55 protein-coding genes, 2 tRNA genes and 2 rRNA genes (1 of these 59 cut by a window edge) are annotated in these 47,406 nt (G+C 33.9%); 5 read left to right on the top strand and 54 right to left on the bottom strand.

Annotated elements, in window-relative coordinates; genetic code table 11:
- The 5 genes from ACIQ16_RS03575 to ACIQ16_RS03555 all read right to left on the bottom strand — a co-directional run.
- Positions 1–2,021 (bottom strand): 23S ribosomal RNA (locus ACIQ16_RS03575); the annotation flags it as partial.
- Positions 2,022–2,189: 168 nt separating this feature from the next.
- Positions 2,190–2,263 (bottom strand) — tRNA-Ala (locus ACIQ16_RS03570).
- Between the two features lie 141 nt (positions 2,264–2,404).
- Positions 2,405–2,478: transfer RNA gene (locus ACIQ16_RS03565), tRNA-Ile, on the bottom strand.
- A gap of 97 nt (positions 2,479–2,575) precedes the next feature.
- Positions 2,576–4,091, bottom strand: a 16S ribosomal RNA gene (locus ACIQ16_RS03560).
- A gap of 647 nt (positions 4,092–4,738) precedes the next feature.
- On the bottom strand, positions 4,739–5,971 hold the full coding sequence (locus tag ACIQ16_RS03555) for an ABC transporter permease (protein ID WP_396148704.1): 1,233 nt from the start codon (positions 5,969–5,971) through the stop codon (positions 4,739–4,741).
- A gap of 11 nt (positions 5,972–5,982) precedes the next feature.
- Between ACIQ16_RS03555 and ACIQ16_RS03550 the strand changes: the two genes are divergently transcribed.
- Entirely contained in the window at positions 5,983–7,212 is a 1,230-nt protein-coding gene (locus ACIQ16_RS03550) for an exo-beta-N-acetylmuramidase NamZ domain-containing protein (RefSeq protein WP_396148702.1), read from the top strand.
- A 54-nt stretch (positions 7,213–7,266) separates the two neighbouring features.
- Here the strand turns inward: ACIQ16_RS03550 and ACIQ16_RS03545 are convergent, their stop codons facing one another.
- Positions 7,267–7,761, bottom strand: coding sequence for a YkgJ family cysteine cluster protein (locus ACIQ16_RS03545; protein ID WP_396148700.1), 495 nt, complete (start codon positions 7,759–7,761; stop codon positions 7,267–7,269).
- A gap of 84 nt (positions 7,762–7,845) precedes the next feature.
- Between ACIQ16_RS03545 and ACIQ16_RS03540 the strand changes: the two genes are divergently transcribed.
- The gene (locus ACIQ16_RS03540) at positions 7,846–8,553 is read left to right on the top strand and encodes a class I SAM-dependent methyltransferase (RefSeq protein ID WP_396148698.1); all 708 of its coding nucleotides are present in this window, start codon (positions 7,846–7,848) and stop codon (positions 8,551–8,553) included.
- Between the two features lie 172 nt (positions 8,554–8,725).
- Here the strand turns inward: ACIQ16_RS03540 and ACIQ16_RS03535 are convergent, their stop codons facing one another.
- The 46 genes from ACIQ16_RS03535 to rpsL form a co-directional block, all read right to left on the bottom strand.
- On the bottom strand, positions 8,726–9,358 hold the full coding sequence (locus ACIQ16_RS03535; protein ID WP_396148696.1) for a 7-carboxy-7-deazaguanine synthase QueE: 633 nt from the start codon (positions 9,356–9,358) through the stop codon (positions 8,726–8,728).
- 137 nt (positions 9,359–9,495) lie between these two features.
- On the bottom strand, positions 9,496–11,187 hold the full coding sequence (locus tag ACIQ16_RS03530; RefSeq protein WP_396148694.1) for a hypothetical protein: 1,692 nt from the start codon (positions 11,185–11,187) through the stop codon (positions 9,496–9,498).
- 10 nt (positions 11,188–11,197) lie between these two features.
- Positions 11,198–12,106 (bottom strand): PstS family phosphate ABC transporter substrate-binding protein, encoded by a 909-nt coding sequence (locus tag ACIQ16_RS03525; protein WP_396148692.1) that lies wholly within the window; start codon positions 12,104–12,106, stop codon positions 11,198–11,200.
- A gap of 218 nt (positions 12,107–12,324) precedes the next feature.
- Positions 12,325–13,143 (bottom strand): energy transducer TonB, encoded by an 819-nt coding sequence (locus ACIQ16_RS03520; protein WP_396148690.1) that lies wholly within the window; start codon positions 13,141–13,143, stop codon positions 12,325–12,327.
- 21 nt (positions 13,144–13,164) lie between these two features.
- Positions 13,165–13,734 carry a biopolymer transporter ExbD gene (locus tag ACIQ16_RS03515; protein ID WP_353077960.1) on the bottom strand — a complete coding sequence of 190 codons (570 nt, stop codon included), beginning with the start codon at positions 13,732–13,734 and terminating at the stop codon, positions 13,165–13,167.
- A gap of 18 nt (positions 13,735–13,752) precedes the next feature.
- Entirely contained in the window at positions 13,753–14,394 is a 642-nt protein-coding gene (locus ACIQ16_RS03510) for an ExbD/TolR family protein (RefSeq protein WP_396148688.1), read from the bottom strand.
- Positions 14,395–14,431: 37 nt separating this feature from the next.
- Complete coding sequence (locus ACIQ16_RS03505) at positions 14,432–15,256, bottom strand: MotA/TolQ/ExbB proton channel family protein (RefSeq protein WP_353077964.1); 825 nt, start codon at positions 15,254–15,256, stop codon at positions 14,432–14,434.
- A gap of 349 nt (positions 15,257–15,605) precedes the next feature.
- Positions 15,606–16,955, bottom strand: coding sequence for an FAD-dependent oxidoreductase (locus tag ACIQ16_RS03500; protein ID WP_396148686.1), 1,350 nt, complete (start codon positions 16,953–16,955; stop codon positions 15,606–15,608).
- A gap of 51 nt (positions 16,956–17,006) precedes the next feature.
- Complete coding sequence (locus ACIQ16_RS03495; protein WP_396148684.1) at positions 17,007–18,086, bottom strand: agmatinase family protein; 1,080 nt, start codon at positions 18,084–18,086, stop codon at positions 17,007–17,009.
- 10 nt (positions 18,087–18,096) lie between these two features.
- Positions 18,097–19,374: a kynureninase gene (gene kynU, locus ACIQ16_RS03490; RefSeq protein WP_396148682.1), complete on the bottom strand. Its 1,278-nt coding sequence runs from the start codon at positions 19,372–19,374 to the stop codon at positions 18,097–18,099.
- A gap of 122 nt (positions 19,375–19,496) precedes the next feature.
- A complete protein-coding gene (gene queA, locus ACIQ16_RS03485) occupies positions 19,497–20,546 on the bottom strand; it encodes a tRNA preQ1(34) S-adenosylmethionine ribosyltransferase-isomerase QueA (RefSeq protein ID WP_353077972.1) in 1,050 nt (349 codons plus the stop codon).
- 256 nt (positions 20,547–20,802) lie between these two features.
- Entirely contained in the window at positions 20,803–22,089 is a 1,287-nt protein-coding gene (locus ACIQ16_RS03480; RefSeq protein WP_396148680.1) for a citrate synthase, read from the bottom strand.
- Positions 22,090–22,386: 297 nt separating this feature from the next.
- Positions 22,387–23,679 carry a phosphopyruvate hydratase gene (eno, locus tag ACIQ16_RS03475; RefSeq protein ID WP_396148678.1) on the bottom strand — a complete coding sequence of 431 codons (1,293 nt, stop codon included), beginning with the start codon at positions 23,677–23,679 and terminating at the stop codon, positions 22,387–22,389.
- Positions 23,680–23,779: 100 nt separating this feature from the next.
- Positions 23,780–24,889, bottom strand: a complete 1,110-nt coding sequence (gene carA, locus ACIQ16_RS03470) for a glutamine-hydrolyzing carbamoyl-phosphate synthase small subunit (protein ID WP_396148676.1) — start codon at positions 24,887–24,889, stop codon at positions 23,780–23,782.
- Positions 24,890–25,040: 151 nt separating this feature from the next.
- Positions 25,041–25,538 carry a 50S ribosomal protein L17 gene (gene rplQ / locus ACIQ16_RS03465; protein WP_396148674.1) on the bottom strand — a complete coding sequence of 166 codons (498 nt, stop codon included), beginning with the start codon at positions 25,536–25,538 and terminating at the stop codon, positions 25,041–25,043.
- A gap of 61 nt (positions 25,539–25,599) precedes the next feature.
- Positions 25,600–26,592, bottom strand: a complete 993-nt coding sequence (locus ACIQ16_RS03460; RefSeq protein WP_291241516.1) for a DNA-directed RNA polymerase subunit alpha — start codon at positions 26,590–26,592, stop codon at positions 25,600–25,602.
- A 21-nt stretch (positions 26,593–26,613) separates the two neighbouring features.
- Positions 26,614–27,219 carry a 30S ribosomal protein S4 gene (gene rpsD, locus ACIQ16_RS03455; protein WP_396148672.1) on the bottom strand — a complete coding sequence of 202 codons (606 nt, stop codon included), beginning with the start codon at positions 27,217–27,219 and terminating at the stop codon, positions 26,614–26,616.
- Positions 27,220–27,306: 87 nt separating this feature from the next.
- Positions 27,307–27,690 carry a 30S ribosomal protein S11 gene (gene rpsK, locus ACIQ16_RS03450; protein WP_091314282.1) on the bottom strand — a complete coding sequence of 128 codons (384 nt, stop codon included), beginning with the start codon at positions 27,688–27,690 and terminating at the stop codon, positions 27,307–27,309.
- An 8-nt stretch (positions 27,691–27,698) separates the two neighbouring features.
- Positions 27,699–28,073 (bottom strand): 30S ribosomal protein S13, encoded by a 375-nt coding sequence (gene rpsM / locus ACIQ16_RS03445; RefSeq protein WP_291241481.1) that lies wholly within the window; start codon positions 28,071–28,073, stop codon positions 27,699–27,701.
- A 2-nt stretch (positions 28,074–28,075) separates the two neighbouring features.
- Entirely contained in the window at positions 28,076–28,192 is a 117-nt protein-coding gene (gene ykgO, locus ACIQ16_RS03440; protein ID WP_002987490.1) for a type B 50S ribosomal protein L36, read from the bottom strand.
- A gap of 71 nt (positions 28,193–28,263) precedes the next feature.
- Positions 28,264–28,479, bottom strand: a complete 216-nt coding sequence (infA, locus tag ACIQ16_RS03435; RefSeq protein ID WP_091314296.1) for a translation initiation factor IF-1 — start codon at positions 28,477–28,479, stop codon at positions 28,264–28,266.
- Between the two features lie 6 nt (positions 28,480–28,485).
- A complete protein-coding gene (gene secY / locus ACIQ16_RS03430; protein ID WP_396148670.1) occupies positions 28,486–29,823 on the bottom strand; it encodes a preprotein translocase subunit SecY in 1,338 nt (445 codons plus the stop codon).
- A gap of 11 nt (positions 29,824–29,834) precedes the next feature.
- On the bottom strand, positions 29,835–30,287 hold the full coding sequence (gene rplO / locus ACIQ16_RS03425) for a 50S ribosomal protein L15 (protein WP_291241483.1): 453 nt from the start codon (positions 30,285–30,287) through the stop codon (positions 29,835–29,837).
- An 11-nt stretch (positions 30,288–30,298) separates the two neighbouring features.
- Positions 30,299–30,478, bottom strand: coding sequence for a 50S ribosomal protein L30 (gene rpmD, locus ACIQ16_RS03420; RefSeq protein ID WP_353146821.1), 180 nt, complete (start codon positions 30,476–30,478; stop codon positions 30,299–30,301).
- 11 nt (positions 30,479–30,489) lie between these two features.
- Positions 30,490–31,014: a 30S ribosomal protein S5 gene (gene rpsE / locus ACIQ16_RS03415; RefSeq protein WP_091314308.1), complete on the bottom strand. Its 525-nt coding sequence runs from the start codon at positions 31,012–31,014 to the stop codon at positions 30,490–30,492.
- 3 nt (positions 31,015–31,017) lie between these two features.
- Positions 31,018–31,368, bottom strand: coding sequence for a 50S ribosomal protein L18 (gene rplR / locus ACIQ16_RS03410; protein WP_291241484.1), 351 nt, complete (start codon positions 31,366–31,368; stop codon positions 31,018–31,020).
- An 11-nt stretch (positions 31,369–31,379) separates the two neighbouring features.
- The gene (gene rplF / locus ACIQ16_RS03405) at positions 31,380–31,922 is read right to left on the bottom strand and encodes a 50S ribosomal protein L6 (protein WP_396148667.1); all 543 of its coding nucleotides are present in this window, start codon (positions 31,920–31,922) and stop codon (positions 31,380–31,382) included.
- An 18-nt stretch (positions 31,923–31,940) separates the two neighbouring features.
- Positions 31,941–32,339, bottom strand: coding sequence for a 30S ribosomal protein S8 (gene rpsH / locus ACIQ16_RS03400; protein ID WP_166125942.1), 399 nt, complete (start codon positions 32,337–32,339; stop codon positions 31,941–31,943).
- Positions 32,340–32,443: 104 nt separating this feature from the next.
- Positions 32,444–32,713: a 30S ribosomal protein S14 gene (gene rpsN, locus ACIQ16_RS03395; protein ID WP_091314321.1), complete on the bottom strand. Its 270-nt coding sequence runs from the start codon at positions 32,711–32,713 to the stop codon at positions 32,444–32,446.
- A gap of 3 nt (positions 32,714–32,716) precedes the next feature.
- Positions 32,717–33,268 carry a 50S ribosomal protein L5 gene (gene rplE, locus ACIQ16_RS03390; protein ID WP_291241487.1) on the bottom strand — a complete coding sequence of 184 codons (552 nt, stop codon included), beginning with the start codon at positions 33,266–33,268 and terminating at the stop codon, positions 32,717–32,719.
- A 2-nt stretch (positions 33,269–33,270) separates the two neighbouring features.
- Complete coding sequence (gene rplX / locus ACIQ16_RS03385; protein WP_091314328.1) at positions 33,271–33,585, bottom strand: 50S ribosomal protein L24; 315 nt, start codon at positions 33,583–33,585, stop codon at positions 33,271–33,273.
- 11 nt (positions 33,586–33,596) lie between these two features.
- Positions 33,597–33,965 carry a 50S ribosomal protein L14 gene (gene rplN / locus ACIQ16_RS03380; protein WP_091314332.1) on the bottom strand — a complete coding sequence of 123 codons (369 nt, stop codon included), beginning with the start codon at positions 33,963–33,965 and terminating at the stop codon, positions 33,597–33,599.
- A gap of 2 nt (positions 33,966–33,967) precedes the next feature.
- Positions 33,968–34,225: a 30S ribosomal protein S17 gene (gene rpsQ / locus ACIQ16_RS03375; RefSeq protein WP_291241488.1), complete on the bottom strand. Its 258-nt coding sequence runs from the start codon at positions 34,223–34,225 to the stop codon at positions 33,968–33,970.
- A gap of 17 nt (positions 34,226–34,242) precedes the next feature.
- A complete protein-coding gene (gene rpmC / locus ACIQ16_RS03370; RefSeq protein ID WP_291241489.1) occupies positions 34,243–34,434 on the bottom strand; it encodes a 50S ribosomal protein L29 in 192 nt (63 codons plus the stop codon).
- A gap of 12 nt (positions 34,435–34,446) precedes the next feature.
- Positions 34,447–34,866 (bottom strand): 50S ribosomal protein L16, encoded by a 420-nt coding sequence (gene rplP, locus ACIQ16_RS03365; protein WP_291241490.1) that lies wholly within the window; start codon positions 34,864–34,866, stop codon positions 34,447–34,449.
- Positions 34,867–34,886: 20 nt separating this feature from the next.
- Positions 34,887–35,627, bottom strand: coding sequence for a 30S ribosomal protein S3 (rpsC, locus tag ACIQ16_RS03360; RefSeq protein ID WP_166077005.1), 741 nt, complete (start codon positions 35,625–35,627; stop codon positions 34,887–34,889).
- Between the two features lie 8 nt (positions 35,628–35,635).
- Positions 35,636–36,046 carry a 50S ribosomal protein L22 gene (rplV, locus tag ACIQ16_RS03355; protein WP_091314353.1) on the bottom strand — a complete coding sequence of 137 codons (411 nt, stop codon included), beginning with the start codon at positions 36,044–36,046 and terminating at the stop codon, positions 35,636–35,638.
- 6 nt (positions 36,047–36,052) lie between these two features.
- Positions 36,053–36,331, bottom strand: a complete 279-nt coding sequence (gene rpsS, locus ACIQ16_RS03350; protein WP_091314356.1) for a 30S ribosomal protein S19 — start codon at positions 36,329–36,331, stop codon at positions 36,053–36,055.
- 6 nt (positions 36,332–36,337) lie between these two features.
- Positions 36,338–37,162: a 50S ribosomal protein L2 gene (rplB, locus tag ACIQ16_RS03345; RefSeq protein ID WP_396148662.1), complete on the bottom strand. Its 825-nt coding sequence runs from the start codon at positions 37,160–37,162 to the stop codon at positions 36,338–36,340.
- Positions 37,163–37,171: 9 nt separating this feature from the next.
- Complete coding sequence (gene rplW, locus ACIQ16_RS03340; protein WP_353146852.1) at positions 37,172–37,462, bottom strand: 50S ribosomal protein L23; 291 nt, start codon at positions 37,460–37,462, stop codon at positions 37,172–37,174.
- A gap of 8 nt (positions 37,463–37,470) precedes the next feature.
- Positions 37,471–38,100, bottom strand: coding sequence for a 50S ribosomal protein L4 (rplD, locus tag ACIQ16_RS03335; protein WP_396148660.1), 630 nt, complete (start codon positions 38,098–38,100; stop codon positions 37,471–37,473).
- A complete protein-coding gene (gene rplC, locus ACIQ16_RS03330) occupies positions 38,100–38,717 on the bottom strand; it encodes a 50S ribosomal protein L3 (protein ID WP_396148658.1) in 618 nt (205 codons plus the stop codon). The genes rplD and rplC overlap by 1 nt, the downstream gene beginning before the upstream one ends.
- A 204-nt stretch (positions 38,718–38,921) precedes the next feature.
- The gene (gene rpsJ / locus ACIQ16_RS03325; RefSeq protein ID WP_091314374.1) at positions 38,922–39,227 is read right to left on the bottom strand and encodes a 30S ribosomal protein S10; all 306 of its coding nucleotides are present in this window, start codon (positions 39,225–39,227) and stop codon (positions 38,922–38,924) included.
- An 11-nt stretch (positions 39,228–39,238) separates the two neighbouring features.
- Entirely contained in the window at positions 39,239–41,395 is a 2,157-nt protein-coding gene (gene fusA, locus ACIQ16_RS03320; protein WP_396148656.1) for an elongation factor G, read from the bottom strand.
- Between the two features lie 11 nt (positions 41,396–41,406).
- Positions 41,407–41,883, bottom strand: coding sequence for a 30S ribosomal protein S7 (rpsG, locus tag ACIQ16_RS03315; protein ID WP_353170357.1), 477 nt, complete (start codon positions 41,881–41,883; stop codon positions 41,407–41,409).
- Positions 41,884–41,909: 26 nt separating this feature from the next.
- A complete protein-coding gene (rpsL, locus tag ACIQ16_RS03310) occupies positions 41,910–42,296 on the bottom strand; it encodes a 30S ribosomal protein S12 (protein ID WP_091314384.1) in 387 nt (128 codons plus the stop codon).
- Positions 42,297–42,529: 233 nt separating this feature from the next.
- Here rpsL and ACIQ16_RS03305 point away from each other — a divergent pair, with 233 nt between their 5' ends.
- Together ACIQ16_RS03305 and rlmB are read left to right on the top strand one after the other, a co-directional pair.
- Positions 42,530–44,185 (top strand): hypothetical protein, encoded by a 1,656-nt coding sequence (locus ACIQ16_RS03305; protein ID WP_396148654.1) that lies wholly within the window; start codon positions 42,530–42,532, stop codon positions 44,183–44,185.
- Between the two features lie 35 nt (positions 44,186–44,220).
- Positions 44,221–44,958: a 23S rRNA (guanosine(2251)-2'-O)-methyltransferase RlmB gene (gene rlmB, locus ACIQ16_RS03300; protein WP_396148652.1), complete on the top strand. Its 738-nt coding sequence runs from the start codon at positions 44,221–44,223 to the stop codon at positions 44,956–44,958.
- A 12-nt stretch (positions 44,959–44,970) separates the two neighbouring features.
- Here rlmB and ACIQ16_RS03295 read toward each other — a convergent pair whose 3' ends face one another.
- The gene (locus ACIQ16_RS03295) at positions 44,971–45,747 is read right to left on the bottom strand and encodes a rhomboid family intramembrane serine protease (RefSeq protein ID WP_396148650.1); all 777 of its coding nucleotides are present in this window, start codon (positions 45,745–45,747) and stop codon (positions 44,971–44,973) included.
- A 110-nt stretch (positions 45,748–45,857) separates the two neighbouring features.
- Between ACIQ16_RS03295 and ACIQ16_RS03290 the strand changes: the two genes are divergently transcribed.
- Positions 45,858–47,147, top strand: a complete 1,290-nt coding sequence (locus tag ACIQ16_RS03290) for a replication-associated recombination protein A (protein WP_396148648.1) — start codon at positions 45,858–45,860, stop codon at positions 47,145–47,147.
- Positions 47,148–47,194: 47 nt separating this feature from the next.
- Here the strand turns inward: ACIQ16_RS03290 and ACIQ16_RS03285 are convergent, their stop codons facing one another.
- Positions 47,195–47,406, bottom strand: partial view of a hypothetical protein gene (locus tag ACIQ16_RS03285; RefSeq protein WP_396148646.1) — the 3' end only. 463 nt of this gene lie beyond the right edge of the window; only the last 212 of its 675 coding nucleotides appear in the window; the start codon falls outside the window, past its right edge — the gene reads right to left on this strand; it ends in the stop codon at positions 47,195–47,197.

The raw sequence follows: 47,406 nt of genomic DNA, 5'->3' as shown, positions 1-47,406 counted from the left end.
TCACCGAGCTCATGGCTGAGACAGTGTCCAGATCGTTACACCATTCGTGCAGGTCGGAACTTACCCGACAAGGAATTTCGCTACCTTAGGACCGTTATAGTTACGGCCGCCGTTTACTGGGGCTTCATTTCAATGCTTCTGCTTGCGCATAACATCTCCACTTAACCTTCCAGCACCGGGCAGGTGTCAGGCCCTATACTTCATCTTACGATTTTGCAGAGCCCTGTGTTTTTGATAAACAGTCGCCTGGACCTCTTCACTGCGGCCCCGATTACTCGGGGCGACCCTTCTCCCGAAGTTACGGGTCTATTTTGCCTAATTCCTTAGCCATGAATCTCTCGAGCACCTTAGGATTCTCTCCTCAACTACCTGTGTCGGTTTACGGTACTGGTACGTATAATCTAAGTTTAGAAGTTTTTCTTGGAAGCCCTTAGGCGCACTATCCCATTGTCCGAAGACTCCGAGTACTATCGTATTTCCCCAAGACTCGCGCATTTGACTACGAGTCCTATAGGTAGGTACTTCAACGAACTATTCCGTCAGTTCGCGGCGCTTTCATCACTCCGTCACTCCATCACAATTATAAGTAGTACGGGAATATTAACCCGTTAGCCATCGACTGTCCCTTTCGGGTTCGCCTTAGGACCAGACTAACCCGCAGCTGATTAGCATAGCTGCGGAAACCTTAGTTTTTCGGTGTGCGGGTTTCTCGCCCGCATTATCGTTACTTATGCCTACATTTTCTTTTCTAAACAGTCCAGCATGACTCACATCACACCTTCGACCCAGTTTAGAATGCTCCCCTACCACGTACGCAAGGCGTACATCCATAGCTTCGGTAATACACTTATGCCCGATTATTATCCATGCTCGTCCGCTCGACTAGTGAGCTGTTACGCACTCTTTAAATGAATGGCTGCTTCCAAGCCAACATCCTAGCTGTCTGGGCAGACAAACCGCGTTATTTCAACTTAGCGTATATTTGGGGACCTTAGCTGATGGTCTGGGTTCTTTCCCTCTCGGACTTGGACCTTAGCACCCAAGCCCTCACTGCTGGTAAACATTATATAGCATTCGGAGTTTGTCAGGAATTGGTAGGCGATGAAGCCCCCGCATCCAATCAGTAGCTCTACCTCTATATAACTATAACCCAGCGCTGCACCTAAATGCATTTCGGGGAGTACGAGCTATTTCCGAGTTTGATTGGCCTTTCACCCCTACCCACAAGTCATCCGAAGACTTTTCAACGTCAACCGGTTCGGACCTCCACTGTGTGTTACCACAGCTTCATCCTGCCCATGGGTAGATCACACGGTTTCGCGTCTACCATTACTGACTAAAGCGCCCTATTCAGACTCGCTTTCGCTACGGATCCGTGACTTAATCACTTATCCTCGCCAGCAACGGTAACTCGTAGGCTCATTATGCAAAAGGCACGCCGTCACACCACTTGGATGCTCCGACCGCTTGTAGGCGTATGGTTTCAGGATCTATTTCACTCCGTTATTCACGGTTCTTTTCACCTTTCCCTCACGGTACTGGTTCACTATCGGTCTCTCAGGAGTATTTAGCCTTAGCGGATGGTCCCGCCAGATTCACACAGGGTTTCACGTGCCCCGCGCTACTCAGGATACCACTATCAATATCTTCTCTTACTTATACGGGACTATCACCCTCTTTGGTTAACCTTTCCAGGTTATTCTAATTCAATCCGCATCAAATCTCGTGGTCCTACAACCCCAAAATTGCCGTAACAACTTTGGTTTGGGCTAATCCGCGTTCGCTCGCCACTACTTACGGAATCACTTTTGTTTTCTTCTCCTCCGCCTACTTAGATGTTTCAGTTCAGCGGGTTCACTCTCCTATCGGAGTACTATGTCTTCAACATAGTGGGTTGCCCCATTCGGATATCTACGGATCAATTCGTGTGTGCCGATCCCCGTAGCTTTTCGCAGCTTATCACGTCCTTCATCGCCTCTGAGAGCCAAGGCATCCCCCATACGCCCTTATTTTGCTTATTGTATTCTTATAATGAGCTAAATCGTTTATAAAAACGACTTAATTATATGTTTTGCTAGTAATATGCTGTGCGCATATCACATAGCGTGTTTTCTACTTTTTGTATTTTATCTCAATATGTCAATGAACTTTAGCTATAAGCTAACAGCTGAAAGCTATTAGCTAGCTTGTGGAGAATATCGGAGTCGAACCGATGGCCTCCTGCGTGCAAGGCAGGCGCTCTAGCCAGCTGAGCTAATCCCCCATTATCAAATTTTGAATTCTGAATGGTGAATTTTGAATTATTATAGTAATTCACTACTCATACTTCTAAAATTTCCTTTTATAAACAAAAAAACTTTTTTTTAATTTAAAATTCAAAATTTAGAATTCAAAATTCAAAAAGTAGTCCCGCCCAGACTCGAACTGGGGACCCCTACATTATCAGTGTAGTACTCTAACCAGCTGAGCTACGAGACTCTGTTTTGTTTGTTTTTTAGTATTTGAACTAACAGCAAGAGTAATTCTCTTTTTTATATTATAAATCGAAACCTAAATGATTATCTTGTGTCTCTAGAAAGGAGGTGTTCCAGCCGCACCTTCCGGTACGGCTACCTTGTTACGACTTAGCCCTAGTTACCAGTTTTACCCTAGGCAGCTCCTTGCGGCGACCGACTTCAGGTACCCCCAGCTTCCATGGCTTGACGGGCGGTGTGTACAAGGCCCGGGAACGTATTCACCGGATCATGGCTGATATCCGATTACTAGCGATTCCAGCTTCACGGAGTCGAGTTGCAGACTCCGATCCGAACTGAGATAGGTTTTGTAGATTCGCTCCTGCTCGCGCAGTGGCTGCTCTCTGTACCTACCATTGTAGCACGTGTGTGGCCCAGGGCGTAAGGGCCGTGATGATTTGACGTCATCCCCACCTTCCTCACAGTTTACACTGGCAGTCTCGTTAGAGTTCCCGACATGACTCGCTGGCAACTAACGACAGGGGTTGCGCTCGTTATAGGACTTAACCTGACACCTCACGGCACGAGCTGACGACAACCATGCAGCACCTTGAAGATTGTCTTGCGAAAGATCTGTTTCCAAATCGGTCAATCCCCATTTAAGCCTTGGTAAGGTTCCTCGCGTATCATCGAATTAAACCACATGCTCCACCGCTTGTGCGGGCCCCCGTCAATTCCTTTGAGTTTCATTCTTGCGAACGTACTCCCCAGGTGGGATACTTATCACTTTCGCTTAGCCACTCAGATTGCTCCGAACAGCTAGTATCCATCGTTTACGGCGTGGACTACCAGGGTATCTAATCCTGTTCGCTCCCCACGCTTTCGTCCATCAGCGTCAATATATTAGTAGTAACCTGCCTTCGCAATTGGTATTCCATGTAATCTCTAAGCATTTCACCGCTACACTACATATTCTAGTTACTTCCTAATAATTCAAGTTTAACAGTATCAATGGCCGTTCCATCGTTGAGCGATGGGCTTTCACCACTGACTTATTAAACCGCCTACGGACCCTTTAAACCCAATGATTCCGGATAACGCTTGCATCCTCCGTATTACCGCGGCTGCTGGCACGGAGTTAGCCGATGCTTATTCATACAGTACCGTCAAGTCTCTACACGTAGAGGTGTTTCTTCCTGTATAAAAGCAGTTTACAATCCATAGGACCGTCTTCCTGCACGCGGCATGGCTGGATCAGGCTTGCGCCCATTGTCCAATATTCCTCACTGCTGCCTCCCGTAGGAGTCTGGTCCGTGTCTCAGTACCAGTGTGGGGGATCTCCCTCTCAGGACCCCTACCCATCGTTGCCATGGTAAGCCGTTACCTTACCATCTAGCTAATGGGACGCATACTCATCTTTTACCGTTGGAACTTTAATAATCAAATCATGCGATTCGAAAATACTATGAGGTATTAATCCAAATTTCTCTGGGCTATCCCTCTGTAAAAGGTAGATTGTATACGCGTTACGCACCCGTGCGCCGGTCTCAAAGCAGCAAGCTGCTCCTACCCCTCGACTTGCATGTGTTAAGCCTGCCGCTAGCGTTCATCCTGAGCCAGGATCAAACTCTTCATCGTAGATTTTTTAAGATATCTCTATCTAAGTTATTTTATCGACGATAATCATTTTGCTAGGTATTCAATTCTTTATAATACTCGAAAAAGATATTACTCTTATTCTTATATGCTGTCAATCCAATATGTCTATGAACTTATTCTCTTATTTTTTGCCTTCTCTTTGAGTTAGCGGGTGCAAAAGTAGAACCTTTTTTTTTATTACCAAAACTTTAATACACTTTTTTTTGAGAAAATTGTATCTCCGTTTTGTTAAACCTAAATCTGTAAATGAACTTTTCTTCTGCGGGGTGCAAAGATAACATCTTTATTTACTAATTACCAAATCTTTTTTTATCCTTTTATCAAAAATAAAATTCGTAGGATTTTGATACTATTAAATAAGGAACGTCGCTCTGAATGCGGGTGCAAAACTAGCAACTTTATTCGGATTTCCTAACCTTATACTAATCTTTTTTTAAAGTATTTTCTTAACTATTGAACTACAAGAAGTTACACAACGGGAATTCTTGATAAAAAAGTTTTGCAAGGGAATTCAACTGAAAAAACAAGCCCATAGCCCTGATAGTAGCGGCATCCTTTTTGTATAGTGGGCTTTATTTTCAAAGTCCACTAGGCAAAAAGATATAGCGTAGAGCAGGAAAGAGCTGCTAAAAAAACTTCAACGCTTTAATTGGTGATATTTTTGTAATTAGGTAAGACGGAATTAATAAAATCAAGACGCAAATAAGAATTGTTCCTGCATTTAAAAGCGCGATATGCAGAAAATCAATATCAACCGGAGCCGATGACACATAGTAACTTTCGGGATTTAGAGTGATGATTTCGAACTTTTTTTGGATAAATAATAATACAATTGCAGTTCCATTTCCCCAGAGCAAACCTCTTGAAATTAAGTGGGCTGCGTTATATAAAAATATTTTTCGGACCGACCAATTGTTAGCGCCGAGCGCTTTTAACATTCCAATTAGTTGGGTACGTTCGAGAATTAAAACCAAAAGTGCTACAACCATATTTATGGTTGCAACGGCAATCATTATGATTAAAATGACTAGAATATTGAAGTCGAACAGCTTTAACCATTCGAAAATGCCGAAATATTTTTCAGAAATGGATACACTGTTAAATGTTGGCGGTATGGTTTTGTAGATTTCTTGTGCGTGCTGGTCTAATTTTGAAAAGTCGTCTATAAAAATTTCATAGGCTCCAAACTGATTGGGCTGCCACTTATTTATACGTTGCAGATGTTGTATGTTACCTATTATATAGGACGAATCGAATTCTTGAAAGCCAGAGTTATAAATTCCGGAAATAGTGAACTTTCGAACACTTGGTAATTTACCTTGTGTTTTCATAAAAAAGGTAGTAACCGAATTTCCTACTTTTAATTTTAATCGGTTGGCTAAAAACTGAGAAATCAATACTTGATTGATGTCGCCTTCTTTATAGGTAGGAATTTTTCCTTCGACTAAAAAATCTTCCAAATTTTTCCACTGATAGGTGTTGTCTACTCCTTTAAAAACAACGCCTTCTACATCCGTTTTAGTTCTAATTAATGCACCTTTAGTAATTATGGGCTGCACGTGAGTAATGTATTTATTTTTTCTTAATTGGGTAATAGGTAATATTTTAGAATCGAAGGGTTCGGCAGTAACTTGAGATTGATTGTCATCGAAATTTGAAACGATGATATGCCCATTAAACGCAGCTATTTTTTCACGTATTTTTTGCTGCAAACCAATACCTGTTGCAACTGAGAGCACCATCATAAAAATACTTAAAGCAATAGCCCAAATAGCAATTTTTATAATTGGCGAAGAAACACTACTTTTATAACTTTTTGAAACAATAAGTCGTTTCGCAATAAAATATTCTAAATTCAAAATATACTTATATGAAATTTGTGTTCAAAAATACGTTTTTATTTATTTTAATACTATTATTTTCTTTTGGATGTTCATCAGTGAAAAAGTCGAAAGTCGAAAGTCAAAAGTCGAAAGCAATAGTAACCGAAACAACAAACCAAAAGTTCAAAAACATAGCCCTAAAAACAGGTGCTGAAAATTATAACGCCTATTTACCATTATTGGCGAATAAAAAAATTGGTATTGTTACGAATCCGACAGGAATTGTTGAAAGCAAAAAACACTTGGTTGATTTTCTTTTAGAACATAAAGTTGATTTACAAAAAATCTATGCTCCAGAACACGGATTTAGAGGAACTGCTGATGCTGGGGAAGTAATTAAAGATGGCAAAGACATCAAAACCAATTTACCTATTATTTCGTTATATGGAAATAATAAAAAGCCTAAACCCGAGCAATTAGCAGATATTAATATTGTAATTTTTGATATTCAGGATGTGGGTGCGCGATTTTACACGTATATTTCAACACTACATTATGTAATGGAAGCTTGTGCGGAAAATAATATTGAACTTTTAGTTTTAGATAGACCGAATCCAAATGGAAGTATTATTGACGGACCTGTTTTAGAAATGGAACACAAAAGCTTTGTAGGAATGCACCCCATTCCGGTTTTACACGGGATGACAATTGGTGAATATGCAAAAATGATCAATGGAGAAAAATGGTTAGCAAATGGTGTGACGTGTAATTTAACCGTAATTCCTTGCGCCAATTACAAAAGAGATATGCCGTATAGCTTACCCGTAAAACCCTCGCCAAATTTACCAAATGATCAATCGATAAATTTATATGCAAGTTTGTGTTTTTTTGAGGGCACGAATGTAAGCGTAGGAAGAGGCACGGAAAAACAATTTCAAATATATGGCTCGCCATTTTTACTTAAAACTGATTTTTCATTTACTCCTTTTCCGAATTTTGGTGCAAAAGAACCGATGCATAAAGACATTTTATGTTATGGAGAAGATTTGTCTAAAATCAAAAAAGTGAGTCGTTTAGAGTTGAAATGGCTAATAAAAACATATGCCAATACTTCTGATAAAACTGTCTTTTTTAATGATTTTTTTACGAAATTAGCAGGAACCAAAAAACTTCAAGAGCAAATTATTGAAGGTGTTTCTGAAAAGGAAATTAGAAAAAGTTGGGAAACTGACTTGAATGCTTTTAAAGAAATGAGAAAGAAATATTTGATTTATTAGTCATAAAGTCTGAAAGTGAAAACACTCCATTTTAAGATTTTTAAAGTTTTTCAGCTACAAAGGCAGTTTTAATTTCATCTTCTCAACAATATTAAACGCTGCTGGACAAATCGCTACGTTTAGCAAAGTCAAATCGGTAATTTGATTGAACTTTTTTCTATCTGTATGCGGAAATTCTCTACACGCTTTTGGGCGCACATCGTAAATAAAACATTTATTGTCCGACTCTAAAAACGTACACGGCACTGATTTTAACACATAATCATTGTCTTCGTCTACTCGTAAAAACTGACTGATAAACTGTTGTGGCTTTTGCTTAAAATGTTTTGCAATGCGTTCCACATCAGCATCTGTAAATAATGGTCCAGTAGTTTTACAACAATTCGCACAATCGAGACAGTCGGTTTTTTTAAATTCGGCATCGTGTAAATCTTGCATTACATAATCTAAATTTTTTGGCACCCGTTTTTTTAACTTATCGAAATATTTTTTAGTTTCAATATGTGTATCTTTGGCTAACTTTTGAATTTCGTTTAACGATGGCTTCATTATTAATTTGTCTGAATGAACTACAAAGTTACGATTTTGAACATAGATTTAAGAATAACGAATGTTGAATTTTGAAAAATAACGATGAAAGACCTTTTTGGAAAAGCCATATTAGATTACCAAACGAATAATTCTCCTGAAGATTTAATCACTGAAACTTCGATTTCTGAAGCTGATGAAATGCCTGTTTCTTATTTGTTTAGAACCTATAATGAAATGCCAGAATTGGAACAAAAAGCATTACAATTAGCAAAAGGAAGCGTTTTAGATGTAGGATGTGGTGCTGGAAGTCATACTTTAGCATTACAAAACGAAAGAAAATTAGATGTTACCGCAATAGATATTTCTGAAAATGCTGTGAAAGCTTGTCAACTTCGAGGTATAAAAAATGTTTTTGTACAACATCTTTTAGATTTAAACCCAACAAGCAAATTTGACACAATACTTCTTTTAATGAATGGAACTGGGATTTTTGGCACCTTAAAAGGAACAAGTAACTATTTAAAGAAATTAAAATCGTTATTAAATGAAGGTGGACAAATTTTAATTGATTCTTCAGATTTAATTTATATGTATGATCAAGATGAAGATGGTGCCTATTGTATTCCTGCAGAAGGGTATTATGGCGAATTGACTTTTTCGGTGCAATATAAAGGAGAAACGGAAGATACTTTTCCTTGGTTGTATTTAGATTACAACACACTTCAAAATGCAGCTATTGCAAATGGTTTACAATGCGAATTACTTTTAGAAGGCGAACATTTTGATTATTTGGCAAAACTTTCAATTTAAATTCCAAAAATTAAATTCCAAATTTCAATATTTAAAATCCCCAAAAAACACAAAATCTATTTTTTGAAACACAGATCAAAGAAATTTTAAAAATCTGTTAAATCCGTGTTGAAAAATAGTAAATAATTTAACTTTCAATTTTGGAATTTGGAATTTTTAATATTCGAATTTATTACGGTATATTCAAATATTTATGAGTTTGTAAAGATACTCGCCATTTTGGGTTGTTCATAACATACTCCACAATTAACGGAGTCATTTCTTCTTTTTTGCTCCATTCGGGTTGTAAGAATAAAATGGCATTTTTATTTGTTTTTTCTGCTTGTTCTTCGGCAAAAATAAAATCGTGTTTGTTGTGAATTATAACTTTCAATTCGTTTGCAATTGCGTAAGCAGATGCTACAGGTAGTTTATTTTTTTTTGGCGACAAGCAAAACCAATCCCAAGTTCCTGTTACCTCGTAAGCACCAGAAGTTTCAATATGAACATTTAATCCTGCATTTTTTAATCGTTCTGTAATTGGATTCATATCCCAAGTTAGAGGTTCGCCTCCAGTAATTACAATGGTTTCTGCATAAGATTTTGCATTCGAAACTATTTTTTCTACAGCTGTTGGAGGATGTAAATCTGCATTCCAGCTTTCTTTAACATCACACCAATGACATCCCACATCACAACCGCCCACACGAATAAAGTAGGCTGCAGTTCCGGTATGAAACCCTTCGCCTTGTATGGTATAAAACTCTTCCATTAAAGGAAGCATTTCGCCTTTGTCTACTAATATTTGAGTGTCTTTGTTAAGCATAAATTATTTATTGAGTGCAAAGGTAATTTATTTAGGGTAAAAGGTAAAGGGTAAAAGGTAAAAGTTTATGAGTTGAAAATAGCGCATAAAAAAACCGATAACTTTCGCTATCGGTTTTTAAAATTTTAATACGTTTTTTATTTATTTAATGCTTGTAAAGATTCTTTTACGAAAACATCATTTGGATTAATTTCGGCAGCTTTTTTGAAATTTTCTATAGCTTTAGCTTTATCAGTAGTAGCATAATTTGCTCCAATAAATGAATACGTTTCAAATAAGTTTTCTTTTACTGCTGCTTTTGCCATTTCTGTTTCTCCTTTTGAAGTTACTGTTTTTACATAACCTTCATAATCTAAAACAGCTTGTGCATTAGCTTCTGGAGTTCCAATAACTCTGTTTAATTGTCCTTTGTAAAAATAAACATCTTGTGTGTTTGGAGAGATTCTGATTGCTTCTGCATACGCATTATTAGCTTTTGCAAATTCTGCAGTTAATGTTGCTTTTTGAGCTTCCGTTTTACTTTCAGCATAGAACAAAATTGAATTTCCTAATAAAAAATTATCGCGGCTGTAACTTTTTGAATTTGTGTTTTTAACTGCTAATTCAAATAATTTTGCAGCTTCTAAATACGCTTTTCCAGAATATAATTTAATACCAATTTCAGTAAATTCTGTATTTAAATTTGGATTTAATTCTGCTGCTTTTGTTAAATCTGATATAGCTTCTGAAAATTTCGTTTGATTAGAAATAATACCTTTATCGTCCATTGAAGTCGCTAATTTTGCTTTTGCTAAATACAAATAATCTTTACCATTAATTTTTTTAGCATCAACTTTTGTCATATAATCAGTCAATGACTTAATAGCTCCGTCTGGATTCCCATTTTCAGAATAAGCATATCCTAAATATTTAAATACTTTTGGATTTACTTTATCTAATTTTTGAATTGCCAAAGCTTCCGCTTCTAATTCTTTCCATTTTTTTGATAAGATTAAGAAATCAGCATATTTTATTTTAGCATCTGTAGAAACATCTGTTAAACTCATATACTTTTTATAATCTTCTAAAGCAGCAGCAATTTTTTCTTCAAAAAGCGATTTTTTTGCATACGCCCAAGCCAAGTTGGTTTCTGCTTTTTCACGAAAAGCTGGTCCGTAACTTGGATTAATTGCTAAGATATCATTAAATGCTTTTAATGCTTCTGGAAACGCTTGCGCATTTCTTGTGATAATTGCCAATTGCAAAGGCGCTCTTAATGACGTTTTGTCTAATTCTCCAGCTGTTCTGTATGCTACATATGCATCATTAACATTTTTGTTTGCTACTAAAGCATCTCCCAAAGCAATTTGCGCTAAAGCTGATTTAGGATCACTTACAACAGCTAATTTAGCTGCCGCTAATGCTTTAGAAACGTCTGGGTTAGTCGCTTTTAAATAAGCTTGTGTAATAAAAATTTGTTCCTCGGTGTTTTTCTTTTTAGCGATTGTTAATGCAGAAGCAAAATTAGTTTCTGCAGCAGAAGAATTCCCTTCTAATAAATTTAATTGTCCTAAACCAATTAAATTTAGATGTCCTGCATCTTTAGTTACTTTACCTTTTTCAAAATATACTTTTGCCGAATCTTGCTTTTCTAACGCTAAATATACTTGACCAAGATAAAAGTAATTTTTACCTTTATCTGGCGTTGTTTCAACCATTGATTTTAAAGATTTTCTTGCTTCAGAAAATTTTTCGGCATCGATAGTTTTTTTAACTTGCTCTAAATCTTGAGCATTTACTGCAACTGCAGATAAAATAGTGACAAAACTTGATAAAATAATTGTTCTCATTTCTTCTTTTTTATTTCTTTTTATTACTTTTTACAATTCTTATTTCTCGGGTTGGTATTTTTACTGGTGCTAATCCTGATTTAAGAATGATACGCTGACCAACCTCGCTTTTTACAAAAGAAGCAAATCCCATGCCTAAACCAGTTCTACCCTGATAATTTAACAAATAAATTTTTCTTGTAAATGGATATTCTTTTGTTTCAATATATGACTGAGTAGGTTTTACTGCTTTTTGTATGCTTTCGCCAACAGCTAAAACTTTAACATTTTTTATTGTACTTTCCAATTCAATTGAAGGATTCAGGAGCCAATTTACTCCAACAAAACCTATTGAATTATTGTTTTCGGAGACAAATTTAATAACTTCTAAATTACTTTTTAATGCCGTTACATTTTTTGACAATGATTTAACATTCGCTTTTTCCATTAAATAACTTAATGTGCTAGAATTTTCGTTATCAAAAACAAATTGAACATCTGTTTTTTGCCCTTTTAATATTTCAAAAACTTCAGATACTGTAATTGCAGTTTTTGAAGATTTTTGATTTACCACTAGTGCAATAGCATCTGAACAAAAAGGTGTATTTTTACCAATTACATCAATAGCTATTAATTTGTCTTCTTGCGATTTATTTAATTCGTGTGAAAGAACGGCAATATCAATTTTACGTTGTAATACTAAATTTACTATATCCGAATCTGATTTTGGAATAAGCCTTATGTCAGCTTTTTGATATTTACTTTCAAAAACCATTTCTTGATCTTCCACAATTGGCAACAAAGATTCATCTACATAAATTTCAGCTTTTCCTTTTACGTAAGATTCGTCTTCAGTACTATTTTCAGATTTTTTACACGAAAAAAATACTAAAATTGTAAAAACAAAAATGGATATAATTATATTAATTTTACTCTTCATCCTCTTTTTTTATTAATCTGTAAAATCTGAAACTTGCGTATAAAACTAATAGACCTCCAAATATTCTTCTTCTTATCATTGATACTTCTAGTGGAAAATTATCCCAAAAAGTAACTAGATAAGCCAAAACTAAATAAAAGCAGAATATTAAAAGTCCTAAAATAAACAGAAATCGCTGTTTGGGCGATTTCTGTTTTAAATTATTTAACCAATTCATATTATTCGTTTGCTGTAATTTGAATGGATATAGGTAATGTATAGTATTGTTTTACACTTCTACCATTATATACACCTGGTGTCCATTTTGGCGATTTATTTAAGATTCTTGTGGCCTCTTTTCCTAAACCTAATCCTGCAGGACTTTCTTTTACAATTTGAATGTCTCTAATTGATCCATCATCCCAAACTACAAATTTCGCAATAACAGTACCTGTTGTAGTTTCGTCTACTTCTGGTAAACGGAATGAACTTGCAATTTGTTTTCTAAAAGCATTCATACCACCTGGAGGCGACGCTTGAACTTGTACAGAAGTAAAGATTTGATTGTAATCTGTATCATCTCCTTTTTGTTCTTCTTGCGCTAATTCACCAGTTTTTTCAAGACTTGCATTTGCATCCCCTTTAGCTGTTTCTGAACCCGATTTTTTATCCGGTTCAACAGGAGGAATTTCATTTTCAACTGTTTTCTTATTTACAACAACTGGTGGCACATTTTTCACAATGTCAACCACAGACTTCACCTTTTTGATAGGTTCCACCTTCTTTTGTTCTAAAATTTTCTTTTCCTCCTTTTTAATTGGAGTTTTCACTTTCTTAAGTTCTACCTTAGTAATTTTAACCTCTTCTTTGTCTTTACTTTTCATTGAAAGATAAAGTGCAAAAACTGTGGTTATAAAAAATATTGAAGAAATAATCAATGCTAAAACGGTTCTCTTCGAACTATTTGTTCTTAATTCGTATGCTCCATAACTTTTATTACGTCCTTCGAATATATTGTCAAGTAAACTAGCTTCGCTAATGTTTTGAATTTCACTCATTTTTCTATATTTAAAGTTATGTTATTTAATTTTATTGTCTTCAAGCATTTTTAAATCGCCTGGAGTTACATCAACAATTGAATAAGAAAACGGTTTTACTATTGCCATTTCATCTAAAATGTCAACTAAATTTTTATAGTTTGCCGATTTACTTGCTTTAATAAGCACAGTCATCCCTTGTTTCTTAGGATCTTCAATACGATCCATTACAAACTTTTTATGAGCAATTAGTGCTTTCCTAATCCCTTTTCCACCATAGTTTTCCAACTTAGGTTTACCATTAATTCCGTCTTCCATATAAGGCGCATCTGTAAGTCCTATATAATACACTAACTTATCATTTTTACCTAAAACAACAGTTAAAGTTCTGAAAGCTGGAGTTTCTGGTGGGTTAGGATCATCCTGTTTAGTATTATCTGGTAAAGCTAAATCCATAGATTGTGGCTTAGATAATGTGGTTGTTAGGATAAAGAAAGTAATTAACAAGAACGCTAAATCAACCATCGCTGTTAAATCAACACCTGGATTCGATTTTTTACTTCTTACTTTACCGCCTTTACCACCGCCGCCACCGGTATTTAATTCTGCCATGTTATTTTTTTATTTTAATTAAAAATCTTCATCTCTTAGAGAAGTTACTAAATAAAAATCATTCATATTTTGTTTTTGAAGTATGTCAAATACGTTCTTTACAACTGGATATTTTTCTTTAGAACTACCTTTTATAGCTATTTCAATCTCCTTAATCTTTTCTGCACCTTTAGCTTGTTGTTCCATAACAACTGCTGCATTCGCATAATATACCCAGAAAGACAATTCATTTTCAGAAATATCTCCTTTGTAAGGAATGCCCGATTGCGTACCAGGTTTGTTTCTTTCAGCGTTTTTTAAAGCTAATAACGACTTTAATTGCTCCAAAGGCACACCAAATGAATCTAATAAAGAAAACTCATTTATTTCTTGAGGTGTAAAAGCAATGTCATATTTTAATGACATAGCTTCCAAGGCAGCAATTCTGGTTTCTCTTTCAGACATTCCAATATATACTGCACTATCACCAACTGTAATAGTAAATAAATTTCTTTCTGGCAATTTAGCTTTTATGGTTGACGCAGGCGTATCTACTGGCTTAGGCTCAGGTACTTTTGATGTTGCTGTCATGATAAAAAAGGACAATAACAAAAACGCAACGTCACACATGGCCGTCATGTCTATTCTTGTGCTTTTTTTAGATGTTTTTATATTTGCCATTTTACTTTATTTTAACTTAATAATATTTTATGAAATCTTAGTTGCTTCCTTTAGCTCTTTTATAAGCTTGAGAAATTGCGAAACCAGCTTCGTCAATAAAATAAGTTAAAGTATCAATTTTTGAAGTAAAATAGTTGTAAGCAATAACAGCTAAAGTAGAAGTACCAATACCTGTAGCCGTATTAATTAACGCCTCAGAAATACCATTTGCTAATTCTGCTTGGTCTGGAGTACCTTCTGCTAATCCAGCGAATGCTTTAATCATACCAGATACTGTTCCTAATAAACCTAATAAGGTACCAATTGATACTAAAGTAGAAATAATAGTCATATGTTTTTCTAACATTGGCATTTCTAATGATGTTGCTTGTTCCACTTCTTTAGTAATATTTTCTGTAGCAGCATCTACATCTAATCCGTCTTTTTTAACTTGCTCAGATTTTAATAAACCAGCTTTGATAACGTTGGCAACAGATCCTTCTTGAGCATCACAAGCCGCAATAGCACCTTGAACATCTCCAGTTTTAATTTGAGATAAAACATCTTTTACGAAATTATCTAAATTTCCTTTTCCAGCTGCTTTAGTCAATACGATAAATCTTTCTACAGAGAAAACAATAGTCATTAATAATAATCCCATTAACACAGGAACAATCATACCTCCTTTATAAACCATACCTAAATAGTTTCCTGGTAAAGGTTGTCCTGCTGGATCACCTTTGATAAAGTTTGCTGGCGCTCCCATTACAAATTTCCATAATAAAGCACCAATTGTTATACAAATTACAATAGTCAAAGCTGCAAAAAGTGTACTTGCTTTGTTTCCTTTGTTCTCTACAGAAACGTTTAAATCCTGTCCCATTTTTTTAAATTTTTAGTTTGAATTGATTAATTATTTGATTTCAATTTTATTTTTGATAGTCGCAAATTTATGTGAATTAGATTTGAAAAAAAAACTAATTTCATAAAATTTACATTAACTTTTTGAAAATATGCAACAATCATACCAAAAAAGAGATATAGTAAGATTATTTTCAATATTTTTTATGATTATTTAATAATTATTCAATAAAAACGAAATAATTACAATACATATTATGTTAAGAGATTGTAAAGTTTTTCCGATTTCATTTTGTTTTAATAAATTCAGAACAATATTATGTTTCAAAAAAACTATTTGAAGCTTAATTTATTCATTTTACTATAAAAAATTACTTTTTTAGAAGATCAATAATCTTATGTTCAACAATTTGACTGTTCCAAATTTGGTCAATGTTTTCCATTTTCAATACTTCTTGCATAATTTCGTTTTGTCTATCACCAATAGCTAACGCTTCTGAGTAAGGTTGGTGACTAAACGTAACACGAGAATATAACGGCACCCATAATTGAGGGTATTTATCAGAAAACCATTTTTCTATTTTCTTTTGCAATAAGAAATTAGCATCTGCTGTTTTTGAGCTCATTTCCATAAAATTTCTGTATGAAAGTTCGGCAATAGCATCTGCATTTGGTTTACGAGAATTTTCATAATCGTTTAATAAATTTGCCCAATCATCGCCATATTTTTCAAACATTTCCTCCAAAACGGTAATGTCTTCAAAGCCCGCATTCATTCCATGTCCATAAAAAGGCACTATCGCATGACAAGCATCGCCAATAAGCGCCACTTTATCACTAAATGTCCAAGGAAAACACTTCATGGTTACTAAATAACTTGTTGGGTTTTTAAAGAAATCTTCTACTAAATTTGGAATTACTTCTTTAGTATCTGGAAAGTGATTCGCAAAGAAACCAACCAATTGCTCCTTGCTTTTAATGGATTCGAATGAATTTTCACCATCATGCGGCATAAAAAGAGTACAGGTAAAACTCCCATCTAAATTGGCTAATGCCATTAGCATAAAATTACCTCGAGGCCAAATATGCAAGGATTTTTTATCTAATTTATGCGTGCCATCTGGGTTGGCAGGAATATTTAATTCTTTATAGCCAATATTTAAAAATTCTTGCGAATAATTGAACATGCTCTGGCGTTGCATTTTATGTCTGATTCGAGAAAAAGCACCATCGGCACCAAAAGTAATATCATAATCATGTGTAGTCCACTCGCCTTTTTCAGAATCGCCTATAGAAATTGTTGCAGTTGTTAAATCTACATCCCAAACTTTTTCTTCAAAGAAAAACACGACTCCAGCTTTTTCAGCTAAATCGACCATTTTTTTATTCAACAGACCTCTTGAAAGGGAATAAATTACTTCGCCGTCTTTTCCATAAAACTGTTCATTAACGGTGTCTTTTTCGGTATGAATGGCACGTTTTTCAACAGGAATTCCTATACTTAAAACTTCTTGATCCAAACCAACATCGCGTAACGCTTTTACACCTCTGTCTGACAAAACAAGATTAATCGAGCGACCTGAAAAATTCATTTTTCGAATATCTGGGCTTCTGTCGTAAATATGAACGATATGACCTCGTTTTCTTAGATAAATTCCTAATAAAGTTCCTACTAATCCGGAACCTACTATTGCAATTTTTTTTGGTGTTTGATTTGACATATACTGAGTACTACTTATGTAGTTTAAAAAAAATTCGTTTTTGATTGATTGTTAAAACTGAACTCGATTTCCAACATTCAGTTTTTGTGATTTAGCAAGAATTCCGCACATATGAAATAACATTCTTGCACCTACATTTCCATCCCAATCGTCATTTTCTCCTGGTGCAACTTCTACTAGATCAAAACCAATTATTTCTTTACCTGAATTAGCTAATAAGTTAAATAAATAAGTAGCTTGTTCAAATGAAAAACCACCAGGAACAGGTGTTCCTGTATTTGGACAATACCATGGGTACATTCCATCAATATCAAAAGAAATAGTGACCTTTTGTGGTAGCTGCGAAATGATTTCTTCACATAGTTGTTTCCAAGTTTGTCCTTCAAACGCTTTTGCTTTCATATCAGCATCTGTATGAACAATAATTCTACCTTTAGCTTCTCTAACTATATTTACTTCTTGCTCGCAAAAATCTCTAATTCCGACTTGAACAATTTTTGATACTTGAGGAATTTGTAACGTATTATACATTATTGAAGCATGTGAAAAAGTGAATCCTTCATAAGCCACTCGCAAATCCATATGAGCATCTAAATGCAAGATACCAAAACTGTCATGTTGTGTAGCTAAAGCTTCATAATAACCAAGAGGTGTACTATGATCTCCGCCTAAAAGCGCTACTTTTTTTCCTTTATTTTGCCAAAATAACACTTTTTCTTTCACTTCGGAATGAAGCGTTCTGCATGCTATATTAACTTTATGCAAATCTTCTTGTAAAGCAGGAAACGTTTCTACATCTTCACCATTTTCAAGAGCTTTAATAATAGGTTGTGCTAAGTTTTTATATTTTTTAGAGTTTTTTGCCCAATCTTGAGGTGCATCTTCCATATAAATACCTAATTTCCATAATTCTGGAAAATCTTGATGTAATAAATCCACTTGAAATGAGGCATCAAAAATAGCAGCAGGACCTTCAGAGGCTCCCGAACCATAACTCACTGTTACTTCCCAAGGCACAGGAATAATAATAATTTCTGATTCTTCTGCTGTAAATGGCAATCCAAAAATGGTAGCATCTGCTAAACCAGGTTGTGACGGATCGAAATTTTCTATTTTTTGTTGTTTATTCATTTTGGATGTTCTATTTTAATATTCCTTTTTTCAAAATTTGTCCAAAATTATAAATATCTTCAAAAGACGTATAAAATGGGACGGGTGCTAAACGAATAACATTAGGCTCACGCCAATCTGTAATTACTCCATTTTGCATTAAATAAGTGAATAATTCTTTGCCTTGCCCGTGTAAATATACCGACAATTGACAACCTCTTTCAGATTGATTAGAAGGCGTGATAACTTCGAAATTAGCTTGTGGAATTTCCTTATCGATTTCATGTAAAATAAATTCTAGATAAGAAGTAATAACATTTCTTTTTGCAATTAGTTTTTCCATACCTACTTCCGCAAACATTTCTACAGTTGCTAAATAGGGCGCTAAAGATAAAACTGGTAAATTACTAACTTGCCAACCATTTGCACCTTCAACCGCATCAAAATTCGGTTCCATTAAAAATCTACGGGATTTATTATGTCCGTACCAGCCCGCAAATCGGTCTAATTCTTTGTTCGTATGATGTTTTTCGTGGACAAAGTATCCAGACGCATTTCCTGGTCCTGAATTCATATATTTATAACTACACCACGCGGCAAAATCAACATCCCATTCGTGTAAATTTAATTCAATATTTCCTGCAGCATGCGCCAAATCCCAACCTACAAGTGCTCCAGATTTATGTCCAGCTGCTGTGATGGTTTTCATGTCGAAAACTTGACCTGTATAATAGTTTACTCCACCAATAAAAACAAGTGCTAACTCGTCTCCCAACTCTTCAATTTTTGATAAAATATCTTCTGGTCGAGTTGTTAATTCGCCTTCTCTTCTTTTGATTTCAACAATTGCCTCTTCTGGATCAAAACCGTGAAATTTCACTTGACTTTGCAACATATATTGATCGGAAGGAAATGCTTTTTCTTCGCATAAAATTTTAATTCTCTTGCCTTTTGGTTGGTAAAAAGAAACAAAAAGCAAATGCAAATTCACAGTTAATGTATTCATTACCCCAACTTCTGAAGGTTGTGCTCCAACAATTTTTGATAATGGGTCGCAAAATCTTTCGTGATAATCCCACCATGGTTTTTCTGAATAAAAATGACCTTCTACGGCCATATTTGCCCAATCATCCATAATATCATCAACATATTTTTTGGTTATTTTTGGTTGTAATCCTAATGAGTTTCCTGTAAAGTAAATTACATTTTGATTGTTATGTTGTGGAAAATAAAATTCGTTTTTATACGATTTTAATTCATCTTGAGCATCTAAGCTTATTGCGAATTCTTTAGTATTTTGAAAGTTCATTTTTTAGTAGGTTTTAAAGCGTAAAAGTAACAAAAAAATAAGATATAAAAAAACCCAACTACATGTTGGGTTTATATTTTAAGAATCTGAAATAGATCCAGATAATTAATTATTTAATTTGATTATAAAATTAACATCGCATCACCATAAGAATAGAAATTGTATTTTTCTTTTATGGCAATTTCGTATGCTTTTTTCATTAAATCGTGTCCACAAAAAGCAGAAACCATCATTAATAAAGTTGATTTTGGTGTATGGAAATTGGAAACCATCGCATCAGCTAAACTAAAATCGTAGGGTGGATAAATGAATTTGTTTGTCCAACCAGAATATGGATTTAACGTTCGCATCGAAGAAACTGTACTTTCCATAGCACGCATAGAAGTAGTTCCGATACAACAAACTTTATTTTTCTTAGTTCTGGCTCCGTTGATAATATCACACGCTTCTTGTGTAACCACCATTTCTTCCGAATCCATTTTATGTTTAGATAGATCTTCTACTTCAACAGGATTAAAAGTACCTAAACCTACGTGTAAAGTAACTTCAGCAAAATTAATTCCTTTGATTTCCAAACGTTTCATTAAATGCTTAGAAAAATGTAAACCGGCAGTTGGTGCAGCTACAGAACCTTCTTCTTTAGCGTAAATAGTTTGGTAACGCTCCGCATCTTCTGGAGTAACTTCACGATTAATATATTTTGGTATAGGTGTTTCCCCTAATTCAATTAATTTTTCTCTAAATTCTTCATAAGAACCGTCATATAAAAAACGTAATGTTCTTCCGCGAGAAGTTGTATTGTCAATAACTTCGGCAACTAACGAATCGTCATCTCCAAAATATAATTTATTTCCAATTCTAATTTTACGAGCTGGATCTACTAAAACATCCCATAAACGTTGTTCCGCATTTAATTCTCTTAATAAGAAAACTTCAATTCTTGCACCTGTTTTTTCTTTATTTCCGTATAAACGAGCTGGAAAAACCTTAGAATTATTAAGCACCATTACATCACCATCATCAAAATAGTCAATAATATCTTTAAACATCTTATGTTCAATTTCACCCGTTTTTCTATGAATCACCATTAATCGAGATTCATCTCTATTTTCTGAAGGAAATTCGGCTAATAATTCTTCTGGCAAATTAAACTGGAAGTGTGATAATTTCATATTTTGAGTTTAAAAGTTTAGGGTTTAAAAGTTTATGCATTTCAAACCGTGTGCAAATATACGATTGTGAGATAGGCGTTGTCAAGTAAAAACGTATATATTTTTGAATTCATCGCAAAGACGGCAATTCGCAACGTATTTTTAATGAATAAAGTAAGCTAAACTTTAAGAAACTCAAATTTTACTTGTAAACGACTTCTTAGAAATTACAAATAAGTTGAAATAAAAAAGTCCCGAAAAATCGGGACTTTTAATTTTATTTTCTGTCTTCAAACTTTACAAAGTCTCTTAGAGGATGACCTGTATATACTTGTCTTGGACGACCAATTGGTTCTTTATTAACTCGCATTTCTTTCCATTGTGCAATCCATCCTGGTAAACGACCAATTGCAAATAAAACCGTAAACATATCTGTAGGAATTCCTAATGCACGGTAAATAATACCTGAATAGAAGTCAACGTTTGGATATAATTTTCTTTCTACGAAATAGGGATCAACTAATGCTGATTCTTCTAATTTTTTTGCAATAGCTAAGATTGGGTCATTCACACCTAATTCAGCTAAAACTTCGTCTGCCGCTTTTTTGATGATTTTTGCTCTCGGATCGAAATTTTTATAAACTCTATGTCCAAATCCCATTAAACGGAATTCGTCATTTTTATCTTTTGCTTTTGCTAAATATTTATCTGCATCACCACCATCTTTTTGAATGGCTTCTAACATTTCTAATACAGCTTGATTTGCACCACCATGTAATGGACCCCAAAGTGCTGAAACCCCAGCAGAGATTGATGCAAATAATCCAGCATGAGAAGAACCTACCATACGAACTGTAGAAGTAGAACAATTTTGCTCATGATCTGCGTGTAAAATAAATAATTTATCTAATGCCGCTACAACTGTAGGGTTAATATTATATGGTCCTGTAGGCAATTTAAACATTAATTGCATAAAATTATCTACATACCCAATAGTATTATCATAATAATTTAACGGAAATCCCATACTTTTTCTGTATGTCCAGGTTGCTAAAACTAGAAATTTACCCATAGTTTTACAAATGGCTTCATACATTTCTTTTTCGTTTTCAACATTTACTACTTTTGGATTAAAAGCAGTAAGCGCACTTGTTAATGCAGATAAAACACCCATTGGATGGGCCGTTTTTGGAAAACCATCAATGATGTTTTTCATTTCTTCATTAACTAAAGTATATTTATGAATATCCTTTTCGAAATCTGACAATTGTTTTTTGGTTGGCAATTCTCCAAAAATCACTAAATAAGAAACCTCTAAAAAGTTTCCTTTAGCAGCTAAATCTTCGATAGAATAACCACGGTATCTTAAAATTCCTTCTTCACCATCAAGAAACGTAATGTCACTTTTACAAACACCTGAATTTTTATATCCTGGGTCGTAAGTAATAGCACCTGATAAATCTCTTAATTTACTAATATCAATTGCAGTTTCATTTTCGCTTCCCACCATAACAGGAAGTTCATATTTGTTACCATTGATTTCTAAAATTGCATTTTTTGACATGATAATATGTATAATTTGTAAGTATATAATTCTTAATTGCGAATTTAATAATTAATTCTTGAACTTTAAAATTTATGTATAGATAAATTGCACAATAGGTATATATAAAATATATATTGAATAAAGCTCTTAAATTGGTTTTCTAATTATTAAAATTAGAAAAAAAATAATAGTCAAAAAGCGTACCAAAAATTAAATATTTCGCAAAAAAAACACCTAAAAAGTTTTTTAAACCATTTAGGTGAAATATTTGGGGTATTTATGAGATACTGAAATGAGTTCAGTAAAATAATTGTATTATTTTATTTTAAAAGCGTTTGCACCAGGAAAATATGCAACTTCATTTAATTCTTCCTCAATACGTAATAATTGATTGTATTTTGCCATACGATCTGAACGCGATGCCGAACCGGTTTTAATTTGACCACAATTTAACGCTACTGCTAAATCTGCAATGGTATTGTCTTCAGTTTCTCCAGAACGGTGACTCATAACTGAAGTATATCCTGCATTATGAGCCATATTTACAGCCGCAATAGTTTCAGATAACGTACCAATTTGGTTTACTTTAATTAAAATTGAATTGGCAATACCTTCTTTGATACCACGAGAAAGTCTTTCTACATTCGTAACAAATAAATCATCACCTACTAATTGTACTTTATTACCAATTTTATCGGTTAAATATTTCCAACCTTTCCAATCGTCTTCGTACATTCCGTCTTCAATAGAAATAATTGGATATTTTGAAGCCAATTCAGCTAAATAATCTGCTTGTTCTTCAGACGTTCTAATTTTCCCACCAGCACCTTCAAATTTTGTATAATCGTATTTTCCATTTACATAAAATTCTGAAGCCGCACAATCTAAAGCAATCATAACATCATCTCCAAAAGAATATCCCGCTTTCTCAACTGCTAATTTAATCGTATCTAAAGCATCTTCAGTTCCACCTGCTAAATTAGGCGCAAAACCACCTTCATCTCCAACAGCTGTTGACAAATTTCTATCGTGTAATACTTTTTTCAGGTTGTGAAAAATCTCAGTACCCATTTGCATAGCGTGAGTAAATGAAGTTGCTTTTACTGGAATAATCATAAATTCCTGAAATGCAATAGGCGCATCTGAATGCGAGCCACCATTAATGATATTCATCATTGGAACGGGTAACGTATTTCCAGAAACACCACCAACATATCTATATAAAGGCATACCTAATTCATTTGCAGCAGCTTTCGCGACAGCTAAAGACACACCTAAAATGGCATTAGCTCCAAGATTTGATTTATTTGGCGTACCGTCTAATTCAATCATCATTTTATCGATAGCGTTTTGTTCAAAAACGGACATACCTACTAATTCTGAAGCAATAGTTGCGTTTACATTTTCAACGGCTTTCAAAACACCTTTGCCCATATAAGCTTTTCCGCCGTCACGTAATTCAACTGCTTCGTGTTCGCCGGTAGAAGCACCAGAAGGAACTGCCGCTCTACCTAAAATTCCATTTTCTGTAATTACATCTACTTCAACAGTAGGATTACCTCTTGAATCTAATATTTGTCGTGCGTGAACTTTAATTATTATGCTCATATTTACTATTTTTTTTAATTCTAAATTATTAACTAAACAAAGTTAAATATATTTTATTTCGAATTTCGTAATTATAATAAAACTTATAAACGATAACGTTTTAGTTTTTAGAAGTTTTTATGTTCGTAATAAAATCATCGAATAAATAACTTGAATCGTGTGGTCCAGGACTTGCTTCAGGATGATATTGTACTGAAAAACAGTTTTTAGATTTCATTTTCATACCTGCAACCGTTCCGTCATTTAAATGAACGTGTGTTAATTCAAAGTCTGGGTGTTTTTCTAATTCTTCTTTATTTACAGCAAAACCGTGATTTTGAGACGTAATTTCGCCTTTACCTGTTACCAAATTTTTTACAGGATGATTAATTCCTCTATGTCCATTAAACATTTTATACGTTGAAATTCCATTTGCTAAAGCAATCACTTGATGACCTAAACAAATTCCAAATAATGGTTTGTTTTCAGCTAAAATATTTCTTGCTACTTCTTGCGCAGATGCTAATGGGTCTGGATCACCTGGACCGTTTGATAAAAAATAGCCATCCGGATTAAATGCTTTCATTTCGTTAAAAGTAGCATTATAAGGATACACCTTAATATAACAATCACGTTTTGCTAAATTTCTTAAGATGTTTGTTTTGATTCCTAAATCTAAAGCTGCAATTTTATAAGTTGCATTTTCATTTCCGAAAAAATAAGGTTCTTTAGTTGAAACCACAGAAGCTAAATCCAAACCTTCCATATTAGGAGCTTGTTCTAACTTTACTTTCAAATCTTCTATTGAAGTTCCATCGGTAGAAATAATTGCATTCATAGCACCGTTATCTCTAATATAACTAACTAAAGCGCGTGTATCAACATCTGAAATCACAATTAAATTTTGTTTTTCAAGATAATCATACAAACTTTCAGATGCATCTTCGCGAGAATAGTTCATACTAAAATTTTTACAAACTAATCCTGAAATTTTAACAGAATCTGATTCCACTTCTTTTGTATTTACACCATAATTTCCAATATGCGCATTGGTTGTAACCATAATTTGCCCATAATATGAAGGATCTGTAAATATTTCTTGATAACCGGTTGTACCTGTATTAAATGCGATTTCACCAAAAGTTGTACCTGAAATTCCAATTGATTTTCCGTAGAAAATAGTTCCGTCTTTAAGTAAGAGAACTGCTTGTTGTTTGTTGTTGTATTTCATCAGTTGTTGTAGTTTTTAAAAAAGAGATAAGCATCAAATTTTGAGTTACCTTATTTATATTGCAAAATTACGTTATAGTATTTATAAAAAAAAAGGATAAACAAAAATTTGTTTATCCTTTTTTAATTATTTTAAATCAATCGTTTCATAATTATTCAGAAGCTTCTGTTGTATCGGTTGATTCAGTTGACTCAGTGGCTGGAGTTTCCGCTACAGTATCATCTGCTTTTTTAGATTTACCTCTACGAGTAGATGCTTTTTTAACTTCTTTTTTAGCAGTTGAATAAATTGTATTGAAATCCACTAGTTCAATCATAGCCATATCAGCGTTATCCCCTAAACGGTTTCCTAACTTAATAATACGAGTATAACCTCCTGGACGATCAGCTACTTTATCAGCTACTTCTCTGAACAATTCAGTAACAGCATATTTACTTCTTAAATAAGAAAAACAAATACGTCTGTTGTGCGTTGTATCTTCTTTTGATTTTGTTACAAGAGGTTCAATAAATTGTTTTAAAGCTTTTGCTTTTGCAACAGTTGTATTGATACGCTTGTGTTCAATTAGAGAACATGCCATATTAGCAAGCATTGCTTTTCTATGACCTGTTTGTCTACTTAAATGATTGAATTTTTTTCCGTGTCTCATGACGTAATTATTTTATCTTCATCTTGCATCAATCCGCTTTGGAGAGCAAAATATGAATGAATTATTCTTTATCTAATTTGTATTTTGCTAAATCCATTCCGAAAGTAAGGTTTTTATTCGCCACTAACTCATCTAATTCAGTTAGTGATTTTTTACCGAAATTACGGAATTTCATTAAATCGTTTTTGTTGAAAGAAACTAAGTCTCCTAATGTATCAACTTCAGCCGCTTTTAAGCAGTTTAAAGCTCTTACTGATAAATCCATATCAACTAATTTAGTTTTCAATAGTTGTCTCATGTGTAATGATTCCTCATCATACGATTCAGTTTGAGCAATTTCGTCAGCCTCAAGTGTGATTCTTTCGTCAGAAAACAACATAAAATGGTGAATCAACGTTTTAGCTGCTTCTGTTAATGCGTCTTTTGGATTTATTGAACCATCAGTTTTGATTTCGAAAACTAATTTTTCGTAATCTGTTTTCTGTTCAACACGGAAGTTTTCGATTGAATACTTCACATTTTTTACAGGCGTATAAATAGAGTCTGTAAAAATTGTTCCAATAGGAGCATTTGGTTTTTTATTTTCTTCAGCAGGAACATATCCTCTACCTTTTTCGATAGAAAGTTCCATGTTGATAGTTGTTTTGCTGTCTAAATTACAAATTACTAAATCTGGATTTAAAACTTGAAAACCAGAAATAAATTTTTGGAAATCACCAGCTGTAATTTGATCTTTACCAGAAAGAGAAATAGAAACTGATTCGTTATCTACATCTTCAATTTGACGTTTAAAACGTACTTGTTTAAGATTTAAGATAATTTCAGTTACATCTTCTACTACACCAGAAATTGTTGAAAATTCATGTTCAACACCTTCTATTCTTACAGATGTAATAGCAAAACCTTCCAATGCAGAAAGTAAAACTCTTCTTAAAGCGTTACCAACTGTCAATCCGTAACCAGGTTCTAAAGGTCTAAATTCGAATTTACCTTCAAAATCGGTTGAATCGATCATGATAACTTTATCGGGCTTTTGAAAATTAAATATTGCCATATCTTCGACTAATGTCAATTATTATTTGTTATACAACTCAACGATTAGTTGCTCTTTAATATTTTCTGGAATTTGAAGTCTTTGAGGAACCGTTACAAACGTACCTTGTTTCGTATCATTATTCCAAGTAATCCACTCATATACAGCAGAATTGTTAGCTAAAGAGCTTTCAATTGCTTCAAGAGATTTAGATTTTTCACGGACTGCAACAATATCGCCAGGTTTTAAATGGTAAGAAGGTACATTTACCAATTCACCATTAACTGTGATATGTCTGTGAGAAACGAATTGACGAGCAGATCTACGAGTAGGTGCAATACCCATTCTGTAAACTACATTATCTAAACGAGCTTCACAAAGTTGTAACAAGATTTCACCTGTTACACCTGAAGCAGCAGCTGCTTTTTCAAATAAATTTCTGAACTGACGCTCTAAAATACCATAGGTATATTTTGCTTTTTGCTTTTCCATTAACTGGACAGCATATTCAGATTTTTTACCTCTTCTTTTTGCCAAACCATGTTGACCAGGAGGATAATTTCTTCTTTCGAAAGCTTTATCTTCTCCGAAAATTGCTTCACCGAACTTACGGGCGATTCTTGTTTTTGGACCAGTATATCTTGCCATTTTACAAATTTTAATTTAAGGTAGGGATTATGAATTAAGGTCTTTCCTTCGATAATCTAAATTCCTACCTTTGTTTTATACTAATTGTTATACTCTTCTTCTCTTTGGAGGACGACATCCATTATGAGGCATTGGAGTAACATCAATAATTTCAGTTACTTCAATTCCACTATTATGGATTGATCTAATAGCAGATTCTCTGCCATTTCCTGGACCTTTTACGTAAACTTTTACTTTTTTAAGTCCAGCTTCAAGAGCTACTTTTCCACAATCTTCAGCAGCCATTTGGGCAGCGTACGGAGTGTTCTTTTTAGAACCTCTGAAACCCATTTTACCAGCTGACGACCAAGAAATAACTTCACCTTTTTTGTTTGTTAACGAAATGATGATGTTGTTAAAAGTAGCGCTAATATGTGCTTCTCCAGAAGACTCAACGATAACTTTACGTTTTTTTGCAGTTGCCTTAGCCATATTATTTACTATTTAGTTGCTTTTTTCTTGTTTGCAACAGTTTTTCTTTTACCTTTTCTTGTTCTCGAGTTGTTTTTTGTTCTTTGACCTCTTAAAGGTAATCCCGCTCTGTGGCGTATACCTCTTTGACATCCGATGTCCATTAAACGTTTGATGTTTAATGTAATTTCAGAACGTAATTCACCTTCGATTTTAAATGATGAAACCGCTTCACGGATTGCTCCGATTTCGTCATCATTCCAATCAGATACTTTTTTATCTTGGCTTACTTTGGCTTTTTCTAAAACCTCAATAGCTCTACTTTTACCCATACCAAAAATGTATGTTAAAGCGATAACTCCTCTTTTGTTTTTTGGGATATCAACCCCTGCTATTCTTGCCATAATTATCCTTGTCTTTGTTTAAATCTAGGATTCTTTTTGTTAATAACGTATAATCTTCCTTTTCTACGCACGATAATACATTCTGCGCTTCTTTTTTTAACTGATGCTCTTACTTTCATCTTAATTTGCTTTATGCTATATGCAAATATGCTTTAAGCTTATTGCTCACTGCGTATCGCCTATTGCTTATTTAATATCTATAAGTAATTCTAGCTTTAGACAAATCGTAAGGGCTCATTTCAAGTTTAACCTTGTCTCCTGGTAACAACTTAATGTAATGCATACGCATTTTACCTGAGATGTGAGCAATTACAACATGTCCATTTTCTAATTCCACTCGAAACATTGCATTAGATAATGCTTCTACAATGCTTCCGTCTTGTTCTATTGCTGATTGTTTTGCCATAATTAATTAAGCGACAGCTTTTCTATTTTTACCACTTTTCATTAAACCATCATAATGTTTGTTTAACAAGTATGAATTGATTTGTTGAATCGTATCGATTGCAACTCCGACCATAATAATTAACGAAGTACCACCATAAAAGTAAGCCCATGCACCTTGAACATCTAATAATCCGTGGATAATAGCAGGGAACACTGCAATTAAAGCCAAGAATAATGAACCTGGAAATGTGATTAGCGACATTAACTTATCTAAGAAATCGCCTGTTTCAGCACCTGGTTTAATACCTGGAATGAAACCTCCACTTCTCTTTAAATCATCTGCCATTTTATTTGTTGGTACCGTAATAGCGGTGTAAAAATACGTAAAAATAACTATTAATAAAGCAAAAACCACATTATAAACTAAACCGAATGGATCTTTAAACATATTTGAAATGCTTAAAGCTGTGTCTGATTTAGATAATCCAGCTAATGCAGCAGGTATAAACATAATTGCTTGCGCAAAAATAATTGGCATAACACCTGCAGAATTCAATTTTAATGGAATAAATTGTCTATTATCATCCATTGAATCGGATTCAAAATCACCAGATACTGATCTTCTTGCGTATTGAACCTGAACTTTTCTCAAAGCCATTACTAGTAATATGGTAGCTATAATTACCAATAACCAAATGATGATTTCAATAATGATTTTCATTGGGTTAGTACTATTAGTTCCCACTTCTTGAATGAAAGCTTCTGGCATTCTAGCCAAAATCCCCACCATAATTAAAAGTGATATTCCATTACCAATTCCTTTTTCTGTAATTCTTTCTCCTAACCACATTGCGAAAATAGTTCCCGAAACGATGATTAATACGGACCCAAATAAAGGGAAGAAAGTAAAGAAATCAGGATTTACAAATGCTTCAGCAGGTAAGGTTTGTTTTAAATTAAAAATATAACCTGGCCCTTGAACCAATGTAATTGCAATAGTTAACCAACGTGTAATTTGATTAAGCGTTTTTCTACCACTTTCACCATCTTTTTGTAATTTTTGTAAATAAGGAATCGCAATTCCCATTAATTGAACTACAATCGACGCAGAGATGTAAGGCATAATTCCTAATGCAAAGATAGAAGCTTCCGAGAAAGCACCACCTGTAAACACATTAATTAACCAACCTATACCACCTTCTGTTTGATTAGAAAGACTTTGCAATTTTGTGGAATCAATACCTGGTAATGTTACTTGTGAGCCAAAACGATACACAAGTAAAATTCCAAGAGTCACTAAAATTTTATTTTTTAGTTCTTCTATTTTCCAAACATTGATAAATGATTCTATAAATTTCTTCATAGTGATACTAATTAAAGGATTACTACTTCTCCTCCAGCAGCTTCGATGGCCGCTTTTGCAGTTGCAGTAAATTTGTGAGCACTAACTTTTAATTTTGTTTTTAGCTCACCTCTACCTAAAATCTTTACTAAGCTATTTTTAGTAGCCAAACGTGTATCAACAAATACTGTAAAATCTACAGCTTCTGAGATTACACCGTTTTCTACTAAACCTTGTAAAGTATCAAGATTTATACCTTGATATTCTACTCTATTGATGTTTTTGAAACCAAATTTTGGTACTCTTCGTTGAAGAGGCATTTGACCTCCTTCAAAACCAATTTTCTTCGAATAACCAGAACGAGATTTGGCTCCTTTGTGTCCTCTTGTTGAGGTTCCACCTTTACCAGATCCTTCACCTCTACCTACTCTTTTGTTTTGGTTGTGAACAGAACCTTCTGCTGGTTGTAAATTACTTAAATTCATAACATGTATTGTTATTTAGTTTCTTCAACAGAAACTAAGTGTTTAACTTTATTTACCATTCCAAGGACAGCAGGACTTGCATCGTGCTCAACAACTTGACCCATTTTTTTTATACCAAGAGCGATTAATGTTCTCTTTTGGTCTAATGGACAGTTGATTTTACTTCTAACTTGTTTTACTAATATTTTCATATCTCCTTGATTTATCCTTTAAATACTTTATCTAAAGATACTCCTCTTTGTTTTGCAACAGTAAGAGCACTTCTCATTTGTAACAAAGCATCAAAAGTTGCTTTTACAACGTTGTGAGGATTTGATGAACCTTGAGATTTAGATAATACATCGTGTACACCAACTGATTCTAATACCGCACGTACAGCACCACCAGCGATAACTCCGGTACCGTGTGAAGCTGGCATTAAGAATACTCTAGCACCACCAAATTTACCTTTTTGCTCATGAGGAACAGATTGTCCACTTAAAGGAATTTTTACTAAATTTTTCTTAGCATCTTCTACTGCTTTCGCAATTGCTTCAGAAACATCTTTAGATTTTCCTAAACCGTGACCTACTACTCCGTTTTCATCTCCAACTACAACAATAGCTGAAAAACCAAAAGCTCTACCACCTTTAGTTACTTTAGTAACACGATTAACACTAACCAAACGATCTTTTAATTCAAGACCTGCTGGTTTCACTAATTCTACGTTTTTATAATTTTGATACATACCTTAGAATTTAAGTCCCGCTTCTCTAGCTCCTTCAGCTAACGATTTTACACGTCCATGGTATAAGTTTCCTCCTCTATCAAAAGTGATAGTAGAAACACCAGCTTTAAGCGCTTTTTCAGCGATCAATTTACCAACTGCGCTTGCAGTTTCGATTTTAGTACCTGTAGTAACTCCTTTATCTCTCGACGAAGCAGAAACTAAAGTAACACCGTTTACATCATCTATGATTTGTGCATAGATTTCCTTATTACTTCTAAAAACAGAAAGTCTAGGTTGAGCAGCAGTTCCGCTTACAGTCTTTCTGATTCTGAACTGTATTCTTTGTCTTCTTTCAGATTTTGTTAATGACATAACTTTATATTTTAAGCTGATTTACCTGCTTTTCTTCTTACTTCCTCACCAACAAACTTAACCCCTTTACCTTTGTACGGTTCTGGTTTACGGAAAGCTCTGATTTTAGCAGCAACCTGTCCTAATAATTGTTTGTCAAATGAAGTTAATTTCACTATCGGATTTTTACCTTTTTCTGAGATTGTTTCAACACTTACTTCAGAAACTACTTCAAGTACTATATTGTGAGAAAAACCTAAAGCTAAATCTAATTTTTGCCCTTGGTTTGATGCTCTATATCCTACTCCAACTAATTCTAATTGTTTTGTGAAACCTTCTGCTACTCCAATAATCATGTTATTGATTAATGAACGATAAAGTCCGTGTTTCGCTCTCTCATTCTTATGATCTGTTGCACGTTCAACGATAACATTGTTATCTTCAATTTTGATCGTTACATCAGAATATTCCTGAGTAAGCTCGCCTAATTTTCCTTTTACTGTAACTACAGCATCTTTCACTTCTACAGTTACTCCTGCTGGAATTGCAATTGGATTTTTACCTATTCTTGACATCTTATATAGTCTTTAAAATTAGTATACGTAACAAATTACTTCACCACCTACATTTAACTGCTTAGCCATTTTACCTGTCATAACTCCTTTAGAAGTTGACACGATAGCAATACCTAAACCATTTAAAATTCTTGGGATGTTAGTAGAACTTGCGTACTTACGTAAACCTGGTTTACTAATTCTTTGGATATCTTTAATTACTGACTCTTTAGTATCTTTATCATACTTTAAAGCAATTTTGATAGTACCTTGTACGGTAGAATCTTCAAACTTGTAACTTAAGATATATCCTTGATCGAATAAAATCTTTGTGATTTCTTTTTTCAAGTTCGAAGCAGGAATTTCAACCACTTTGTGATTTACTCTAGCTGCATTTCTTACTCTAGTAAGATAATCTGCAATTGGATCTGTATACATATGTATAGATTTGCGATTATGGTTTTCAGGAAGCACTCGCTCCCTGAACCTTTAATCAATTAAAATTATTTTTTGGTTTGCAAAAGTAATAACTTTTTGCGAGATTACCAAGAAGCTTTTTTAACTCCTGGTATTAAACCTTGATTTGCCATTTCACGGAATGTTACACGTGAAAGACCAAATTGACGCATATACCCTCTTGGTCTACCAGTTAATTTACAACGATTGTGTAAACGAATTGGCGAAGCGTTTTTAGGTAATTTTTGTAATGCTTCATAATCACCAGCTTTTTTCAAAGCTTTTCTTTTCTCAGCATATTTATCTACAACAGCTTGTCTTTTAACCTCACGGGCTTTCATTGATTCTTTAGCCATAACTTAGTTCTTTTTGAAAGGTAAACCTAATTCAGTTAATAATGATTTTGCTTCTTTATCTGTTTGAGCAGAAGTAACAAAAGTAATATCCATTCCAGAAATTTTGTTTACTTTATCAATATCAATTTCAGGAAAAATGATTTGTTCTAAAACTCCTAGGTTATAATTACCTCTTCCATCAAATCCTGTAGATTTAATTCCACCAAAATCTCTTACACGAGGTAAAGATGATGTAATAAGTCTATCTAAAAACTCATACATTCTTTCTCCACGTAAAGTTACTTTAGCACCAATCGGCATACCTTTTCTTAGTTTAAATGATGCAACGTCTTTCTTTGAGATAGTAGCAACTGCTTTTTGACCAGTAATTTTAGTTAACTCATCAACAGCGTAATCTACTAATTTTTTGTCAGACACAGCAGCACCTACACCGCGGCTAATAACAATTTTTTCCAATTTTGGAACTTGCATTACATTTTTGTAACCAAATTCTTCTTTCAAAGCAGCAACTATTCTGCTTTTATATTCTTCCTTTAGTCTTGGTAAGTATCCCATAACTATATAACTTGATTAGATTTTTTTGAAAATCTTACTTTTGTTTCTCCATCCATTCTAAATCCTACTTTAGAAGTCTCTTTAGTTTTAGAGTCTACTAATGCTAAATTAGAAATATGGATAGGAGCTTCTTTCTTCACGATTCCACCTTGTGGGCTTTTTGCACTTGGTTTCGTATGTTTTGAAACCATGTTTAATCCTTCCACAACAGCTTTGTTTTTATCGCGAATTACTCGTAAAACTTTACCTTCTTGTCCTTTATGATCACCAGCATTAACACGTACTAGGTCTCCTGATTTTATTTTAATTTTCATCATTTCTTTGAGAATTAAAGCACCTCAGGTGCTAATGATACAATTTTCATGAATTGTTTTTCACGAAGTTCTCTTGCTACTGGACCAAAAACACGAGTACCTCTCATTTCACCACCAGCATTTAATAATACGCAAGCGTTATCATCAAATCTAATGTATGAACCATCGGCTCTTCTCACTTCTTTTTTGGTACGTATTACAACTGCAGTTGAAACAGATCCTTTTTTAACATTACTGTTAGGAGCTGCATCTTTGATTGAAACTACAATTTTATCACCTACAGATGCGTAACGACGTTTCGTTCCACCTAGAACACGGATAGTTAAAACTTCTTTTGCTCCCGTGTTATCTGCTACTTTTAATCTTGATTCTTGTTGTACCATAATTACTTAGCTCTTTCAATGATTTCAACTAATCTCCAACATTTCGTTTTACTTAAAGGACGCGTTTCGCTAATTCTTACAGTATCACCAATATTACAGTCGTTTGTTTCGTCGTGTGCAACATATTTCTTAGTTTTTAACACGAACTTACCATACATAGGGTGTTTTACTCTTTTTGTTTCTGAAATAACAATAGATTTATCCATTTTATTACTAGTAACAACACCAACTCTTTCTTTTCTTAAATTTCTTTTTTCCATCTTTCAGCAGAATACAATTATTGTAACTCTCTTTTAGTAATTTCAGTTGCAATTCTTGCCACTGATCTTCTTAATGTTCTCATTTGAAGCGGATTCTCGATTGGAGAAATAGCATGAGCCATTTTAAGGTCGTTATACGTTTTCTTTACCTGAACAAGCTTTGCTTGTAAGTCAGCTACAGATAGATTTTTTATTTCAGATTGTTTCATAATTAATTTTTATTATGCTTCGAAATCTCTAGCAACGATAAACTTAGTTTTTACAGGAAGTTTTTGTGCTGCAAGACGTAATGCCTCTTTAGCTACTGAGATAGGCACTCCACCTACTTCAAACATAATTTTTCCTGGTTTTACAACAGCAGCCCAATATTCGACTGCTCCTTTTCCTTTACCCATACGTACCTCAAGTGGTTTTTTTGTAATAGGTTTGTCTGGAAATATTTTGATCCATAATTGACCCTCTCTTTTCATGTAACGAGTTGCAGCAATACGAGATGCTTCAATTTGACGAGACGTGATAAAAGAAGAATCCATAGATTTAATACCAAACATTCCGTTTGAAAGGATGTGCCCTCTTTGAGAGTTTCCTTTCATTCTTCCCTTTTGTACCTTACGATATTTTGTTCTTTTAGGTTGTAACATTTTGTCTTTAATTTAAAAAATTACTTTCTTTTGCGTGGAGCTGGTTTACCGCCTTTTCCTTTTGAATCAAAACCACCTCTTTCAGAAGATTTTGGACCTTTTTTGTCCATACCTACTAACGGAGATAAATCTCTTTTACCATAAACTTCGCCCTTCATTATCCATACTTTGATACCCATTCTACCATAAGTAGTATGTGCTTCAGATAATGCATAATCAATGTCTGCTCTGAAAGTTGATAATGGAATTCTTCCTTCTTTGAAACCTTCAGAACGCGCCATCTCTGCACCATTTAAACGACCAGAAATAAGAACCTTAATTCCTTCTGCGTTCATTCTCATTGCTGCTGCGATAGCCATTTTGATAGCTCTTCTGTAAGAAATACGACTTTCGATTTGACGAGCGATAGAGTTACCGACTAAGTAAGCATCTAATTCAGGTCTTTTGATTTCGAAAATGTTGATTTGAATTTCCTTATCTGTAATTTTCTTAAGTTCTTCTTTCAACTTGTCTACCTCTTGTCCGCCTTTTCCGATAATAATACCAGGTCTAGCAGTAGTGATAGTAACGGTTACAAGTTTTAAAGTTCTCTCGATAATTATTTTTGATACACTAGCTTTCGTTAAACGTGCATGGATATACTTTCTGATTTTATAATCTTCGGCGATTTTATCACCGTAATCATTTCCACCATACCAGTTTGAGTCCCATCCTCTGATGATACCAAGTCTGTTTCCTATTGGATTTGTCTTTTGTCCCATACTGTTAATTAATTACTTTGTGTGTTATTGATAGCTCCTAAAACCACGGTTACGTGATTAGAACGTTTTCTAATTCTGTGTGCTCTACCTTGAGGTGCAGGACGTAATCTTTTTAACATCATACCACCATCAACTCTAATCTCTTTAATAAATAAGCCAGCGTCTTCCATACTAGATCCTTCGTTTTTAGCTGACCAATTGGCGATAGCTGATAAAACTAATTTCTCTAATTTTTTTGAAGCTTCTTTTGGACTGAATCTTAATATATTAAGAGCATTTTCTACCTTCTGACCTCTTACTTGATCCGCAACTAAGCGCATTTTTCTTGGTGAAGAAGGGCAGTTATTTAACTTTGCAAACGCAATTTGCTTATTAGCTTCTTTTCTTGCGTCAGCTGCTTCTCTTTTACGAACTCCCATGACTTCTTATTTTTTACCTTTATTTTTCGCACCCGCGTGACCTCTAAAAGATCTTGTTGGTGAGAATTCTCCTAATTTATGACCAACCATATTCTCAGTTACATAAACTGGAACGAATTGACGGCCATTGTGAACAGCGATAGTTTGTCCTACAAAATCTGGAATAATCATAGATGCTCTAGACCAAGTCTTCACAACATTTTTATTACCACCTTCTATATTCTCTTGTACTTTTTTCTCTAATTTAAAGTGTACAAATGGTCCTTTTTTTAATGAACGTGCCATATCTTATTATTTCTTTCTACGTTCTACAATATACTTGTTACTCGGGTTAACCTTAGAACGAGTTCTATAACCTTTAGCTGGTAAACCTTTTCTTGAACGTGGGTGACCTCCTGAAGAGCGTCCTTCTCCACCTCCCATAGGGTGATCAACTGGGTTCATAGCTACTGGTCTTGTTCTAGGTCTTCTTCCTAACCATCTAGTTCTACCTGCTTTACCAGATACTACTAATTGGTGGTCAGAGTTAGATACTGCTCCAATTGTAGCCGAGCAAGTTAACAAGATCAATCTTGTTTCACCTGATGGCATTTTAATTGTTGCATACTTTCCATCTCTAGCCATTAACTGAGCAAATGTACCTGCCGAACGTGCAATTACCGCACCTTGTCCAGGTCTTAATTCGATACAAGAAATAACTGTTCCTAATGGAATTTTACTTAAAGGTAACGCATTTCCAATTTCTGGTGAAGCATCTTCTCCTGAAACTATAGTTTGCCCAACTTGTAAACCATTCTGTGCAATAACGTAAGTTTTTGCTCCATCTGCATAATATAATAATGAAATGAATGCTGAACGGTTTGGATCGTATTCGATTGTTTTCACATTAGCAGGAACTCCAGCTTTTGTTCTTTTAAAATCAATAATACGATACTTTTGTTTATGACCACCACCTGTATAACGCATGGTCATTTTTCCTTGACTATTTCTACCTCCAGAGTTTTTTTTCGGTGCGATCAATGAACGCTCCGGCTTATCAGTTGTAATAGTGTCAAAGCTATTCACAACTCTAAAACGCTGACCTGGGGTAATAGGTTTTAATTTTCTAACTGACATTGTTGTATATTAGATATTAGTATAAAAATCTATCGATTCTCCTTCTTTAACTTGAACAACTGCTTTTTTGTAAGCATTTGTTTTTCCACTGATTAATCCGCTTTTAGTGTATTTTACACTTCTATCAGCTCTATAGTTCATTGTTCTTACGGCTACTACAGTAATACCAAATGCTGTTTCAACAGCTTTTTTGATTTGTACTTTATTAGCTGTTTTTTCAACTATAAAACCAAAACGGTTAAAAACTTCACCATCTTTAGTTAACTTTTCAGTTACAATTGGCTTGATAATAACACTCATGATCTGAATTATTTACTTAAATTAGCTTCTATCGCTTCAATTGAACCTTCTAAAAGAACTAAACATTTTGCATTTAAAATAGCATAAGTACTTAATTCTGAGCTAGTTACAACAGAAGTTGTTTTTAAATTACGCGACGACAAATATACATTTTTATTTGTATCACCTAATATAAATAGAGATTTTTTGTTTTCTAACCCTAAAGAACTCAATACGTTAATGAATTTTTTAGTGTTTGGCGTGTCGAAAGTAAAATCTTCAACAACAAGAATATTTGATTCCAAAGCCTTTAAAGAAAATGCTGATTTACGAGCTAATCTTTTTAAGTTTTTATTCAATTTGAATGAATAACTTCTTGGTCTTGGTCCAAAAACAGTACCCCCACCTTTAAATAAAGGAGATTTTTTTGATCCTGCACGAGCAGTACCTGTACCTTTTTGTTTTTTAATTTTACGTGTACTACCTGCAACTTCTGCTCTTTCTTTAGCTTTGTGCGTTCCTTGTCTTTGGTTAGCCAAGTATTGCTTAACATCTAAATATACAGCATGTTTGTTAGGTTCTATAGCGAAAACGGTATCGTCAAGATTTACTTTACGACCTGTTTCTTTTCCGTTGATATCTAAAACTTTTACTTCCATTACTTCTGAATGATTACATAAGAGTTTTTGCACCCTGGTACACACCCTTTAATTACTAAAAGATTTTTGTCAGCAACAACTTTCAAAACTTTTAAGTTTTGAACTGTTACATTATCTCCACCCATTCTTCCGGCCATTCTCATTCCTTTGAATACTCTAGAAGGATAAGATGATGCTCCAACAGATCCTGGCGCACGTAAACGGTTATGTTGACCGTGAGTGGCTTGACCTACCCCACCGAAACCATGACGTTTTACAACACCTTGAAATCCTTTACCTTTCGAAGTTCCAACTACGTCAACAAATTCACCTTCTGTGAATAAGTTTACATCAATTGTATCTCCTAACTTAAACTCCTCCTCAAAACCGTGGAATTCAACAACTTTCTTCTTAGCAGCAGTACCCGCTTTCTTGAAGTGACCTTCTTCAGCTTTTACTGTATGCTTTTCAGTTTTGTCATCGAAACCTAATTGAAGGGCTTCATACCCGTCAATTGCATTGGTTCTGACTTGGGTCACAACGCATGGTCCAGCTTCAATAACGGTACATGGAATGTTCTTTCCATTCTCGTCAAAGATGCTAGTCATACCGATTTTTCTTCCGATTAACCCAGACATAAATACATATTATTTAATTAAACATTGATTTTCAGCACGATTGCTGAATTTTTTCAAGGGTGCAAATATATAAATATTTTATTATTCTCAAAAATAAATGTTAACTTATTTTTAAAAACAACAAAAATCTAATATTTTACCCTTTAAAATATAAAAAAACCGAGTAGTATTTCAACTCGGTTTTTTAAATATATTGAAATAAAGTTATACTTTAATTTCTACTTCAACACCACTTGGTAATTCCAATTTCATTAACGCATCAATCGTTTTTGAAGAAGAACTATAAATATCTAGAAGTCTTTTGTATGACATCAATTCAAACTGCTCTCTAGATTTTTTGTTTACGTGTGGAGAACGTAATACTGTAAAAATTCTTTTGTGTGTTGGTAATGGAATTGGACCCGTTACTACAGCACCTGTGCTTTTTACAGTTTTTACAATCTTTTCAGCAGACTTGTCTACCAACATGTGATCGTAAGATTTCAATTTTATTCTGATTTTTTGACTCATTTTCTTAAGAATTAAGCGTTACCTTTTGCTTTTTTAATTACCGCTTCTGATATATTAGCAGGTGTTTCAGCGTAGTGTGAGAACTCCATAGTTGAAGTTGCTCTACCTGAAGACAATGTTCTTAATGTAGTTACATAACCGAACATCTCTGATAATGGCACATCTGCTTTGATAGTTTTAGCACCGTTTCTGTCACCCATGTCATTCACCTGACCTCTACGACGGTTAATATCTCCTACGATATCTCCCATGTTTTCTTCTGGTGTAATAACTTCCATTTTCATGATAGGTTCTAACACGATAGCTCCAGCAGCTTTTGCTACTTCTCTATAACCCATTCTAGCTGCTAATTCGAAAGAAAGAGCATCTGAATCGACTGGGTGAAAAGATCCGTCTAACAAAGTTACTTTTAAACTATCTACTTGGTATCCTGCTAAAGGACCAGTTTTCATAGCTTCACGGAAACCTTTTTCAACAGAAGGGATATATTCTTTAGGAACGTTTCCTCCTTTTACCTCATTCACAAATTGTAATCCTACAGGAATTTTACCGTCCACTTCATCAGCAGGCTCTAATCTAAATACGATATCACCGAATTTACCACGACCTCCAGATTGTTTTTTATATGTTTCTCTATGAGTAGCTGATTTTGTAAATGCTTCTTTGTATTCCACTTGAGGCTCACCTTGGTTTACTTCAACTTTGAATTCACGTTTCATTCTATCTACAAGGATATCTAAGTGTAACTCACCCATCCCTGAAATAATAGTTTGTCCTGAAGCTTCATCAGTTCTAACTGTAAATGTTGGATCTTCTTCAGCTAATTTAGCTAAAGCCATACCCATTTTATCAACGTCTGCTTTTGTTTTTGGTTCAATAGCGATACCAATTACTGGCGCAGGGAATTTCATAGACTCAAGAATGATTGGGTGTTTTTCATCACACAATGTATCTCCAGTTTTAATATCTTTAAAACCAACTGCCGCTCCAATATCTCCAGCCTCAATATATTCGATTGGATTTTGTTTATTTGCGTGCATTTGATAGATACGAGAAATTCTTTCTTTACTTCCAGAACGTGTATTTAACACATAAGAACCAGCATCTAAACGACCTGAGTAAGCACGGAAGAAAGCTAAACGACCTACGAATGGGTCAGTAGCAATTTTAAATGCTAAAGCTGCGAATGGCTCTTTAACATCAGGCTTACGTAATATTTTAGTTTGATCTTCTTCTAATAGTTCAGCATCATCTGGATGAATTCCTGTAATACCTTCTTTATCCATTGGAGATGGTAAGTATTTACATACTGCATCTAACATGAATTGAACCCCTTTGTTTTTGAATGATGAACCTGCAATCATAGGAATAATTGCCATATCCATAGTAGCAGCTCTCAACGCAGAGTTGATTTCTTCTTCTGTAATTGAATCTGGATCTTCCATGTATTTATCAAGCAAGTTTTCATCGTAATCAGCAACTGCTTCAATAAGAATATCTCTATATTGTTTTACTTCATCTACCATATCAGCAGGAATTTCGATGATATCGAAAGTAGCTCCTTGCGTTTCATCATGCCATACAATAGCTTGATTCTTAACTAAGTCTACTACTCCTTTAAAATCTAATTCTTCACCAATAGGTAAAGTAATTGCAACTGCATTAGACTTTAACATGTCTCTAACTTGCTGACAAACAGCTAAAAAGTTAGAACCTTGTCTGTCCATTTTGTTTACGAATCCCATACGAGGCACTCTATATTGATCTGCTAATCTCCAGTTAGTTTCAGATTGTGGCTCTACACCATCAACTGCACTAAATAAGAAAACTAAACCATCCAATACACGTAAAGATCTATTTACTTCAACAGTAAAATCAACGTGTCCTGGAGTATCAATAATATTAAAGTGGTATGGCAAACTTTCTGGCAACAACTTTCCTTGTTCAGTTGGAAAATTCCATGTACAAGTAGTTGCAGCAGAAGTAATTGTAATACCTCTTTCTTGTTCCTGAGCCATCCAGTCCATTGTTGCAGCACCATCATGTACTTCACCAATTTTGTGTGATTTTCCAGTATAGAACAAAATACGTTCTGTAGTTGTAGTTTTACCCGCATCAATGTGCGCAGCAATACCAATATTTCTCGTGAATTTTAAATCTCTAGCCATTTCTGTACGAATTAAAATCTAAAGTGAGAGAATGCTTTATTAGCATCTGCCATTTTGTGAGTATCCATTCTTTTCTTAACTGCCGCACCTTCTTCTTTGGCCGCTGCTAAAATTTCTGCAGCTAATTTACCAGCCATAGATTTTTCATTTCTTCTTCTAGTGTAAAGAATTAACCATTTAATTGCCATAGATACTTTTCTATCTGGGCGAATTTGCATTGGAATTTGAAATGTAGCTCCACCCACTCTACGTGAACGTACTTCTACGTGAGGCATAACGTTTGTTAATGCATCTTTCCAAATTTCTAATGCTGATTTCTCTGCATCTTGTTTTTTTGTTTCAACTATCTCTAAAGCATCATAAAATACTTTAAAAGCAACTGATTTTTTACCATCCCACATTAAGTTGTTTACGAAACGTGTTACCAACTGATCGTTGAATTTTGGATCTGGCAAAAGAGGTCTTTTTTTGGCCTGTCTTTTTCTCATGTCTTTTCTTTAAAAGTGTTAAATAATTACTTTTTAGCTGCTTCTTTAGGGCGTTTTGTACCGTATTTAGATCTACGTTGTGTTCTGTCTTTAACACCTGCTGTGTCTAAAGCACCACGCACAATGTGGTATCTAACTCCTGGTAAATCTTTTACCCTTCCACCTCTAACTAATACTATCGAGTGCTCTTGTAAATTATGCCCCTCTCCAGGAATGTATGCATTTACTTCGTTTCCGTTTGTTAAACGAACCCTAGCTACCTTTCTCATTGCTGAGTTTGGTTTTTTTGGAGTCGTTGTGTAAACACGAGTACATACACCTCTTCTTTGAGGACATGAATCTAAAGCCGCCGATTTACTCTTCTTAGTTATTTTGGTTCTTCCTGTTCTAACTAACTGCTGAATTGTTGGCATAATTAAATTTTAATTAAACTTTGTTTATTGTTACCTTATTTTAAGGGATGCAAAGGTAGAAATTATTTTTAATTATCCAAACGCTATATTATTTATTTTTAATTTTCTAACTTTTTGATAACCAGATGATGCTGCAAACGCCCTTTTAAAAACGCATCTTACAATTTAAACTGACTTTTCTTAAAATAAATCCCAGAAAATAAATATTATAAAAATTACGTTATATTTGGACTATGAAATATTTGTTTTTTCTATTTTTATTTTCACCTTATATATATAGTCAGCAATTTTATTTAAAAATTGAAGGATGCTCTTCCTTTGAAAATAAAATAATTGATAGTATTGGCTACACTAAAAAACATATCGAAATAAAGAATATTCTAGAAACTCAAAAAAAATTCAATGAAAATTTATTAAAAATTGGCTATTTAGAAAACGAATTACTTCAAACCAAAAAAAATAATGACAGTAGTTTTACCTTCAGATATAGATTAGGAAATTTAACTCGAAATATTGAAATTAAAACCGATAGTCTATCAAATGAAGTAAAAGAAATTTTAAGTATAACCACTTCTGAAATCATGTTACTTTCGAATACAGAAAATTACATTAACGAAAAATTAAATATTTTAGAAAAGAAAGGTTTTGCTCAATCGAAAATACAATTAAGAAATTTTACCAAAACCAATAACCAATTACAAGCCGATTTAATAATTGAATTAAACAAAATTAGAAAGATTAATCAATTGGTTTTTCAAGGTTACAGCCAATTTCCTGAAGGCATTAAAAAAGTTTTTTTAAGAAAATACAACACTAAACCTTTTAACAAAGACGTTATTAAAAAAATTCACTCCGATTTTAATGCTTTGCCTTTTGTATCTCAAATAAAATATCCAGAAGTTTTACTCACAACCGATTCTACAAAAGTATATTTGTATCTTGAAAAAAGAAAAAACAACACTTTTGATGGTTTTTTAGGATTTGGAAATAAAGAAGAAACACAAAAATTACAATTTAATGGTTATGTAGATTTGAACTTGTATAATAACTTAAATTCTGGAGAACGCTTTAATTTGTATTGGAAAAATGACGGAAACAAACAAAGCACGTTCAATGTGAATTTGGATTTAGCTTACATTTTTAAGAGTCCGTTGGCATTAAAAACAAATTTAAGAATTTTTAAACAAGATACCATTTTTCAAAATAGTAGTTTCGATTTCGATTTGGGTTATATGATAAATTACAACACAAAAGTTTTTATAGGCTATAAGGATAATGTTTCGGAAGCCATTCAAAAAGCAACTTCTTCAACCATTAAAGATTTAAAATCCACATTTATTACTTCTGTTTTTGAACATAAAAAAGTTAGTTTTGACGATTCTTTATTTCCAGATAAATTTACCGTTTTTACAAAATTCGGAATGGGTAACCGAACAGCAAGCGCCGTAAAAACGAATCAGTTTTTTGCTCAAATTCAACTGCAAAAATTGCTCGAACTCAACAAAAAAAACGTAATTCATATTAAAACAGATACCTATTATCTTCAAAGCAATGATTATTTTACCAATGAATTGTATCGATTTGGAGGCATTCAATCCATTAGAGGTTTTAACGAAAATAGCTTGCAAGGAAACGTATTTACTGGTCTTTTTGCTGAGTACCGATATATTGCTTCTCCAAATCTGTATTTTTACAGCATTACTGATTTCGGATATTATCAAGATAAAGCCAACAACACAAAAGACCAACTTTACGGATTGGGTTTTGGCTTTGGGTTACTAAGCAATGGCGGTTTGTTTAATTTAGTGTATGCCAATGGAAATACAGGAAACCAAACCATAAAACTCTCTAATTCTATAGTTCAAATTAGTTTTAAAACGTATTTTTAAAATAAATTTGAATAAACTTACCTATATTTGCACCTATGAAAAACGACAATCAGATTTTTGGAATTAGAGCCATTATTGAAGCCATACATTCGGGCGCAGTTATAGATAAAGTATTTATTCAGAAAGAAGCTCAGGGCGACTTAATGAAAGATTTAATGAAAGCTATAAAAGCGAATAATGTCAATTTTAGCTATGTTCCTGTAGAAAAACTGAATCGTTTTACTTCCTTAAATCATCAAGGGGCTGTGGCTACAATTTCGCCAATTGCTTTTCACGATTTAGATACTTTAATTGAACAAACTTTAGAAAGTGGCAAAACGCCTTTGTTTTTAATTTTAGACCAATTATCTGATGCGAGAAATTTTGGTGCAATTATTAGAACAGCTGAATGTGTTGGCGTTAATGGAATTATTGTTCAAAAACAAGGTTCCGCTCCAGTAAATGGCGATACAGTAAAAACAAGTGCTGGCGCCGTTTTTAATATTCCAATTTGTAAAGTGGATCATATTAAAGATGCGGTTTTTCATTTACAAAGTTGCGACATCAAAACCGTAGCAGCAACAGAAAAAACAGAAAACACCATTTATGATATCGATTTTAAAGTTCCTGTAGCAATCATTATGGGTAACGAAGAACGCGGCGTAAACCCTTCAGTGTTAAAAGTGGTGGATGAAAAAGCAAAATTACCGATGTACGGAACTATTGAATCTTTAAATGTTTCCGTTGCCTGTGGTGCTTTTTTATATGAAGTGGTTAGACAGCGTCTTATTTAATTAGTCAATTTTCTAATTTTTCATTTTCAAAAAATCATAAATCACCTTTACTGATGATTTAAAATACGAATCTACTTCTGTTTCTTCGATACTTTCAAGTTTTGGCGGATTGATAAAATTTCCGTTTTTGTCAAATTGTTTGAAGAAAGGTTTATCCGTTGGATCGAAATCTGGATGTTCCCAATCGTAAAAAATTGGTGCCGAAAATTGAGGTGTTTTTATAAAAATCCCCATAATCAAACCTGTTACAAAACCAGAAAAATGCCCTTCCCAAGATAAGCCTCCGTTTAACGTTTCAGCATTTGGAAACATATACCATATAATTCCTCCATATAATAATACGATGGTTAATGACAAGGCGACTAATCGGTAATATTTGGTTAAAATTCCTTTAAAAAAGATGAAACTTACCAAACAATACACCAATCCACTTGCGCCAATATGATAGGAGTTTCTACCCAAAAACCAAGTTCCTAATCCTGTAAATAAAACACCTAAAAATAATACTTTAAAAAACTGTTGACGGTAAAAATACTTCAAAGCCATCACCAAAAAGAAAATCGGAATAGAATTATTAAGTACATGTTTGAAATTTCCGTGAATAAAAATATGTAGTGGAATACCTCGTAAACCTTTAACCGTCTTAGGCAAAATTCCGTATTGATACAATTCTGGAAAATAATGCAAATTCAAATAATACGTGATCCATAATAACATTACAAAGAGCAACGGAAATAGTAGCACGGAAAGTGAAAAATAAAAATTTTTATCTATAGACGATTTAATCATATTTAAGAAAGGTCAAAAATGAAGCCAAAGTACAAGATATGAAAATTTGGCATGTCATATTAAAATTAAAAAAAATTGGTTGAGAAGATTGCATTGTTTAAATTTGCTTTATGACAATACCTTTAGCAGAACGAATTCGTCCGAAAACTTTATCGGAATACATTAGCCAATCTCATTTAATTGGCAAAAGTGGCTCGTTAACCCAACAAATTGAGAAAGGAATCATTCCGAGTTTAATTTTATGGGGGCCTCCAGGAACAGGGAAAACTACCTTGGCGCAAATTATGGCACAGGAAAGTAAACGCCCGTTTTACGAATTGAGCGCTATTAATTCAGGTGTAAAGGACATTAGAGACGTAATTGAAAAAGCCAAACAAAGCGGTGGTTTATTCACAGCTAAAAATCCTATTTTATTTATTGATGAGATTCATCGTTTTAGCAAATCGCAACAAGATTCGCTTTTAGCGGCAGTAGAAAAAGGCTGGATAACTTTAATTGGCGCCACTACAGAAAACCCAAGTTTTGAAGTCATACCTGCACTTTTGTCACGATGTCAGGTATATGTTTTAAATGCGTTTACAAAAGAAGATTTAGAAAACATCTTACACCGAGCAATTGTTGTAGATGACTATCTAAAAACTAAAAATATTAGTTTAATTGAAACAGAAGCCTTACTAAGATTATCAGGTGGCGATGGAAGAAAGCTATTGAATATTTTTGAATTGGTAATTAATGCGACTGATACTTCGACAGGCTCAGCAATCATAGAAATTACTAATGAAAAGGTAATGCAATTGGTTCAAAAAAACACCGTATTGTACGATAAAACTGGCGAACAACATTACGATATTGTTTCAGCATTTATAAAGTCAATTCGTGGAAGCGATCCAAATGGAGCAGTATATTGGTTAGCTAGAATGATTGAAGGTGGTGAAGACGTAAAATTTATCGCCCGTAGAATGCTAATTTTATCAAGTGAAGATATTGGAAACGCCAATCCAACAGCATTTATATTGGCGAATAATGCTTTTCAGGCGGTGAGTACAATTGGTTATCCAGAAAGTAGAATTATTTTGAGTCAATGTGCTATTTATTTGGCCACTTCTGCAAAAAGTAATGCCAGTTATATGGCCATTGGAAAAGCCCAACAAGTAGTAAAACAAACTGGCGATTTACCCGTTCCGATTCATTTACGAAATGCGCCAACAAAATTAATGAAGGAATTAGGTTATGGCGAGGAATACAAATATTCACACGATTTTGCTAATAATTTTGCTGAACAAGAATTTTTACCAACCGAATTATCTGAAACCACTTTTTTTGAACCAGGTGAAAACGCCAGGGAAAAAGAAATTCGTCAGTTTTTAAAAAACAGATGGAAGAATAAATATGGGTATTAGTTGGGTTTTAGGTTAAAGGTATTGGGTGTAAGGAAAAATAATTTTTATTAAAACAGATACTCTTCAACTACTAATTTATCATTCATATAATATTCAAAAATCCCTTTGTTTGCTATTTTAGTAAAAACACCTTTTACGCCAAACTTATCAGCAATAAAAATAGTAGGATTTGTGGTGTTGTAAATTTGCAAAACAACTTTAAGAGTAGCATCCATAATGGCAAAACCATTAGTAATTTGTACAAATTGATATTTCGCTA

Origin of the sequence: Flavobacterium sp., assembly GCF_044360715.1 — a bacterium.
Taxonomy (GTDB): domain Bacteria; phylum Bacteroidota; class Bacteroidia; order Flavobacteriales; family Flavobacteriaceae; genus Flavobacterium.
The sequence above is the reverse complement of the archived record's forward strand: the minus strand, read 5'-3'. Positions and strand labels throughout refer to the sequence as shown.

Bases quoted from the DNA above. Each gene is read 5' to 3' on its own strand.
- ACIQ16_RS03510 (WP_396148688.1), bottom strand. From the start codon at position 14,394: ATGGCAAATATAAAAACATCTAAAAAAAGCACAAGAATAGACATGACG.
- ACIQ16_RS03550 (WP_396148702.1), top strand. From the start codon at position 5,983: ATGAAATTTGTGTTCAAAAATACGTTTTTATTTATTTTAATACTATTA.
- carA (WP_396148676.1), bottom strand. From the start codon at position 24,889: ATGAAATACAACAACAAACAACAAGCAGTTCTCTTACTTAAAGACGGA.
- rplO (WP_291241483.1), bottom strand. From the start codon at position 30,287: ATGAATTTAAGTAATTTACAACCAGCAGAAGGTTCTGTTCACAACCAA.
- rplF (WP_396148667.1), bottom strand. From the start codon at position 31,922: ATGTCAAGAATAGGTAAAAATCCAATTGCAATTCCAGCAGGAGTAACT.
- rlmB (WP_396148652.1), top strand. From the start codon at position 44,221: ATGAAAAACGACAATCAGATTTTTGGAATTAGAGCCATTATTGAAGCC.
- rpsS (WP_091314356.1), bottom strand. From the start codon at position 36,331: ATGGCACGTTCATTAAAAAAAGGACCATTTGTACACTTTAAATTAGAG.
- ACIQ16_RS03520 (WP_396148690.1), bottom strand. From the start codon at position 13,143: ATGAGTGAAATTCAAAACATTAGCGAAGCTAGTTTACTTGACAATATA.
- rpsN (WP_091314321.1), bottom strand. From the start codon at position 32,713: ATGGCTAAAGAATCAATGAAAGCCCGTGAGGTTAAAAGACAAGCTGTT.
- rplW (WP_353146852.1), bottom strand. From the start codon at position 37,462: ATGAGTGTTATTATCAAGCCAATTGTAACTGAAAAGTTAACTAAAGAT.
- rplE (WP_291241487.1), bottom strand. From the start codon at position 33,268: ATGGGATACTTACCAAGACTAAAGGAAGAATATAAAAGCAGAATAGTT.
- rpsD (WP_396148672.1), bottom strand. From the start codon at position 27,219: ATGGCAAGATATACTGGTCCAAAAACAAGAATCGCCCGTAAGTTCGGT.
- ACIQ16_RS03305 (WP_396148654.1), top strand. From the start codon at position 42,530: ATGAAATATTTGTTTTTTCTATTTTTATTTTCACCTTATATATATAGT.
- rpsQ (WP_291241488.1), bottom strand. From the start codon at position 34,225: ATGGAAAAAAGAAATTTAAGAAAAGAAAGAGTTGGTGTTGTTACTAGT.
- rplV (WP_091314353.1), bottom strand. From the start codon at position 36,046: ATGGGAGTTCGTAAAAGAGAAGCAGCTGACGCAAGAAAAGAAGCTAAT.
- rpsG (WP_353170357.1), bottom strand. From the start codon at position 41,883: ATGAGAAAAAGACAGGCCAAAAAAAGACCTCTTTTGCCAGATCCAAAA.
- eno (WP_396148678.1), bottom strand. From the start codon at position 23,679: ATGAGCATAATAATTAAAGTTCACGCACGACAAATATTAGATTCAAGA.
- rplC (WP_396148658.1), bottom strand. From the start codon at position 38,717: ATGTCTGGGTTAATCGGAAGAAAAATCGGTATGACTAGCATCTTTGAC.
- rpsJ (WP_091314374.1), bottom strand. From the start codon at position 39,227: ATGAGTCAAAAAATCAGAATAAAATTGAAATCTTACGATCACATGTTG.
- ykgO (WP_002987490.1), bottom strand. From the start codon at position 28,192: ATGAAAGTAAGAGCATCAGTTAAAAAAAGAAGCGCAGAATGTATTATC.
- infA (WP_091314296.1), bottom strand. From the start codon at position 28,479: ATGGCAAAACAATCAGCAATAGAACAAGACGGAAGCATTGTAGAAGCA.
- ACIQ16_RS03545 (WP_396148700.1), bottom strand. From the start codon at position 7,761: ATGAAGCCATCGTTAAACGAAATTCAAAAGTTAGCCAAAGATACACAT.
- ACIQ16_RS03480 (WP_396148680.1), bottom strand. From the start codon at position 22,089: ATGTCAAAAAATGCAATTTTAGAAATCAATGGTAACAAATATGAACTT.
- ACIQ16_RS03495 (WP_396148684.1), bottom strand. From the start codon at position 18,086: ATGAATAAACAACAAAAAATAGAAAATTTCGATCCGTCACAACCTGGT.
- ACIQ16_RS03530 (WP_396148694.1), bottom strand. From the start codon at position 11,187: ATGAGAACAATTATTTTATCAAGTTTTGTCACTATTTTATCTGCAGTT.
- ACIQ16_RS03460 (WP_291241516.1), bottom strand. From the start codon at position 26,592: ATGGCAATATTTAATTTTCAAAAGCCCGATAAAGTTATCATGATCGAT.
- rpsK (WP_091314282.1), bottom strand. From the start codon at position 27,690: ATGGCTAAGGCAACTGCAAAAAAACGTAAAGTTATCGTTGAGTCTTCT.
- ACIQ16_RS03535 (WP_396148696.1), bottom strand. From the start codon at position 9,358: ATGCTTAACAAAGACACTCAAATATTAGTAGACAAAGGCGAAATGCTT.
- rpsE (WP_091314308.1), bottom strand. From the start codon at position 31,014: ATGTATCAAAATTATAAAAACGTAGAATTAGTGAAACCAGCAGGTCTT.
- rpmC (WP_291241489.1), bottom strand. From the start codon at position 34,434: ATGAAACAATCTGAAATAAAAAATCTATCTGTAGCTGACTTACAAGCA.
- ACIQ16_RS03515 (WP_353077960.1), bottom strand. From the start codon at position 13,734: ATGGCAGAATTAAATACCGGTGGCGGCGGTGGTAAAGGCGGTAAAGTA.
- ACIQ16_RS03500 (WP_396148686.1), bottom strand. From the start codon at position 16,955: ATGTCAAATCAAACACCAAAAAAAATTGCAATAGTAGGTTCCGGATTA.
- rplN (WP_091314332.1), bottom strand. From the start codon at position 33,965: ATGGTACAACAAGAATCAAGATTAAAAGTAGCAGATAACACGGGAGCA.
- secY (WP_396148670.1), bottom strand. From the start codon at position 29,823: ATGAAGAAATTTATAGAATCATTTATCAATGTTTGGAAAATAGAAGAA.
- rplB (WP_396148662.1), bottom strand. From the start codon at position 37,162: ATGTCAGTTAGAAAATTAAAACCTATTACCCCAGGTCAGCGTTTTAGA.
- rpsM (WP_291241481.1), bottom strand. From the start codon at position 28,073: ATGGCAAGAATAGCAGGGGTTGATATCCCAAAAAACAAAAGAGGAGTT.
- queA (WP_353077972.1), bottom strand. From the start codon at position 20,546: ATGAAATTATCACACTTCCAGTTTAATTTGCCAGAAGAATTATTAGCC.
- rpmD (WP_353146821.1), bottom strand. From the start codon at position 30,478: ATGAAAATATTAGTAAAACAAGTTAGAAGTAAAATCAACTGTCCATTA.
- kynU (WP_396148682.1), bottom strand. From the start codon at position 19,374: ATGAACTTTCAAAATACTAAAGAATTCGCAATAAGCTTAGATGCTCAA.
- rplD (WP_396148660.1), bottom strand. From the start codon at position 38,100: ATGGAAGTAAAAGTTTTAGATATCAACGGAAAAGAAACAGGTCGTAAA.
- rpsH (WP_166125942.1), bottom strand. From the start codon at position 32,339: ATGTATACAGATCCAATTGCAGATTATCTTACTAGAGTAAGAAATGCA.
- ACIQ16_RS03290 (WP_396148648.1), top strand. From the start codon at position 45,858: ATGACAATACCTTTAGCAGAACGAATTCGTCCGAAAACTTTATCGGAA.
- ACIQ16_RS03295 (WP_396148650.1), bottom strand. From the start codon at position 45,747: ATGATTAAATCGTCTATAGATAAAAATTTTTATTTTTCACTTTCCGTG.
- ACIQ16_RS03525 (WP_396148692.1), bottom strand. From the start codon at position 12,106: ATGAAGAGTAAAATTAATATAATTATATCCATTTTTGTTTTTACAATT.
- rpsL (WP_091314384.1), bottom strand. From the start codon at position 42,296: ATGCCAACAATTCAGCAGTTAGTTAGAACAGGAAGAACCAAAATAACT.
- rplQ (WP_396148674.1), bottom strand. From the start codon at position 25,538: ATGAGACACGGAAAAAAATTCAATCATTTAAGTAGACAAACAGGTCAT.
- rplX (WP_091314328.1), bottom strand. From the start codon at position 33,585: ATGATGAAAATTAAAATAAAATCAGGAGACCTAGTACGTGTTAATGCT.
- rplP (WP_291241490.1), bottom strand. From the start codon at position 34,866: ATGTTACAACCTAAAAGAACAAAATATCGTAAGGTACAAAAGGGAAGA.
- ACIQ16_RS03540 (WP_396148698.1), top strand. From the start codon at position 7,846: ATGAAAGACCTTTTTGGAAAAGCCATATTAGATTACCAAACGAATAAT.
- fusA (WP_396148656.1), bottom strand. From the start codon at position 41,395: ATGGCTAGAGATTTAAAATTCACGAGAAATATTGGTATTGCTGCGCAC.
- rpsC (WP_166077005.1), bottom strand. From the start codon at position 35,627: ATGGGACAAAAGACAAATCCAATAGGAAACAGACTTGGTATCATCAGA.
- rplR (WP_291241484.1), bottom strand. From the start codon at position 31,368: ATGTCATTAACAAAATCTGAAAGAAGACAAAGAATACAGTTCAGAATC.
- ACIQ16_RS03505 (WP_353077964.1), bottom strand. From the start codon at position 15,256: ATGGGACAGGATTTAAACGTTTCTGTAGAGAACAAAGGAAACAAAGCA.